We start from the raw sequence: 57,671 nt of genomic DNA, 5'->3' as shown, positions 1-57,671 counted from the left end.
CCATGCTTTCACACTTACAATATTTCCACCTAGATATCTTGCGGTATCGAACAAATGGCTTCCATGACCTAAAATATAATAGCGTTCCTTGTTCGCTTTTGGATCTCCAGCAGGTCTCTTTATATTTTCACCGGATATAATCACTGACTGAACATTCTCGGTAACGGTATACCGATAGGTGGAATCACAATACCAAGCTTTTAGGCCAATAATCTCACCCATTTCATGATCCACAAACTCTTTAGCTGCTACTATACCGGGGTCAAATCTCTTCATATTCCCCACTTGCACTTTGAGATCGGTACGATCCACAAGCTCTTTTAATTCTTCCACTTCTTCGATGGATACACCTAGAGGCTTTTCTACCAAGACATGTTTACCTGCACGCACGGCTTGTTTAGCTGCCTCCACATGAAATTGATCGGCAATCCCAATAACTACAGCATGTACGCTCGAGTCCGCCAGCATTTGTTCATAATCCGTATATATCTTGTCAGGTTCATAGATAGCATTCATTCTTTGGAGCAAGTATTCATCTACATCGCATATTGCATAAAGGTGAGCATTACGTGAACGCCTTATAGAGTCAAAATGCGCCGCTTGTGAAATCTGACCGCAACCTAACACACCGATGTTCAACAATTGGTTTTCCTTTTTCATATTCATGTCCTCCTATTCTAGTTAAAGAAATTCAAAGCATGTTCTACATCGCCCTCAGCTAACCCATGCATAATAACAGGACCGTCATAAACCTTACTTAATTCATTTAGATATTCCTTTAAGGGCAAGTTTCCTTTACCCACCGGTGCAAAAGTGATCTTCTCTTCGGTTACAAAAGCATCTTTGCAATGCGCAATGGCAATGTGCTTCTTCAGCGCTGTTAGCGTTTTTGAAATCTTACCTAAGAGGTCCTTATGATCCTGTGGGGTTACTAGATTTGCTGCATCATACAAAACCTTAAGATAAGGTGAATCTAGATCTTGTAATAGTCTCAAAGCATCTTCTGCCGTACTCACCACATTGGCTTGTTCAGGTTCAAATATTAGCGTTATTTGGTTGTCTTCTGCAATTTTCAGCATCCACGCAAGACTTTCATGCAATAGTGACCATGCCCTCACTGTATGATTGTCAGGATGAGAACTCCAGAAATCTTCTCGGTTCAAACTACCCGTAGAAATCGAAACATACGGAACAGCTAATGCAGCTGCAGCCTCAACTACATTTTTAAAACGCTGCTGATTTTCAACTTTCTTCTCCTCATTTAGCTCTAGCGTATTAAACGTTCCTGAGATCACAGCAATGCTAACTCCACTGTTCATTACTGCTTCTCTGATTTGATGGATGGTCTCCTGACTAATCTCTTTAGGCAAGCTTTCCAGTCCTACATTAGCAAAATTGAATTGAACGCTACTCATGCCTTGCGCTTTGATTTTGTGTAAGGCGATCTCCAGTTCATAGTTCAAGTATACTTTCGAGAAAATTCCTAGCTTCACAAGTTACACCTCCTTTATCTATTTTCAACTTTATCATACAAGTAATTCCGATTATAAACAATAAAATTCAATTACAAAAAAAAGAACTAATAATCTGCAAAAAAATATAAAAAAGTGCTGGCAATAATGCCAACACTCTACAAACAATTATCGATTTCGATTAATCATGTAATTCAATAAATGCTTCAGAAAAGCAATGTTACGAGGGATCTCCTTTAACGCTTCCATAGCGAGACAGTAGTGTTCCCACATCTCTTTTCTTGCACCGTCAGCACCAAGGATAGATACAAACGTTGAATTGTTATTCTCCACATCCTGACCTATCGGCTTACCTAGTAAATGATGATCTCCTTCCAAATCGAGCAAATCATCTTTAATCTGAAACGCAATCCCCGCATGATAGGCAAATTTTTTCAAAGCCAGAACTTCAGTTTTCTTAACCTGAGCCAGAATCGCTGGCATCACTAGTGAAGCTTCAAATGCAATTCCCGTCTTATAAAAGCAAATCATATTTAATTGCTCTAGCGTCAATGCTTTCCCCTTAGAATTCAGATCCATTGCCTGACCCATACATGTATCTTCTGCTTTTTGGGCTGAATATTGCATCAAGGCTAGCACCGCTTTTGCATCAAAAGAATGAAGTGACGCCTGTTCCTCAATCGACTTCTGAATCAGAAATAGTCCGGTTAATTCCGCCGTTGAACTAGTATACATTTCGTGTAGAGTTGCACGACCTCTTCGGGTTGAAGCATTATCCTGGGATGGAAGATCATCGAAGATTAGAGAAGCGGTATGCATATATTCCAAAGATCTCATAAGCGGCACAATTGCGGATGAATCTAGACCATATTCGTTAACACCCATGACCCAAGTCAATATAGGTCTTATCCGCTTGCCGTCGCCTGCTAGACTATAATTAGCCGCATCAATAAGCAACTCTTTCATTTCTGGCGTCCCGTCTGGCTTGGCTATCAGCAATTGTTTATTGATTTGATCGCGAACCTTTTGGATCGTATCCCGAAATTCCACTTTTTCTTTTTTGCTGTTTTTTAGATTCAAAAGCAACTGATCCCGAAGCAGTTTATCGAAAAAATCCACATCGTCCGCTTTCTGCACCATCTGCTGGACAAGCCGATTAAACGCTGGTTGACCAGAAGCAAAAATCTCCATGATCTCTTTATACTTCTCATTTCCTACACGTTCTTTACATCGCTTGAGTCCATTAATGGCGCGATCTAATATTACTTCACGGGTTTTAGGATCAGAGCGATACACAGTGTGTATTAAATGGGAAATGACCGTCCAGTATAATTCAAAAGGATTGATCAGATCTGTACGTTGACTACGGTATTTTAAATAATAAGTATAGGGGGTTACCGCTCCCGCTTTCATATCGTCAAACATATCCGCAAAATCATCAGCCAGCTGATTATATAACCCATAGAAAAAGGTACGTTGATCAAATCCGTCATCTGCTGGAGCACTAATTACGGATCGGACAATTAAACGGGAAGAAGAGGATTTTAAAATGATGGGTATGAAAAGCTCTTCATTGCTGTATTCAGAGTTAGAAAGATCCTTCATACGATCCAATTCCTGAGAATGGAAAAATACAAAAGACTGCTCGAAAAATGCATCCTGCATTTCTTCCCGCTGATACCCTCTAATATACTCAAAAGCCTCCTTGAGCTCCGAATGTACAAATCGAATGAACGGCATGTTCTCTCCGGACCATTCACCCAATTCCGGTACAACTCTATTAAGGATCGCAGTGCGTATCATATGAGAATACTGTTCTTTCTCTTGGTCGGTTAAGACACTGGAATCAAGGAGATCATCAATGAATGGATAAGTTAGGCCATATGAATAACCAAGTCTAATGGCTTCACCAATCCTCTTAGATCGCTCCACAGGTGGTACGTCATCGTCCATCTCTTCCATCACATGGAGAATCACCCCAATAATGATCTTGATTAATTTACGTTGCGCTTGCTCGGGATTCATTTCCTTCGGAAGATGTGCTGATACCCGCTTAAGTTTGTCTATCACCCAAATCGTGGCCATTTCAACGCCTTCCTTCTGAGCCCAACGGTAAATCCCGGTGAAATTCATGAAATCTGACTGATCTTCCGAACTTGTGGAGCCTGGAAGAATCATCTGATTTCTAATGTCGGCAACCATATGCTTAATCCGGAGCTGTGTATTCGGCGAATCTAAAGCTTGCCCTAGATCTCTCATATAAAGATAGGAAACACTTCGATCCAAATAATCATCCAATTTACCGGTCTGATTCAGCCATCCTAGATATCTATGATAATCCTGAGAATCAGGTTTCCTCTTGCCTCTTGATAAAAAGGACAACCATGAACGGCGATGAATATGGTTCTTCTTCCACAATTGAAAATCTTCAATCAAGGTAGACACATAAGTTTTTTCTTTGAACTGTTCACGAAGAGATGCAAAATACTGAGCTGCCTTCTGCTCAGCGATCGAATATCCTGTATCGGCGTAATCTGTAAATTTTTCATTCATAGGTGATGACCTCAACTTCTCTTTTTGTTAACATGACCCATTAGGGAAGAACAGAATTTCTTCCTGAATGAAATGTTCATCAGTTAATACGGTCAAAACTCTTTTGGGTTACGAAAAAGAAGCTTGACTAATCAAGCTTCTTTCAAAATAACTATACACAAATTATTCTATTTAGATTAATCTGCATTATGCTCCTTTACTTGGATCTTTAGCGAGAGCGTCGATCCTAATTCCTTTTGTATATATGCTAAATCTGTTATCTGCTCGATATGATAAACGCCGCCAGAAAACGGATAATCATAGAGGAGCTTTGATACTGCTGCTGTCACTTTTGCAGTGATGATGGATTGATTCTTTCCTTGCAATATTAAATCAGCCTGCATTGGCTTCCCCTCTCGATTTCTTCCACGAGCCTCAACCTTGATAGCGAACTGGTCGCTCCCTATATGCAGCCGCTCCATAGCACGAACCATCCACCTGTTCACCCAGCTTGTCTTTAACAAACGAACGGCCCCTGTTTTTTTGGCTATAGCCAGCATTTTAGTAACGAAAACTGAGTCCAGACAAAATCGTGTGGAGATGGACGAAGCTTTGAGCGTCCCGGCAAGCGTCTGTTGATCTGAGAATGGGAAACGATAGGCATGGCGACTCCCTAAATCGTCACCAAAGTGATATGACTTTCTATCGGTGAAGCTCTCCACCTCTACCTGACGATTCTTCTGCTTAACTTCAAACTTTTCTCCCAAACTATTCACTGTCCATTCGATCGCCGCCTTACCATGAGAATCACCAAGTCCGAGCATAATCGCGATTTCGATTTCCTCCGTCTGTTCTATCAGTCTTTCTGCTTCAAGAGCCATTAGATTGGTTATACCGGGTGCAAGCCCTACACTAAGAACGGCACTAGATCCATGTCGTGCAGCCTCTTCGTATAACGCCTCAATTTGAGATAAAAACGGACCGCTCGCTGATACATCCACATAATACGTACCGCTACGAAAGCAGGCTTTTACAAAATCCGTATTCGTTTGATCCAAACACATAATGATTAGCTTCACTTGATCTAGTAAATGTGGAGGTATCGGCTTATTAATATCTAACTGTAACGGCTTGATCCTGCCGTAGGTAGATTGACTGAACCGCTCTGCTTTTTCAAGACTTCTCCCTGCAGCAAATACTTTACCTGAATACTTCTTCTCTAATATTTCGCATATGGTACGCCCTACATGTCCATAACCACCAACGACAACAATATCTTCTTTTCCCTGCATTTTTATCACCGCATCCTATATAATAGAGTTGATTAAGAATCATTCTCAATTATACGGATTTCGCTTCCGTTCACTATCCCACAAATGTGGGAGTTCGATATAATCCATTAAGGACTAGAGGGCTACTCAATGAATACCCATAAACAATTCATTCTAATAAAGAAACAAATCGTTAAGCTAGGTATGGTTACTGATTCTTCTCACAACTACCGTACTTCCTTGCTGTCTCTCTTACGTGAAGCAGTTCCCTTTGATGCTGCCTGCTGTACTCATGTTGATCCACAGACATTGCTTTCGACAGGTGCGGTTACTGAAGACAATGTAGAGTCCATTCATCCCCACTTGTTCCAGATCGAATACGGTGAGGATGATGTTAACACCTATGAGCAAATGGTTCATAACAAACTCCTCGTCGCTACAATATATGAGGCGACTAAGCAGAAACCCGAGCGGAGTACACGCTATCGAAAGGTATTGTCTCCTGCAGGTTTTGGGGATGAACTACGTGCAGTCCTTATTCTTGGCGAATCTTGTTGGGGATATTTGACGCTGTACAGGAATGCAGATCAATCGAAATTCTCACAAGAGGAATGTGATTGGATCACCTCGCTCATCCCTCTGATTGCAGCTAGAATGCGGGCTTTCAGTCTTGAGCTTCCAGAGAAAGATGAGACTTGGCTTGAAGATCATTACGGTTCCGGCATTGCAGTTTTATCTGATGACTTGGCTCTTCTCTCTTCCAATCCCACAGCGGATCGCTGGTTAGGCAAACTCCGCTCATTGGAAATGATTGAGGTTCATGTTCTACCTCGTCCAATCCGTGCTGTAAGCACGCAAGCGTTAAACAGCCCTTCCGAATCTATGGGGATAGCGAAGGCATGCATTCGTATGACTGAGGGGCCCTATTTAGTCGTTCGGGCAAGTCTTCTTAAGGCTTCCAACGGTCAGAACCAAATTGCCATTTCATTCGAACCCGCGCGTCCTGCTGACATGCTCCCCATCATTGCTGAAGCTTATGGTTTGACGGAACGTGAGCAACAGCTATTACACGGTGTAATTCGAGGATTATCCACTAAAGAATTGGCTTCTGCACTCCATATTTCTGCATACACCGTCCAAGATCATTTAAAATCTATTTTTAGCAAATCAGGTGTCAGCAGCCGTAGAGAACTTATTTGGTATTTGCATTCACGCTACAATATTGCTCAAGCTTGAGTAATCCGAGATAAAGGATATACAAGTTGTATGTCCATTTCTGTAATTAGTCCTTCATATAACGAATGATTATGGTCTGCACCTACAATACACAAGATTCTTTTCTCTGAGTGGCCTTTTATGGCGTTTTTGATTCGTTGAATCATTATAAGATGTCTACACAACCATCTGAACTGATGTGCTTGCGGATTGATTCGTTCTAACCATTGATACTTCTGTCTTGTAATAGTGTCATATTCTAATGAATTAAAGGGGATTGCACTTGAATCCACTGTTGAAAGCTGTCTTTGAAACCATTGCTCTAACTCATATTCCAATTCTTTTCTCTGATCTTCTTTATAGCTATTAAAAGGATCAAAATCTGTCCAAACATCCAATTCAACCCAATCAATAGGGACAAATTCATAATTCTCTTCTTTACACAAAGGAAAAATGAGATCCCAATATTCACTTGCAGGTTCTCCCCAATATCCACGGTAATTACTGTCCTTCTTATAATGTTCCCAACTACTAGGAAGGACTTCTCCACAAATAATATCTGGATTAAACTCTAAAATTAAATCCTTTATGAACTCTAAAGAAAAATGATATTTTTGCCTAAGTTCATCATCGTGAACCACTCCTAAAATACCTACAATTGACACGAAAAATCCTCCTACCTTCAATTAATTCTAATATCATCTAATTTTACAATTGTCAAATTTGATAATATTACAATAGGAATATAATGTAAATCATTGTTTTAAAAAAATAGACTGAGCACCTATGAATAGAGGGCTCAATCTGTTTAAATGTAACATTTCACTAGTGCATTCGTTAATATTGCAAAGCAGCCAACCTTTAATGCGAAGCCGTATACTCTCCCAATTCAGAAGCCGGATCAAACTTTTCCTTACTCATCACAAATGCAGCCAGTAGAGCTATAACAGACGGAATAATTGCCCATGCAAAAGTGTGAACAAGCGATGAGGATAATCCCTCTGTAATCTTATCAAGAACTTCCGTAGGGATTTTCTCACGAGTATCCGGAGTCAAAATAGTACTTGGATCGCTTAAATTTACCCCTATAGGTGCCGCACCACCGCTACTGAACATGGATGCTAATTTATTCGAAAACAAATGACTTTGGATAATACCGAATACTGTTATGCCTAGTGTCATTCCAAGCTCCCTTGTAAAACTAAGTGTCGAACTTGCGGAACCACGCTGCCTTGCTGTAAATCCATGAATGGCTGCGTTACTTAGAACAGAGAATGAAGAACCTATTCCAAGACCTACTAGAAACATAAATATGGTGACCATGAACCGTGAAGAATCAGGTGTTAATGTGGTTAGCAAGGCGATACCTAAAACAAGCAGTATTAACGTCGATATCATGATGGCGCGATAATTGAACTTCGAGAGCAGGAATCCGCCCCCCGCTGCAGTGATAACGGAGCCGAGCATCATAGGAAGTAGAACAAGACCCGAATTCGTTGCTGAGCCGCCAAGCACCCCTTGAATGTAGATTGGAATGTACACCGAGGCTGTAATAAATGCTGCTCCACTAAATATAGCCATAACATTACTCGTAGAATAAAGACGATTCTTGAACATGCCGAAAGTAATGATGGGTTCTTCTGCACGACGTTCGATAAAAATAAATCCCACGATAAACACTACAAAAGCTAAGAACAATCCCAAAATCATAGCAGAGTCCCAAGCATATTTCTTTCCACCCAGCTCAATCGCAAACATGAGACATAGGATGGAAGCTACAAGTGTAAACGCACCTAGGTAATCGATCTTTTCCTTGGAATGCTCGACAGACTCTTTGTAGAAGAAAGCAATCAAAAAGAAGGCAATAACACCTATAGGTAAGTTGATGTAAAAGACCCAAGACCAATGAATGTAATCCGCTATGTAAGCGCCAATAAGAGGTCCGAAAATACTTGATATACCATAAGCTGCTCCGAATAATCCACCGATCTTCCCCCGTTTTTCCGGAGCAACCACATCGAACATGATGGTGAACGCAATCGGAACGAGTGCCCCTCCACCAATACCCTGAATCGCACGATAAATACTCAGCTGAACTATAGAGTTTGCGGTACCACATAAAGCAGATCCGATCATAAATACAATAATTCCGAAAATAAAGAAACGCTTGCGGCCATACATATCCGATAATTTTCCGAAAATCGGCATTCCTGCCATCTCAGCTATCATATAAGCAGAAGTCACCCACATCAGTTTGTCAAAACCGCCAAGATCCCCTACGATTGTTCCCATTGCAGTTGCTAATATAGTGTTATCCATGGATGCCATAAGTGTGGCCAGTAATAGAGCCGCTATAATAATCCCTACATTATTTTTCTTCTCCAAGTTCTTTACCATTCTCTTTTGTTCCCTCCACTTTTCCTTAATTTCGAATTTAATCTTATCGTTATAAGATCGCACACCAACCTCTCTCTAAACTTCTTGATGCATTACCTTTTGCAAAACTTTAATAATTCCGATAAAATGAATTCAATTAATCGCACGTTCATCGAGTATCTTTATTGACAAATATCTCGATAATCAAGATATCAATATTTTAAAAGGAGGGCTCTCTTTTGTCAAGAGATCGACACAATCAAGTGAAAAATCAGCAAGAAGACTTCACCTTGCGTATGCGAGGTCTAGGAAGTCGAACGATACTATATCAGCAAAATGTGGCAGCATCACTTGGGTTATATAATAATGATTATCTATCCATAGATATCCTCCATGAAAGAGGTCCCATCACCGCTGGTGAACTGTCCAAACTAACCGGACTGGCTACAGGCAGTGTTACGGCGTTAATTGATCGACTTGAAAATAACGGTTTTGTTCGCAGACAAAATGACCCCAGTGACCGTCGTAAGGTAATTATTGTCCCTTTGTATGAAAATAATGAGGTCGGGAATGCCTACCTTCCCCTGCATGCCGAGATGCTTAAATTAGCTTCCACCTACTCGGATGAAGAGCTTGAACTTATTACACAATTTGTTGGCAAAGCAAGTGCGGTTCTGGAAGAGCAAATTCATCGTCTAAGCTCCGCAACAAACAATAATTCTTCCTCTTAAGCCTTAATAATTCATCAAAAAAGGACAATACCCATTGTCTAATTACAATGGGTATTGTCCTTTTTTTCCTCACATTATTCGAATGTTACTTCATATCTATGGAAATAGATAGATTTCCATTGGATTCAATTAAAGAAATTTTGGCATTATCCGTCTGCCATACCCTACGAAAGTTTGTACCTTCGCCTTCTTTTTCTATATCTGCTGTGTTACCTTCACTCTTAGTCGTAAGCTCTCCAAGCTGTTGCGTTATCTCTTGCGTTAATTTTTCCTTGGTAGCTTCTTCAAAATGAATCGTCTCTCCAATCACTTTTCCAGTGTGATCATAGGAGACCTGAAGATTTGCTTCGTGATTCACAATCTTCTCGTTATATTCGCGGGATAAAAGAGTAGAATTCGTACCTTCATTACGATTAGGTGCGCCTTTGCCAAGAGCTTGGACAACTTGAGCATCCTCTTTTCCAATCAAAGTGGCAAGTTCCTCAAGGCTAAATCTTTCCTCAGCTCCACTTGGCACAACCGTTGGAGGTGGTAGCTGGGATTTATCTGCTACTGGTCTTGAGCATGCACTAAGTGCAAGGACCGTAAGCAGTAGCAAACAAGTTTGTTTTAATATCTTCATGGGTTTCATTCCCTTCATTGCTAGCTCTTGATGTATTTTTCACAATTTATTGAATGATTATGTATTGCTGGAGCCAAATTCGTCCAAAAAAGACGATATCCCATGAAGTCAAATGACTTTGAGATACCGTCCTACATCATGAATCTTGCAATTAAAGGGAAGCTGAGGATTGGCTAACCCAAGCCACTAATTGAGCCGTATCCACTGTATCCCCTTTTCGTAGTTTCAGTGTTTTTCTCTCCGGAGGGCCCTCGAATATCCCTTCTGGAAACTCAAGCTCATTCGTATTAAAAATAACAAAGCTTACTGCATCTTTCGAAGTTGAAATAGCTGCTGCGTACTTACCATTTTTCAAAAAATGAGGCTTCTTATACTGAATTCGTTCCTGTACATCTGGGATTGCTTGGTGAACAACCTCACGAAGATTAGTAGATAACTCCACCTGCCATGGTTCTTTTAATGCTTCAATAAAATCGATGACTTCTTGATTCATATTTTATCTCTCCTTTATGTACGTACCGGTTTAAAATAATATTGAATTAACTACGATGTTCCTAAGTTACACGCTGCCGCCCGATTCAGCAAAAGAATCCTTTCACGTTCATTCCCAGTCAAGGATGCGGCACGTTCAAACTCTGTACGAGCCTCATCATATCGACCCAGCTTCAGCAGAAGATCACCACGAACGCTGGGCAGCAGATGATATTCCCTCATAGATGGTTCAGTATTTAGCTCATCCACAATTTGCAGTCCAAAGGTTGGGCCGAACGCCATGGATATGGCGACCGCTCGGTTTAATTCGACAATTGGCGAAGGCATGACTCTCGAGAGCGCTTCGTACAGTGCAGAAATACGGATCCAGTCTGTCTCTGCTGCAGTAGTCGCCTGTGCATGACAAGCAGAAATCGCAGCCTGAAGCGAGTAAGGTCCCGGCGGACGACCAAGCTTTCGGTTACGCTCTAAAGCAGCCAGGCCACGACGGATCAGTAATTGATCCCACTGTGCCCGGTTTTGATCCATTAGTAGAATAGGTTCCCCTTTGCTATTAACCCTTGTCCTAAAACGCGAGGATTGAATCTCCATAAGGGCGACCAGTCCATGAACCTCAGGTTCATAAGGGTTAATCTCAGCTAGTACCCGTCCTAATCTCAGCGCCTCCTGGCATAACAGCGGACGGATCCAATCCACTCCAGAGGTTGCAGAATATCCTTCATTAAACATTAGGTAAAGGACTTCAAGCACCGTAGACAAACGGTCTTTAAGCTCTTCTTGAACGGGTACCTCAAAAGGAACCTTGTTAGCACTTAGGGTTCTCTTCGCCCGAACAATTCGCTGAGCAATCGTTGATTCGGCGACTAGAAAAGAACGTGCGATTTCATCTGTCGTCAATCCACATAACAGTCGAAGGGTCAGGGCTACTCTGGCATCTTGTGACAACACCGGATGACAGGTCATAAAGATCAGACGAAGGAGATCGTCACTGATCTCCTCATCTAACGCATCATCTATGTCTACCTCAGTGTATAAATCCATGCTATGTGCAACCTCTACGTATTTCTGATCTCGAAGCTTGGTCCTGCGAATAAGATCAATCGCACGCCGTTTCGCGGTGGTCATCAGCCAAGCACCTGGATGATCTGGAATCCCCGTCTCTGGCCATCGATTAAGGGCAATTACTAATGCGTCCTGAGCAAGATCTTCTGCGAGACCTACGTCCCGTACCATGCGCGTTAAACCCGCAATGATTTTTGCCGATTCCATTCGCCATATTGTATCAATCGTTCGATGCGTATGGGAGAAACTCACGTTTGCTTCTGCTCCTCAACCTGTTTACGAAGTGCTGCTTCTTTCGCCAATGTTTCGGGATCGTCCATTAATTCCCCCGGCTCGAATACCTGCCTTAACTCAATCTCTCCTTGGCCAAATCCATGAGGGTCCGGCATACGTAAAGCCCATTCAATGGCTTCTTCTCTTGATTTGACCTCAATCAGCGTATATCCAGCGATCATTTCTTTAGCTTCTGTAAACGGACCATCCATAACTTTAGGTTTGCCGCCAGCTTCCGGATATGAAATTCGAATACCACTGGAACTCGGTTGCAATCCATCGCCTGCCAGCAACACACCTGCTTTCACCAATTCCTCATTATACTTCTGCATAGCATCAATCAGTTCTTGACTAGGCATAATTCCCGCCTCTGAATCTGTGGTAGCTTTAACAATCATCATAAATCTCATAGGTGTATCCCTCCTATTTTTAATTTCCCATAAAGAATGCAGTAAGCTCAGTTGAAATGATCCTTGTATTGAGTTTCTTCGTATGACCGAGCCCCTTTTTACTTAATAGTTTCGCATTAGGTAGTACTTTAGCTATTGCCTGAGCACCATGCCGTAAGCCAACAGGACTCTCCGTACCTTCGAGGACCAGCGTTGGAATGGTAACTGCGCTCCACAATGTGGCAGGAAGTGGCTTTCCGTCCATATACCCATCCAATAAAACAGCATCATAGGGAAGAGTGTGCGCTACAGCCATTAGGTTAGACCATACACTTGGCATTAAGCGCATCAATTTAACAACAAACGCAGGTGCTCCCATACCTTTAGTCATAAAATACTTAATTGCCTCAGATCGGCGATTTGTAGCAATAAGCTCAGTAACATTCATTACGAAATCTAGAGGCGGTTTAGGATCCGAAGCATCGACAACAAATGGAGGCTCATGCAGAGCTAATTTTGTAATATTTGCTCCATCCGCTGCTGCCTGTAGAGCAAGAACTGCTCCAGAAGACAATCCCCAGACATATGCCGATCCTCCGGCCGCATTAATTATAGCCTGCAGATCTTCGATCTCACGAGCTATTGCGTATGGCTGAGTGTCTCCGCTATCGCCACGACCTCGTCGATCGTAATTGAAGACTGTGAAATTCTCAGACAACAGATCAGCTAGCTGTACCTGACTTGGGAATTTTCGGTAACTAAATGCACCTGTCACTAATATAAGTGCTGGCCCTTGACCCATTTTGTCATAGGCAATCTTAGTTCCGTCCATTGAAGTTACTAAATGCATTTCATCTCTCCTTCGCTTTAACGTCTGATATCCGGACTTCTATTTAAACGACGAACGGAAGATGATGAAATCGACACATTCCTAAAAATTTATTTCTTATGAGATAAATACTATATCCTACCATTTATTTCTTGTTCATCAAGTCAATATCCTTCTCTGAAGTTTTAAATTTTTACTATCCACAATATAAGAAAAAAGGGAAAAGTTCCGAAGAACTCCTCCCTCACACTAACGCTTAATGAATCGTCAGATTAAAACCGCTCTGAATATAATTCAGGTTGGGGTTAGCGATATTCGTAGTCGTCAGGTTGTTAAACGTTGCTGAACCATTGCCTGTGTAGGTATAGATTGCCGAACCCTGATGTGGCCCAGAGAAACGTGAAGTAGTAATACCATCAAGCCCAGTACCATTAATATTGATGTTGTTAAACACGATATTCTCAAATCCACCACCATAACCGAACTGGATTGCATCGCGTTGTGTATTGATGATATCGATGTTGGTAAAGGTGACGTTCTTGATGGCATCATTCGATGCCTCTAAATCGATGGCTCCACGTTCTCCACCATACAGATCTTTACTGGTACCACTTGTGATAATCGTAGTATCTGAGAAAACAATGCCCGCATTATTCTGGAAATGGTAACCAGGGAAAACGGTGTTCATACGAATACCAGAACCACCTACAGTGTCGATGATGTAGTTGTGATCTGCCTTATGACCGCCGCCTCCAAAGAATGCTATGGCTGCTGCACGCCAGTTATTCTCAATCGTGTTGTAGGAGAATGTGTTATTTACACCCGCCGGAGCACCATTGGTGTTACTAGTCCATACTGCAAGACCATCGTCACCGTTATTTCTTACGTTGGTGTTTCGAACAATCGAATTGCTAGTGCCTTGGGAGTAGTTGATACCATCGGCAAGATTGTTCCGAATCCGGCTGTTTTCAACCACAAGCCCACTGGCATAAATAGCAGGTGTATGAGCATAGTCGCCTACCCACATGCCACATTCAAAATGTTCTACCCAGACATCATGGATAATTGAATTTGTACCAAAGTTATCCATAAATCCTTTGTAAATTGCATTTTGTCCATAACGGGATCGCAAATTCGAATTCATGTAAACATTACTAAAATCTAGCTTGCCGCTAATACGGAGTGAAATACCGCCTCCCGCCGCATTAGGATTAGTAAACTGGAGGTTCGTATGCCAGATTCCAGCACCTGTCACCGTAAAGTTGTTAATCATATTGCTGGCAGAACCAATTTCCCACATGCTGCTAAGATTAAATGTTCCGGCAGGAATATACATGCTCTTACCGCCTGCAACAGCTGCATTCACCGTTGCTTTAAAAGCTGCAAGGTCATCCTGACCATCATTTGCTACAGCACCATAATCTGTCACTGACACGGAGTTCGCCGGACGAGCGACTGCAGTAGGAACGGGTTCGATTTCGAGGAAATCAACACCATACTCCAAGCTATCTCCATTGTTCTTCTGAATACGGATGATATCTCCAGGCTGGAGAGGAGTATCCAATTTCCAGTGGACTTCGTCAAATCGGAAGAGCGGACGCCCAGCACTAGGAGTATCACCAGGCATATCGCCCGAGAAATACTGCCAGCTGTAGTAGGATGTCAACGATAACGTTTTGACTTTTACTCCATTCACATACACGTCAAGTGAACCATTCAGTCCCATACCATCCGAAGAGTCAGGCATAGTAAATCTCATAGTCACACCCGCGCCGCCTTGTCCTTGTCTGACTGTCCATCCCACATTCGAGCCGTTTGATGGAAGGGCTACATAACGCTGACCAGATGCTTCTGAAGCAATTAGTGCTTGATCAAACGTAGGTGCTGATTTCAACGTAGCTCCACCACCGAGAGTAGCATCTTCGGTATCATACCGACTATAAGGCATGCTTGCACCACGTAGAGCATAGACCACCAGATTCGTTGTGCTTATATTGTTTGATTGCTTCGCTGTTAACTCATTAGCATCCACTTCAACAGTAGTGGTTACAGTGTAATTACCGTTGACTGCTGTCCATGTCCCTGGAATCGTGACGTTAACGGAAGCTCCAGCAGCAAGGGTCCCGGAATAGGATCCATTAAATGTTTGAATCGTGGTACCCGCTGAGTTTTTAAGAGCTACAGTAACACCATGAGAACCGCTTGCAGAAGCAATGGTTCCTTGATTCTTGAGATTTACGGTAAAAGCTACTGTACTATTAGCCACTGGATTACTTGGTGTCCAGGTAGTCACACCAACTAAGTCAGAGCTGGAGACTGGAGCGATAACAAGAGATGCCCCGTTCGTATAGCTGTTATTCCCTTCGTTCTGCTCGATAATCACATTGTTCTCATCTACTTTAGCGCTGAGAGCATAGGTCGCAGCGGTTTTGGCTCCAGCGTTTAATGTCATTGAGGCTGTTGTTGATGCGCCTGCAGTTAATAAACCTACTGGAGCAGATCCAACGAGCTCATTGTTTAAGTAAAAGTTGACAGTGGTTGCTGCGGAGCTAGCATTACCGTTGTTCTTAACAACTGCATTTAATGTAATTGCACTTGTCTCGACAGGAGTAGTAGGTGACCAGGACATACCCGTTATCATTAGATCAGGGTTCGCCCCTGGTGTACCGAATACTTGAAACTCCGCGATTTGCCCAGCAGGGGCACCAGAGTTCGAAGTGATATTCAACTGCAGACGTTTAACCGTTGCCGTAACCGGGATGGTTACTGTGTTGCCCGAAGCTGGATTAAACGTATACGATTGAGCCGATACCAAATTACCGAAGGTAGTCGTGTCTTGATTGTGACCGAGCACCTGAATCGTTTGTGTGCGAGTACTCCATGCAGAGGCTGGATTCAGCTTCAAAACGATTGACGTAATGTTGTGGTTCGCCCCTAAGTCGAGGGTGAGCGAACTTGGATTGCTGCCACCTTCCCAGTACGTGCTTGTGTCATTATCGTTCGCATTTGTTGCTACGAACGTTTGTGTACTGGAAGAAGCGGTAATCGTCTTGCCGACAGCAATATTACTCCCAGGAGCAGGTGTTGGTGTTGGTGTTGGTGTTGGTGTCGGCGTTGCTGTTGGTGTGACCGTCGGTGTTGGTGTGATTGTTGGCGTTGGTGTTGGTGTTGGCGTTGGTGTTGGCGTTGGTGTTGGCGTTGGTATTGGTGTTGCTGACGGTGTTGGTGTGGCTGTCGGTGTCGGAGCAGGTGTTGCAGGTGGTGGTGTTGTCGTCGACGCTACAGTGATTTGGTCAAGGTTAACATTGCCAGAATCACCAGCATCATATTTATATGCGATGGTGTTGTTACCCGCATTTAGATTAAGAACTTCTACTTTAGTGCTCCATGAATCCCAATTTGGTAAGTTAGATAATGAGGTCTGGCCAATTTTAGCACCATTGACGTAGACACTTATTGTCTTTGCACTGCCACTTGCATTGGCGTATTTCAATGTCACCTCACGACTACCTGCTGCTGGCACGTTAACCGTGAATGTCGTTGTTGCACCTTGTGTCAAATATCCATCCACGAAGCCCGCGCCGGAGTAACCGGCATGATCCGTGTTCACTTTAGCTCCTCCAGACAGTGAAGCAAATTCAGCTTCATAAGTGCCGGAAGGCGATGGAGTTGGAGTAGGAATAGGGCCACTAGCGCCGTAAATCTCGAATTCAGAGAGCTGAGCTGCCGGCCAACCTGTGTTGCTCGTTACATTCAGACGAACATAACGCGTACTGGTTGAGGCAAAGTCGATGGTAACACTGTTCCCTGCCACTGATGGATTGAATTCATAATTTGCAGAACCTACAATATTCGTGAATGTCGAACCGTTTGTGCTACCTTGAACAGCCAATGTTTGCGTCCGCATCTCCCAACCAGAAGGGAGCTTTAGAACGATTTGATCAATATTCGTATTTGCACCTAAATCGACTTGAATCCATTGCGGGAATGCATTATTCGTACTTTCCCAATACGTGCTTTGATTACTGTCTTTAACATTGTCAGGACTATAAGTTTGTGATTGACCGCTCGCAGTTACATTTTTGCCGAGTGTCAGGTTTGGTCCTCCGGAGGCTGAAACAAAATTAAGTGGGCCCGCAGCCAAGAATAAACTTGAAATCAACATGGATACTACCAGCGACCATACAACATACTTGTTACGCATTTTAATTTTAATCCTCCTTAAATATGTTAGATTCTCAAAAATTCACGAACCTATCAAAGTGCTCAAATGGTAGCGTTTTCAATAGAGATCATCCAGAGCACATTAAAAAGAACCACACCCTCCCTTCACTTTCAGACACACTCATTATAGATAAATAGTAGCTCAAACTATAAGATGTAATTCTACGGAAAAGGTAAGTGATACCATCATCGCGAAACTATGCGATTTATGGAATCTATGACATCCGTTTAAAAATAAAAAAAGAGCCTGATTTATCAGGCCCGTACTTTGTCTTCACCTTTGGCAGGAGAGTTTAATAATACCACTCCTCCTACTATTAATACTATGCCGGCAAAAGTAAGAATACCAAATGGATCTCCCCACACGACAATACCCACAATTGCAGTTAGAACAGTACCTACACCCGACCAAATCGCATAAGCTAAGCTTAACGGTAATTCTCTAAGGCTTATGGATAAACTATAAAAAGCAATAATAAAACCAATAATAACCCCTATAGAAGGGAGTAATTGCGTGAATCCTTCTGACATTTTCAACATTGTAGTCCCTACGACTTCGCTAGCAATCGCTATACTTAGAGCTATATATCCTACATTTCTTTTCATGCTGCAGCCTCCAAATTCTAATGAGCCCCACCTGAGAGCTTCATAATGATTACACCACCAATAATAAGTAGTAGACCTAGTAATTTCTTACGATTAAAATTCTCCTTATAAATAACTACGCCAATTATAGCTGTCAAAGCTGTGCCCACCCCTGACCAAATCGCATAAGCTGTACCTAATGGAATTGTTTTTAACGCTAAAGAAAGACTATAAAATGCTAAGCCCATACCAAGGATCACGCCAATGGATGGGAATACCCTTTTAAACCCGTTAGACACTTTTAGCATTGAACTGCCAAATACCTCACAGATGATCGCTGTTGCAAGTAATACATATGAATTCAAAGATAACCTCTCCTTACTTCGTCATATTTATCAATTCTTGAATGACTTTCGTGCGTAATTCATCATCTAACACACCTAATCCGAACATTTCGGAATACCATAACCCATCTGCTGCCAACCTAATGATAGTGGAGCGTACAGGATCAATGCCATCGTTCTCTATGTTTTGTTGCCACGTTGCATATTGACTTTGAAATTTGTTAAGAATATCTGGATTTGTGAAAAGAGCAGCAAGAAGCGCGGTACCAATCTCTTTGCCCTCTTTAATATCATCATCCATGGCTTTAGTAATAGCACGACTCCACTTCCCTTTTTCAACCGTTTCGCTCATTGCTCTATCTTGAACATTGGTAAAAAAATGGTTCGTTAGATCTTCGACCATCCCTATGATCAAAGCTTCTTTATTTGGAAAATGGTGCAGTAGCCCGCCCTTACTGACCCCGGCTTCTTTAGCCACAGCTTCAAGCGTAAGCTTCTCTACTCCATTATTTTTAACAACTGTGGAAGCCGCCAATAAAATAGTTTTACGTTTAGAATTACTGTTCACATTGATCACCTCTGATATTTACTATACCGTCTGGACGGTTTTATTGTCAAATAAAAAATAAGCCTGCTAATCCAGGCTTACTAAACCATAATTAAATTAACTCTTTAATATACCAAGCATCACATGCGAAATGCTCTGAGCCAGCTAATGGGGCATCTAAAAGTTCGAAGCCGTTTTTCATATAAAAACGGTTAGCCGCATGCATGTTCTGTAATGTCTCCAAATAACATTTATTGTAATGAAGCTTGGCAAAATCCAGCGCCGTATTTAGGAGTTCAGAAGCTATCCCATTACCTCTAACGGACGGAGATAAGTACATTTTTTGCAACTCACATATGTCGCCCTCATTGCCGAAAGGCGCAATGCCACACCCGCCCAATATATTTCCATCTTCTTCCACAACCCAATAAGCCTGATTATCGCTTTGATTGTAGTACTCATATAAATGATGCAGGCTGTCATCTTCCCACGCAAGCCCTGCCCTATTCCCGCCAAACTCAATCAGACAGCTCCTAATAATCTGTTCAATCGCACGATTATCGTTCTTATATATTCTTCTGATGTTCATGATCAATCTGTCCCCTAACTTTTGAATATCAATCTATTGTTATACTATTGTACCACCTCAATGAAAGGATAATTATAAGGGATTTCATACATAATATAGGTGAATTTATAAAAGGAGGGACTTTAATGAAAGTGGCAGCTAAGCAGCTCTGGATTGCAGCATTAGGCGGTGTGAATGAAATTGGTAAGAATATGTATTTCCTGCAATATGCTGATGATATTATTGTCATTGATTGCGGTTCTAAATTTCCGGACGAAAGTCTACTGGGGATTGACCTCATTATTCCTGATGTTACGTATTTATTAAGTAATCTTGATAAGATTCGAGCATTAGTAGTTACACATGGACATGAGGATCATATTGGAGGAATTCCGTATCTACTCAAACAATTAAATCTTCCGATCTACGCATCTCGGTTAACCTTAGGTCTAATTGAAAATAAACTGAGGGAACACGGAATATTACGTCAGACCAAGCTTCATGTCATTGATTCTGAGTCTACTTTACAGCTAGGAGCAATTACTACAACGTTCTTTAATACCAATCATAGTATTCCGGATTGCCTTGGTGTTGTATTCGATACCCCAGAAGGGACCGTTGTTCATACAGGGGATTTCAAATTTGACATGACCCCTGTTAATAAGCAGTATCCCGATATACATAAAATGGCTGACATCGGGAAGAATGGTGTAAAGTTCCTGCTCTCAGAGAGTACCAATGCAGAACGCCCAGGCTTCACCCCCTCTGAAAAACTCGTTGGCGCTCATATAGAAGAAGCATTCATGAAAGCTGACCGTAGAATTTTTATCTCTACCTTTGCTTCAAATGTACACCGTCTACAACAGATCATTGAAGCTGCTCGTTTAACCGATCGTAGATTAACCTTACTTGGCAGAAGTATGGTTAATGTTGTCCGAGTAGCCCAGGAACTCGGGTACTTGAGCATTCCAGATAACATGCTGATCGAGCCTACTGAAGCTGCCAAACTCCCTCCAGAGCAAGTAACTGTATTATGTACAGGCAGTCAAGGAGAGCCCATGGCTGCGTTATCGCGACTGGCTAACGCAAGTCATAGGCAGATGGAAATCCAGGCAGGAGACACCGTTCTGATAGCAGCTAATCCCATTCCCGGGAATGAACGCAATGTATCTAGAATCGTCGATAATTTATACGTGCTTGGCGCTAAAGTCATCTATGGATCACGCAGCGAGCTTCATGTATCTGGGCATGCAAGCCAAGAAGAGCTTAAGTTAATGTTAACCTTGATGAAACCTGAATATTTCATACCGATTCATGGTGAATACCGTATGCTACATCATCACAGCTTATTAGCAGAGGCAGTTGGTGTTAACCCCAATAATATCTTTATTCTAAAAAATGGAGATATCGTCGAGTCATCATCGGGTGTCGTCCGTCAATCTGGCCGAGTGGCAGCTGGACAAACCCTAGTGGATGGCCTTGGGATTGGAGATATTGGTAATGTCGTTCTTCGCGATCGTCGCCAGCTGTCAGCAGACGGTATTTTGATTACAGTGATTACATTAAGCCAAGAAGATGGACGTTTATTAAACGATCCGGATACCATATCCAGAGGATTCATCTATGTCCGTAACTCAGAAACTTTAATGGAGGAGATCAACAAGCTGGTAACCTCTACCCTTCAAAAGATGAGTGAGGCTGACCTTGGCGAGTGGAATATCATCAAGCAGACCATCAAGGAGACCCTAAGTAGATTCCTGTACGAAAAAACGAAACGACGTCCAATGATTCTCCCCATCATTATTGAGGTGTAGCAAAAAGGAGCTCCTGTAATAGGGGCTCCTTTTTCATATCTAATGAGAATTAAGAACTATGTTATCCATAATTTCAATGTCTCTGCTTCTAGCGTCATTTTTTGATGAATAATAATGATTTGCTCTAGCCGATTAACCCGCTCCTGAAGATTAGCGTTTAACAGGTCAGATTGTAGCTGAGCATTTAGAGAAAAGTATTGTGGCACTTCCCAGACACTACGTAAAGCAGTGCTTAAACAATAACCATATCTTGCAAGGGATTCGTCCCCTTGCCATCCGCTAGCCTTTAATCCTTTGATATACGAATGGAATAAAGACTCTTTGAATTCCTCGTAACGATGGATGGGAATCACACCAAGACTCATATTTACACCAAACATTTTACCAAGATCTTCACCTAAACCTGATATGCTCATAAATTGCCAGTCTATCAAAACTAACTCTCCGTTTTGAGTTAACAACATATTCCTTTGACTGAGGTCCTGATGGGCTAATACTCGCGGCAAGTGATGGAGAGCATTCAAGTTACTGTCTATCCGCTTCGTGAAGTCTTGGAACCAAACCCAAAGGCTTCGGTCATTGTCTCTATGTAATTGATGAATATATTCTTCAGGGTTAGGTGCATACATTTTACTTGCGGTAGTCCAAGATCTAAGCCAGCTTCTACATATCCATTGGTTATTAGGAGTGTTCTTTCCTGAAAGATAAGCTCCATTAAATCGGCCTAACCGTTCAGCGATAATATCAAACTGCTCCTTTCTATGTGCAAATCCCCCTTCAATTCGTTCCATCCATAACCATACGGTACCATCTACTTGTTCTTCAACAAGATAACACTTAGGAGCTTGGATTGAGCTAGGAAGCTCATCCAGAATCTTAGATTCAAAGACTAGGGCTTCTCGTCGCCAGTAATTGTGATGTGCTGGATCCTCTTTTTCTACACTATCAGACTTAATGATCTTTAATATGATTGACCATGGAAGCTGCTCGTTATTAATTAGTGCGATACCCTGAAGATGAAAGATACCCGCTGTTGTAAAGTTAGGTGTTTTATAATCTAAATCCTCACATGTGAAATCGACTATTTCTATTTCTTGTTTTCCAAAAATTCGTTGAACACTGATGTTAAGCTGATCCATTTTATTCTCTAACACATAGACCCTCCCCACTATCCATAAAAAAGCCTATAAAGCGTAACTGATTCGTTAACACCTCATAGGCTTGTTCAATAAAGATTTGCTTATTAGAATACTTTTGTTGTCCAATCTTCGCAATTCCAGATATCGGTGACAATGTCTTGATAAAAATCTGGTTCGTGAGAGATCATGAGAATGCTTCCCTTATATGCTTTCAGCGCACGTTTCAGTTCATCTTTGGCATCGATATCCAAGTGGTTCGTCGGCTCATCTAATACGAGAATGTTGGTCTCACTGTTAATGAGTTTACATAGACGCACTTTAGCTTTTTCTCCACCACTTAGAACAGCAATCTTACTTTCGATATGTTTCGTGGTCAGTCCACATTTGGCAAGGGCAGCACGTACTTCGAATTGTGACAGGGATGGGAATGTATCCCAGATCTCCTCGATACAAGTCTTGTAATTGCCTTCTTTCATTTCTTGCTCAAAGTATCCAATCTCTTGATGGTATCCACGTTCTACCGAACCGGACAATGCTTGGATTTCGCCTAAGATGCTGCGAAGCAAGGTGGTTTTACCGATCCCGTTCGCACCGACCAACGCGATCTTTTGTCCACGCTCCATTAACAAATTAAGCGGTCTGGACAACGGTGTGTCATATCCGATAACCAATTCTTTTGCTTCGAAAATCATCTTGCCTGCAGTTTTACCTTCTTTAAAGTTAAACTGTGGTTTTGGCTTCTCTTTTGCAATCTCGATAATTTCCATCTTGTCGAGCTTTTTCTGTCTGGACATTGCCATGTTACGGGTAGCTACGCTTGCTTTGTTACGTGCAACGAAGTCTTTCAGCTCTGCAATTTCTTGTTTCTGACGGTTATAAGCAGATTCAAGCTGTTGTTTTCTCATTTCGTAGACCTGTTGGAATTGCTCATAGTCACCCACATAACGAGTCAGCTTTTGATTTTCCATATGGTAGATCAGGTTGATAACGCTGTTCAAGAAAGGCATATCATGTGAGATCAGAATAAATGCATTATCATACTCTTGAAGATAACGTCTCAGCCATTCAATATGCTGCTCATCCAGATAGTTCGTAGGCTCATCTAGGAGCAAAATATCTGGTTTTTCAAGCAACAGCTTCGCAAGCAAGATTTTGGTACGCTGGCCACCACTAAGATCAGCTACGTCACGATCCAATCCAATATCTGTGATTCCTAAACCGCGCGCGGTTTCTTGAATCTTCGCATCGATCATGTAGAAATCTTGGTTTGTAAGTGTATCTTGAATCGTACCCACTTCTTCAAGCAGCTTTTCCAGCTCTTCAGGCGACACGTCACCCATTCTGCCGTACATATCATTCATCTCTTGCTCAAGATCAAAGAGGTATTGAAAAGCGCCTCTGAGTACATCTTGAATGGTCATTCCTTTGGTCAACACTGCATGCTGATCGAGGTAGCCAACACGCACCCGTTTGGACCATTCAACTTTACCTTCATCTGGCTGTAGCTTGCCTGTAACAATATTCATAAAAGTGGATTTACCTTCGCCGTTAGCGCCGAATAATCCGATATGCTCGCCTTTTAGAAGACGGAATGAAACATCCTTGAAGATCGCACGATCTCCAAAGCCATGACTTAATCCTTCTACATTTAATATGCTCATTTATGGACACCTTTTTCTTATTTTTCTCGCTATATTATAAGCAGGATTACACAAAAACTCAATGGAGAAGCAAAAAAATATCATATTATGGACCGTAACGCGTAATATCTCAGGTAGTCTGTTCCTATCTGTCTGATGGAGATATTGCGCTGGCGATTACTCACTATCTTTTATATGATAGTATGCAGAGATACATTATGGAGTTGAATTGAGGTTCTAAGGAGAGACAATGATGAACAAACTTGTATTTTTTCTAGGGCCAGCTGGGGCAGGCAAAACGACATTAGCTAAAGCGATCGCTTCCCGGCGTAAAGTACCCTTCTTTGATATGGATATTCTATTACGTCCAGCAGCTGACGCCATTATGACCTTTCACGGATTGGACCCGGCAGACAGAGACTCTGCCGATTACAAAAGATTATGCCGTGATTTGGGCTACCGGATTACGATGGATGCAGCGCTAGACAATATAGGCCTGAATGTAGATGCATTTGTGGTTGGGCCATTTACTAAAGAAGCTGCCAACCCTGACTGGATCAGCAGTGAGTTATCTCGAATCGGACGTTCGCTGCAAGATGTTGAGGTTAAAGTTGTCTTGGTCGAACTAGCCAATGAGGAATTGTATCGGACACGAATTCACGATCGACAATCACCATTAGATGAATGGAAGTTCCAGCATTGGGATGAATTTCGCAAATCATTTGGAAACCGCAGTGTGAAGTGGCCGCTTCCACGTTCTAATGTGAAAGTGATCGATAATTCTGATCCAGACATAACTAAGACTGTGGCTGTGGTGGAGCATTTTATCTACGACTAGGCATTAATTAGCTCTTCAATGATCATTCGTTTACGAAAAAAAAGACCGGCAAAGAGAGAGCTCTCTTGCCGGTCTATTAAAATATAATATCAAAAAGTTTGGAGATTCAATTAATTCTTACTTACTTTCCAAGGCTTTCGCAAGAAGTGAGGCGTAACACTTGGAGCCCTCTGGTTTAAGATGCACACCATCTTGGTAGAAATAATCGTCTTTTCCTTCACTTGCAGAGTACCAGTCTACTACGGTCGTATTACTATATTCACTGGAAACTTTTGAAATATTGTGATTCACATTATTCTCCCATTTTCTTGGAACCCGTGTATTGACCAAAAAAATCTGCTCAGCATCACTTAATGAATCCAGTAAATTACGTAATTGCTTTGAACTAAAGGATCCGTTAGTCCCAAGCTCGATTATAACCTTTTTACCCAGCCGGCCTTGAGCTTTAAGCTGATCCACTACCTCCTGAGCTTTAGCCATCTGCCGACCGATCTTTCCCTCGATGACAATGCCAGGTAATTCCTCTGAAAGGTATGGTGCTGCATCCAAAATGACAGAATCTCCAATGGCCGTAACATCCGTTCCAGCTTGACTCTTCTCAGCCACAGGTTTCTTTTCTTCAGGAACAGATTTTCCCACTTCCGATTCAGGCTTTGCTATTTCTGTATTTGTAGTTCCCACCTTAGTATCAGCTTTTTTCACTTCAGGTTCAGTTGTAGCTGTTGCCAAGGCTGGTATTGATGGTTTATCAGTTATATTTTCGTCTATCGCTTTATGATCTGCGGGATCATTCTTTCTTCCCATATCTTGTTGTTCTTGCTGCTGCAGTCGTTGTTCTTGCTGTTGCAGCTGTTGTTGTTCATACTGCAAATCTGCCGATTCGATCGCAGACGTATCCGATCCAGCGTTTAACAAATAACCTTTACATGCGATTGGGATAAGAATCACAGCAATAATAGCCATTAAGAAGCCTGGACGAAGACCACCCCTTCGTTTTACACTGATGTTCTTCCAAGTTTCTTTAAATGAACCTCGACGAATGGGCTCCTCCACATACTTATATGACAATGCAGCTAGAAGAAAACTTACTGCTACCTGAATGATGATCCGAAGCATGCTGCTTTCTTCAGTACTCACATTAGGACTACTAAGGATAATTACTGGAAAATGCCATATGTACAAGCTATATGATCGCAGCCCGATCCAACGCAAAGGTTTACAGCCTACGATCGATCCCAGACGGCTAGCAGGATGAGCTAGAACGGCAATAACTACAGCTGCAATCAAAGAAATCACTAAAAACCCACCACGGTAAAGTAAATCATCGAACTCATTAACCTGATTAAAAAGTACCAACAATAGAATGAGTCCTAATCCCCCTACAATATCAAGCACACGCCGAGCCGGTTCTGAGACGTTATCATTAAGTTTCTGACTTGGCCAAGCAACTGCAAGTGCTGCTCCAATGAGAAGCGCAAATAAGCGGGTATCCGTTCCATAATATACTCTACTTGGGTCTGTCCCCGGTACGTAGATCAATGCCATGGCTAAAGCCGAGACTGCTGCGCAAGCCATAATCCATGCAATAAGCTTACCTCGCCGACGAGCGATTTTCATCACGATGATGAGAACTATTGGCCATAGAATATAAAACTGTCCTTCAATAGAAAGCGACCATAAATGTCCGATAGGAGATGGTGGGCCAAAGCTTTCAAAATAGGAAACATTATGAAATATTAGCCACCAGTTATTGAAATAAAATAAGGAAGACATAAAGTCACCCTTTAGCCCAAACAATCTTGATGGTTCTATAATTAAAAGCCATATGGCAACCACAAAAAGCATAACGGCCATCGCAGGCAACAGCCTCCGCGCCCTACGAACCCAAAAGTCTACAAGGTTCAGCCTTCGGTGCCGCTCCCACTGGCTAATGATTTGGTCAGTAATGAGATATCCGGAGATTACAAAAAATATTCCAACGCCGAGAAGTCCACCCTCAGCCCAATTCAGATTCAAATGATATGCGATTACAGCGAGTACTGATAAAGCCCTTAGACCATCAATTCCTGGCACATAACGCCTGCCGCCTACAGATTGTATAGAAGACTGGCTCCTCATATTATTTCTGAAAAGCTTCGTGTTGTCTTTCATAATGTTTCAGTCCTTACCGTCGATTTATCGTTCATAAGTAAGACGCTGTAAACGTATGAAAAGTTCTGTAATCAACTGAAAATGTTATAAAATAAAAAAAATGAATCTTTGTTGATCGAAACACTTGTCCATTGTGCTCCCTATATTAACTCAGATGTGTAATAATAATTTCTTCAACTTCTGTACCCCGTAACTCTACGTAAAAAGGCTGCACCTCATCATTTAGACAATACTCCAGCCGCAGTCTGAGGTTTTTCCATGTGACCATTTCCAATGCTTGTTCTAGCGAGAAAAACCCAACTTCTAAGCTCTCGGAACTAGTAGCAGGTTCGCCGCCGATGGCTTTCCCTAGAAATAGGTTAGTACAAATAGATCGATCAACATTTTGAAAAACTCCGCAGAACTTATTAATCTCTATATCAATGCCCGATTCTTCTTTGGCTTCCCTGATTGCTGCTTCTATAAGGGTCTCCTCCTCTTCAACCTGTCCGCCTGGCATCTCCCATCCTCTACGTGGACCTTTTATTAATAAAATCTCTCTTTGATCATTGAATACAACGGTAGCTGCGGAAAGAATATGTTTGGGGGGATTCATATCCATTGTTACCTCGCTCTAAATTTATTCTAAGCCCTAATTAATTCTGAATACAGGTCCTTTGGGTGAGAAAGGCAAGTCATTTCCCTTGGGCAAAATATAAGCATGGTCTCTTTTAATGGTCAGCTTGTCACAATAACCATCTGTAATAATTAGAAGCGGTCCTTTTTTCGGAAAATCCTCAGCTTGTTGAATCAAATCAATAGCTGGTTGTAAGATCGTTCCCCCTCTTCCCTTCACTTGTACTCGATCTGCGATAGCCTCGGGGGGCATGTAACCTGCATCATAAGGACAAGCATCACAAAAGATAATCCGTGCAAAAGGAACATCACGAGCCTGCGCATAACTTGAAATGGCCCCTAATGCTTTGGCCAGAAGCTTTTTATCCATTGAGCCTGAGGTATCTAAAATAACTCCAAAAGTGCGACCATCATCTGCAGCACCGCTATGAACCCATTGTGGTCGAGGGATATCAGGCGTAGAAGATTGACGTCTGCTAATTCGTGAATAAGATCTGGTCTTCTCAAGCGGTGAAAAATAATGATCAAACCACCGAGCAAGCTCTACATCCCATTTAATAGGTGGCTGGTCCAGCGCTCTAATCTCTTCAACTAGGCCTGACGGTAAAAGACCGCGACTTTGCTCTTCATGATACATAAGTCCTTGTTGCATCGCATTTTTACAGAAATCATCTAGCGTCTGTCCTTCTCTCGCATCCCAAAAACTTGATGAACCGTTATCTAAAATGTCACCAAGTCCATTCCCTCTCAAGGTTGCCAGTTTCTTATAAGTGCGGATATCTCCGACCATACGATCATAAATCGTTTCAGCAGATAAACCTTTAAGCTCAGGATCTAATAAGAGTCCAATTCGCGGATACTCCCCTACACTCATTTCTACTAGCCATAGATTTATTACGTAGTCACAAGCCACATTCCAAAGATAATGATCCCGGCCAAGACATCGCTCGTGATGCTGAAGCCCCGCATGCAGAAGCTCATGTGCCATCACGAAAATACACTCCTCGTCGTTTAGTCCGGCTGCAGGGTTCATAAATATTTTGCGCTCAATAACGTCAATGGCAGCTATGGAAATATCAAATCGCCGACATATCGCTGGATCTTCTATAATCTCAAAGCCGGCGGCAAGCGCACCTAATAAAGGATATCTGTCCATAAACCATCGTTTTGCACGTTGTGGAGCGGTTAATGAAAGTGCAGGGTCACTAATAGTATTAGCATGGCCTCCAGCAACACTTACTGCATTCGTCACAGCATTAGATAACCCATAAGCAAAATAGGCTTCCCAATCCGGTGCTTTTCCCCAGTATCTTTTGGTGGTTTCTCTAACATTCATATCCAGTTTTGAAACACCCGCAGTCCCAAAATATCTGGAGGTGTCCGGAATTCCTTTTATCATAAATTGCTCGTAAAGCTGTTGTTCATCTTTAATTGTAAGATCAATTCGCGACTCCATATCTGCGGGTACTTTCCCAAGTTTCAAGTCATTTAAAAACTTTGCTATGTACACATCACATGCAACGTTCCACGCCACTTGATTCTCTTTACTCTTTAAATGTCCAAGACCTAAATGAAGAAAACAATGTGCCAAAACGTACATCCATTCGGCAACCTCGCCACGCCTTTTAGGATGAGTGTAAATATAACCGTTATTAGTGACAATTGCCCAGCCGTCTTCAGGATAGGGACTATTTTCATTATGGATAATCGAAGCTCGAACAGATAACGGTGCAAAAATAGGATGATCCGCGATTAACGAACATGCTTCATTAAAATTTTTCAAAGCGGGATTATCTGGTGTTGTTTTTTTAGCCATATTTACCCCCGCTCTTTTATTGCAAGACGTGGTAAATCACGTACAATTTCAACCATTAACCAATCTGGAATATTATCACTTTGCTCCTGCTTAGCAACTACTAGCTGTGCAATTTCAAAGCTAATGACGGACAGGTCTTTAATCAGCTTTTTAACAGTGTGTGCAAATTGGCGATGTCCATCTCGTACGTTATCTTTAATCGGAGGGAGTTCTTTGATAATCTGGGCACGCAAGGATTGCGCCAGGAAATACAGGAGATCCCGATCTTCTGGAGCCGTTGGAAATGAGGATTTACCATCTATAATTTGATTAAGTTCATATTTTCCAGTTAGATTTTTATAAAAAGCCCTGAATTGTGTGGCGTGAGAAGGTGTCAGTGAACCATTCGCTAAAATCCCCACGGCATCCACATTTATATCATCCCCAAACTCATGTAGTGCATCACTAAGCATATGCCAAGAGCGTGGCGTGGAGAAAGGCTCTTCAGTCTTTGGAGGTGCACTCCACAGATGATCGGGACGCAATTCCAGATATTCAATAACCATAGGATGAATGCTATTCTCATATGCCCAAGAGATCCAATTCTGAAAAGATACATTTAGCTGTATATGGAACATCCGATTGATAAGCGCGGAGGACATAGGTTTAACAATTGCACTATCTTGTGCACGGTTACCAGCTCCTATTACTATAGAGCCCTCAGGTAGGTGATAATCGCCGATGCGGCGTTCGTGGATAAGACTATAAAAAGCTTTTTGCACCTCTTGAGAACAGGCATTAAGCTCGTCTAAGAACAAGCAATACGGTTCGTCCCGAGCTATCATTTTCGGAGGACAAAATTGGCTCTTGCCGTTAACGATTTGAGGTACCCCAATGATGTCTTCCGGTGCTAGTTGAGAACCCAGAAGAGAAACACATGGAAGACCCACCTGATCAGCAAAAGCTTCTACAAGAGAAGACTTTCCAATACCAGGCGCCCCCCAAATAAAAACAGGGCGGATCACAGAAACGTTTAGAAGTACTTGCATAAGTTGAATAGGTGTTACAGGAGTTGCTAGGTTCAAATAAATGCTCCTTTTTTATATGATATATCCTCATTATCTATTCTAAATATATTAAAAACTACTTAAAAGGATTTATTAAAGCTCTAAACAAGCTTTGTCATTTAGGGCATCCTGAATATTACGGGCAAGCCACTCTCTATCCTGCTCACGCTGTGACTCCGAAAACTCTTGAAATAACAAAAGCACTAATTCCAGTCGGCGCTTTTCAGTAAAGAGCGGGAGCTCTTCTAGCCATTTATTGTCGAGTGCATACTCTCGATTATACCCTTTCATAAAAGACGTCAGCATGGCTGACGCAAGACTAGAAGTTCTACTCTGCTCTACCTCCGGTTTTCGCCAATCCCCAAAGATGGTCGAATAATAAACGGCAATGGCAATATCATGCACCATATAGTCGTATCCGCAATCATCAAAATCAAACACGGTGATCTGCCCCTCATGCACGAAGAAATTACCCGGATGCAAATCACGGTGACATAGTCCATAGCCTTCTCGATTCCGCGGCAACTGGTTAATCCGATCATTTATTTGAAGCAACTTTTCAAAAAGCTGCTGTTCAACAGTACCAAAGTTAGCAAAGTCAAAATCAAGCTTACCCTGATGTGGTCTTGCCAGAACAGTCTCCGGACGCTCATATTGCAGAGCTAAAGCATGCATTCTTCCTGTTACCTCACCCCATTGCTCAAAAAGCTCCGTTCCCCAATAGGGATCGGAAGCATTAACATGACCACCTGGTGCTTTCTCCATCACACAGATCATAAATCTTTCTTCATCTTTGACTAACGTTTGTACCAAACTGCCATCCTGAAAGGGAATGGGGGGAGCCAGTTGCACGCCATGTTTTGCAAGATGGTCCATAAAGTCAAGTTCAGAGATGACCATCTCCTGCTCCTGATGAGAATGATGTGTTACACGTAAAATATATTCATGATCATCTTTTGGAAAGCTATAGACAACATTTTCAAAGCCACCAATATACTTTATCGTTGTCCAATCGACTTGAATCTGTTGTGCAGCTTGTTTAAGCATTTCTTCATCGAATTTCACCTGCCAGTTAGGCATTTCAATCACTCTCCTACCTTCTAAGAAAACATCAATTAAAATGGTATATTTTGTATATCGGTATTTTATAAAGTTATCTTAACACTTCTCTACCAATAAAAGAAGCAATCAAAAAGGTAGGAGCAGCCTAGAACTTTAACAAAGTCCATGACTGTTCCTACCTTAATCATCTTTCATTACTTTTGAGCTTATATTTCTATTGGTTACTTTATTGCTGAAAGCTCATCTTCCGTTACCCATTTATGATTTTTCACTTTATCTCCACCCGTAGTAGGTGTGTAATCAATCATATATACCGTGGTTTGTTCCGCTGCGTTAATCTGAGCCGTTGCACCTTTCATATCTTTCATATGGTCAGCTTCCATTACGACTTCTGAGCCGGATTCATAGGGTTTATCGGCTGCTTTTTTGATTTCTTCATGAATAATCCACTTATGATTTGTAACTGGAAATCCGCCTGTTGCGGGCCTATAAGAAACGATATACGCAGTGGTATCAAAAGCTCCAACTATCGTTGCTGTTGCCTCTTTCATACCTTCCATATGGTCCGCTTGGATAATCGCTTTACTTCCTATTTTAAAAGTAGGATTCTCTGACACCTTCAAATTTTCGGGTACGTCACTTGAACTAGAGTGTGAGGAATTTTCCATTATCTTATTGCCATAACTATTATCATTACCACATGCGCTTAGAGTGAGTGCAGCTGCGATTATGAATAGATATAATTGCTTTTTCATATATAAAACCTCCGAAGTTGATGTGCCTCTGATTATTCATTTACCCATTTCATAGGATCACAAACCTAATGAAGTTTTTTCGAAAATGTAAAATGGATTATTAGATTACCAATAAATGAGTGTTGTCTCAGTTATTGAAGGTTATTTATAATGTTTTCTGAAAGGAGGCTACTACAATGAAGACTAAAATATTCACTTTGTTGCTTCTTTTGGGTCTGGTAAGTATGGCTACTATGATTGGTTCTGCTAGTGCTGCTCCGGTATTAACCGTAGGGAGTTCTTCTGGAGATGTGTGGGATCTTCAGTATCGATTAAAAACTCTGGATTTCTATACTCAGCCTTTAGATGGTGTATATGGAGCACAAACGAAAGCTGCCGTTGCTAAATTTCAAAAGGCCTACGGATTAAACGCCGATGGAGTTACTGGTACAAAAACTTGGAATGCTCTAAAAAAATACACGCTTAATATTGAGGAAATGGATATTTTGGCGAAAGTAATCTACAGTGAATCGCGCGGTGAGCCTTATAAAGGACAAGTCGCAGTTGGTGCTGTAGTTATGAATCGCATACAATCTAGTCAATTTCCAAACAATATAAAAAACGTTGTATTTCAAAAAGGCGCATTTACAGCCGTATCTGACGGCCAGTATTGGCTTACTCCAAACCGGACTGCCTATTTAGCTGCTCTTGATGCTGTCCGAGGTTGGGACCCAACAAACAATTCGATCTATTATTTCAATCCAGATACAGCTACTAGTGCATGGATCTGGACTCGTCCTCAGAACTTAAAAATTGGTAAGCATATATTTGCGAGTTAACGCTTCAAATAAATATAATAGCCGGTCAACCCCTACGGTTGACCGGCTATTTTTTAGTATAAACAATTTTCTTAATACTATCTTTAGAAAGACAGTATTCACCTGAGAGCTGTTCGACAGTTGCACCAGCAGCAAACCTCAGGCAGATCTCAATATTTCTTGATTCCAAATATTTTCTACTCCCTGACTTCTCACCCCATTTTACATGTAATTCTTCAGGCTTTGGAACGTAGACCATACCACCGTTTATATATTTCTGTATTTCTTGTAGTAACTCTTTAGGGAAGACTGTATCTGCATTTACATATTTCATAATTAATCTACTCCTTAAACTTTTCAAATTAAGATGAAATAACAAACAACCTGTCTAACCATAATGGTCGGACAGGCTGTTTTTATAGAAAGCTTGCTATTAAAATTAAGATGGCTCGGAACGGGATCGAACCGCCGACACTAGGATTTTCAGTCCTATGCTCTACCAACTGAGCTACCGAGCCTTGCTATTAAAGTTAAGATGGCTCGGGACGGGGTCGAACCGCCGACACTAGGATTTTCAGTCCTATGCTCTACCAACTGAGCTACCGAGCCTTGCTATTAAAGTTAAGATGGCTCGGGACGGGGTCGAACCGCCGACACTAGGATTTTCAGTCCTATGCTCTACCAACTGAGCTACCGAGCCTTGCTATTAGTTAAGATGGCTCGGGACGGGGTCGAACCGCCGACACTAGGATTTTCAGTCCTATGCTCTACCAACTGAGCTACCGAGCCTTGCTATTAAAGTTAAGATGGCTCGGGACGGGGTCGAACCGCCGACACTAGGATTTTCAGTCCTATGCTCTACCAACTGAGCTACCGAGCCTTGCTATTAAAGTTAAGATGGCTCGGGACGGGGTCGAACCGCCGACACTAGGATTTTCAGTCCTATGCTCTACCGACTGAGCTACCGAGCCTTGCAGGGATACAAATATTTCTTCTAAATGGAAACAAAAAGACCCCTCGTCCGAAAAGGGACGAGGAGCCGCGGTACCACCCTAAATTAGAACTATTCTGTACAACAAACAGAAATGTTCTCACTTAAATATTTAACGGTTAACACCGGTACACCTCTACTTGCCAACAATGGTTTCAAGGGACTGCTCCGGAGTGAACTTCGATCAACCCTTTTCTCTAGAAACGCTTTCAATCTCCGGCGTTTCCTCCCTGTAAAGAGGTATTGAACTACTTTTCTCCATCAAAGCATTTGTTTTGTTATATAATTTTTTTTAATTGTAAGCCCTATTCCACTATAAGTCAATAGAAGAAATAATTCCCTCATTTCGATTTGATTAGCTTTATCCATTACAAAAATTAAAAATCATCTTTAATTCATCATCAAAAGACTTCTTACATTCTTCTTGAAAGCTATTACCAGTATATTCTTTTAGTGTTTTTCTCCAAAAATGCTGGGCTCTCCTATTTGTAGCTGTGGGATTGGTTTGTAGCTCCCATTTTCCAATATGAAGATTAAATACCTCCTTAGCCGCACGTTCAGCGATTCCCGTACCTCGGAAGGGCCGCAGGATAAAGAATTCGTTTAAATAAAATTCACAACCTGGTGGTGTATGAGGTGGTGTGGCTACTAATGCAAAACCAGCAGGAATTCCATCCTCTTTTATTAAATAAGGATATAAAATCCCCGGCTTCTCCCACCATATGTCGAACACTTTATTCTGTTCATTCAGCGTCTGTGTTTCATTATCCTCGTATACCCCGTATTGATTAGGAAGGTTCCCCCATATCTCTGATAGATCGTGTAAGTATAGTGGGTAGAGATTGTTAATCTTAAACTTCGTTGTGCTGTCAGTTAATGTTACAGTGATATTCATTTCGTTCTCCCCCTTCTATCGAATGCTTGAATATATTTTTGGAGATCACTCAAATAACGTTCTGTATAGTTGTCTTTGGTATAATCCTTAAGCAATTTTCGCCAGAAAGCTATGGCAGGTTTGTTATTTTCCATTTGAGCTAGTTTCCATTTAGCTTCTTTAAATAGATCAAGTGTTTTTATTGCGGCAGCAGTACCTATTCCATTTCTCCTGTATTTCTGCAAAATCATAAAGTCATAGATCACATGAGTTGGATCTGGGTCTTTATCTAAGTTTTCAAAAAGAACAACCACAAATCCAGCTACGTTTCCTGAAACCTCAATCAAATATGGATTCCATCGATGATCCCCTTCCCAAAAATAATCAATATTCACCTCGAATTCCCCATGCTGGTTTACGTCTTGATCTGTAAATAAACTGAAATCATAATTGTAAAATTGATATAGATTAGACAATACCTCTTTATCTTCAAACGTTACAGGAACAAGATTAATTTCCATCATACCTCCACGTTTTTTCTCTAATTTCACTTCTATACTCAGTATAATTACGACCACACTCTAGTAATATGCCATGTTCAATTAGAATTAAATTTTATATAACGTCATTATTCTTCTAAAATAAAAAGAGTTCACCTGAGTTTTACACTCAAATGAACTCCAATATAATTAACTGATGATTAAGTTAGATCTACAATAACCTTGATCGTTTCTTTTGCTGCAATGGCTCTATCGAAGGCGGCTTGAATATCCTCTAATTTATAAGTCTGTGTCACCATTGTAGAGATATTCGTTTTCTTGTCGTTAATATGTTCAATTACCTTTACAATATCTTCATGTGTGTATCCACTAGCTCCAACAATATTAACTTCTTTACTCATCACTTGAGCAAGGCTTATAGGTACTTCATTTTTATAAACGGCAATGATTGCAATTCTTGCTTGTGGCTTTACAATCTGCATCACTTGTTCAAATAATATTGGAGCACCCGCTGCGTCCACAAAAGCATCTACATTGGGAATACTCACACCGTATACGTTCACTTCGCCGAAGTGTTTGATTAAACCCTCTGCTAATGTTTCAGTCGACGTATTAACTGTTATTGCGCCTAGTTCTTTTGCTTTATCCAAACGCCAGTTGTCAATATCCACTACGCAAACATCTTTAATGCCTTCACCAATTAATCCTGCAGCTGCAGATAGACCAATTGGACCAGCACCAAGAACTACGATTTTGTCTCCATGTTTGGGCAGTATGCTAAAAGCGCCATGGAAGCCTACGCTCATGGGTTCCATTAATACGGCCTCTGTTGCCGAAACGGAATCATTGAATTCATAAAGGTTATAATTAAGTGCTGCATCTTCAATTAAGACATATTGTGAAAAGGCTCCTACCTCCAACGAATAACGACGACCTGCACGTTTTGCAGTAATTGGATTCACACCTACACGCATGCCAACTTTCAAATCGGTTTCCACATCAGAACCTAATTCGACGATTTCACCAAACATTTCATGTCCAAACTCTGAGCCGAAACGGATACCCATTTCAGAGCCTGCTTTTACTATATTAATATCTGTACCACAAATCCCCCCCGCTAAAATACGAACCAACGCATCTTTTGCTCCTACTTGAGGCATCGGACGCTCTTCTATCCCCACACTATTTTGACCGTGATAAATGCCGACTTTCATCATTCATTAACACTCCTTAATACTATCTATTACTTTCATGGTAGTAGTTATTAAGGAGCTAAGCAATCTACAATAATACTGAAAGCGTTAATAAAGCAACAGTTGATAAATATGTGTTAATTAAAATTTAAATAGTGAAACAATTCACTATATCTTTTTATTATTTGCAGGTATAAATGGATTTAACTGTATGATTCGTTCTGCTAAATATTTAGGTGTATAAGGCATATCATTGCCTAGCCACATGGAAATTGTACCAATGATAGCAGATGTTCCATACCAAGCCGCAATATCAGATGGAGTATCAACGGTTAAGAAATCCTCTGTTTTTTGAATCGATTGTTGTTCTGTTGTTGTTAATATCAATTCATATAACAGATCCATCAATTTCGGTGTGAAATAAGGAATGTTTTTGGTTACAAGCAACACCTTATACATATGAGAATTCTCTGCAATATGCTCAAGCAATAAAATCAGCGAGGTAAGTTCATCCCCTGGTTTATAGGATTCTTCAAATTTATCTATGAGTATTTTCTTTAAATCTGCTAATAAATCATCCAAGATACTATCTATCAAATCATTGATATCTTTGTAATGTAAATAAAATGTGGCTCGATTGATTTCAGCCTTTTGCGTAATAGCGTTGATCGAGATCTTATTCAGTTCTTTCTCTGTTAATAAATCTATAAAGGCATTCCGGATTGCTTTTCTTGTCTTTCTTATCCGTAAATCTAAGTATGTTTTGTCTGCCATAAATCTTCCACCTCGTAGTTAATGAACCTACAGTCAATTATATACTACAGTAGTTCCAGATCGTAAGCGTTTGTGTACTTCGGCATATTCGCCTGAATTCTTGCGGATATAGTACAAACTTCACGCATATTATGATTGTATAAAAATGGGAGGTGTGTTTTAAAAATGCCTGATCCTTTTGTTTCGAGATCTCTTGATGAAATTAGATTCTGGTCACGAATCATGAAAGAACACTCTTTTTTTCTTAAATTAGGGTTTCGTTGTGAAGACACGCAATTAATTAATGAAGCGAACCATTTCTACGCCACATTCGAAGCCATAGAGAATAGATCCCTCGGATTTACTGTGGATTCTGATCCGGCAGTTATACGGAAGTTTAATGAGGAAGTTCATAGTGCTGCTTCACATATCTGGGCTTTTAAAAGGAAAATATTGGGATTAATTTTGCAATGCAAGCTTCCAGGAGGTACGAATTTCCCTTTATTAGTGGATCATGTCAGCAGGGAAGCCAATTATTTTCGAAATCGACTGGAAGAATTGAATCTAGGTAGGTTAGATCCTTTGCCTGACGCAATTATCAATGAAAATGTGTTCTTTCTACGTATAATGGCGGATCATGCCAAATTCATTGGACATTTATTGGACCCCTCTGAACGTCAACTCGTTGAACAAGCGAGAAATTTCAGTCATGATTTCGATACATTGTTGTATCAAGCTATTGATCTTAGCTCCATGCGTCCTCAATCCCAAACCAAACCCCTGTTAAGTCAACAACTTGACGAGAATAAAGTCTCGGTTAAATCCCTCCGTGATTTCAAGAAAACCGCTCGAGATCTTATTGAAGAATGTCGTATAAAAAGCATCATTCATCCACTGCTTGCGGATCATGTATTTCGAGAAGCTGAAAGATTCCTCTATATTATTGATGCATTTGAAGCCTCTTTGAATATGAATAAACAAATCGTATAGCTTTACATATTTAATGGATGGATAGGGCGACTACTTGTATCAAAAATACAGGTTGTCGCCCTATCCATCTTTATATTTGAATTCGTTTGTTTCGGTGATCCACCCCAAAGCTTTTAAAAAATAGTTGGTATTTGCGAAGAAACAATTTATAGTAAAACTCAGGAGGAATCAGGAATTTTATGGAATACAAGATTACTTCGAGTGACTACATAATCAAACGTTAAGGATGATTGCTAATGAAAAGGTTTAGTCAATGTTTTATACTTTGTACTATGGTTTTTGCTTTATTAATGCCATCCACTGTGTTTGCTGCTGATAAGAAATTACTCAATGAGGCAAGTATTACTTTGTCTAGCGATGTTATTCCTGTGGGTGGAACTACAAAAATAAAAGTTCGCTTACTAGCTGAAATGACCAGTCTTACATATGCAAAATTGACACCGGAAGTTTCTGATGAATCCATACTTACCGTTGAATTGGATGGATATTCAGATTATATTGTTACAGGCGTTCAAGAAGGTTCTGCAGAAGTAGTCTTCAACATTCCTGGTTGGACTGAAGAAAGATATCCAATTACCGTTCTATCCAAGGCTGCTTACGAAGAAAAGATGAAAACACCTCAAGAAGTGTTAGATTTCACAACCTATTCTAATCAGATAGCAGCTATTATTCAATATGACGAAATTGCCAATGAGGCATATATTAAGAACAGAATAGACACGGGTACCAATAGAAAGCAACGCTACACTGCGTTTAATAATGTGATCCTTCCTAATTACACTAAACTGGTAGTAGAAGCAAAAAAAATTAAAGCACCCAATCCAGAATTGCAGGCCTTGCATCAAATCTATTTAAAAGCTATAAAAACACAACTGGAAGCAATGACAATGATGAAAGAGGCCTTATACAAAACAAAAATCTCTAGCAACGATTTTAAAGCAGCAAATAAAAAGATGGATGAAGGCGTGAAATATGAAGGACAGTTTGTAGATGGGATCGATAAATATCGGAAAAAGTACGGTATTTAAGATTAAATGATAATTAAATCCCAAAAAGCCACGTCAGAGCTTCCTCTAACGTGGCTTTTTGGGATTATAGCTATTTTTTTGTGTAAACAATCTTCTTAATACTGTCCCTTGATAGGCAGTATTCATCCGAAAGCTGGTCAACCGTTGCTCCAACGGCAAACCTTAAACAAATCTCAATATTTCTAGATCTTAAGTATTTTCTGCTCCCTGACTTCTCGCCCCATTTTACATGTGCTTCTTCAGGCTTAGGGATATACACCAAACCACCATTAATATATTTCTGAATTTCCTCTAATAATTCTTTTGGAAAAATCGTATCTGCATTTACATATTTCATAGTCGCTCTGCTCCTTAAACTTTTTTTGAGTTTGAAGGTAGCAAAGTCTATTCTAAAAACAACCCTGCAAAGTGCACTGGCGGTAAATCAATTTTTATTCGCTCTATACAAACAACCGCCGTTGTTTATAGTCTAGACTTTGCATAGAGCTTATCGCTAATTTTCTCACTATTGTCCGCCCTCCTTTGTTTAATGTGTAATTACTTGTTCCAAAATGCGTTCCGCTGTCTTCTCTCCATTTGCAATACAATCAGGAATACCCACACCATAATAAGAACATCCAGCAAGGATTACATTCGGATAATGATCTGCAATCTTCTTCTCTAAGGATACTACAATCTCGTGATGGCGTTTGTGGTAATTTGGCATAACATCATGCCATTTGGTCACTTCGTGGGTAACTGGATGTCCAGTAATTCCAAGACTGGTCTGTATATCATTCAACGCCACCTTTAATAATTCCTCTTCTGAAAGCTTAATCAAGGACTCATAATGCGGTCCTGAGCTTTTATAAAAGAGTCTGACAAGCAGACGTTGTTGACCAGACGTGTGCTCCCACTTGCGACTTGTCCACGTACAAGCATTACAAAGAACATCGTCACTGTTGGCTGTTATAAACCCTGTACCGTTCGCTGGCAGTTGACTGTCAGGGATATCAAATCCTATATACACACTAATCATAGAGCTGTTAAACAACTGTTTGAAATCTTCATTCAGTGCTTCGTCTTGAAGTAATGCTTGTGCAGTAGAATGCATCGTTCCTAGTACGGCAAAATCGCTCTCCAAGATTCGTCCATCTGCCAGTGTTACCCGGTACCGTTCTCCATCCTTTGCAATGCGCTCTGCCCGAATTCCTTTGATGATCTCAACATCGGACAGCTGTTCTTCCATGGCATCAATCAGAGCAGATACGCCACCCTTAAAAGACATAAACTTCTTATCGCCGTTCCCCTGGAATTTAGCCTTATTCGCGGACAATCCCTGAATAATACTTCCATATTCATTTTTATAATCAATCAAATAAGGAAGGGTCGAGGCAATGGTAAGTTCGCTCAATTTCCCGGAATATACACCTGATAGGACAGGTGATATTTGCTTCTCGACAAGTTCTTTTCCAAAGAAAGCTTCCAGAAAATCACCTACAGAATCGTTTTTCGTAAAACGATCATTCGGAGTATAGAAATCTTTAAGTGCTTCAACTTTACCTTCAGCAGAGATCAAATCTGTAGTAGCAAGCGATTCAATACTGAAAGGGATGCCAAAGACTGCATCTTTAGGGATTTGCTTCAGCTTACCTTCTGTGTAGATGTATGATACTCCTGTCGCGTTATATACAACCTCATCCTGAATGCCTAATTCTTCAATCAATGGTGCTACATTTGTCTTGCGAGTGACAATTGAATCAGCACCAGACTCCATGATGAAGTCATCATGCTGAAGTGTTCTGATTTTGCCGCCCAGTCTATCGCTGGCTTCAACCAAAATTATTTTTACATCCAACTTATTATGCTGTATAGATTTCTGTAGATAGTAAGCGGTAGACAATCCAGTAATTCCCCCGCCAATCACGACGACCGTTCTCAAGCGTTGACACCTGCCTCTAAAGTTATAATCTGTTAATTTCAATTGAATACATTATATCATAGGGATTTATATGTAATAACATACCGTTCGTGTCATATATAACACAAAACACCCCCAAAAAATATAAACCTTCAGAAAAGTCAAATAAGCCGCGATTATCGCGGCTAATCCTTATATATTCTCCTGTTTTAAAGCATCAATAATATTTTCCTTCTTCACTTTTGAACTGGAGTACAGCATAGCTGAGCTAACGATGATAAATACAGCGACAATGACATACAGGATACTCATCCACGGAAGTGTGAATCCATAAGAGAAGCTACTCATCATTGATCTATAGATCAGGTACATAATAACTATACTAATCGGAAGCCCATAAAGTAGTGACTTAATTCCATAAAAAACACTTTCGTAATTAATCATTTTATTAAAACCATTTGGCGTCATCCCCACAGACTTCAGCATCGCAAACTCTCTTTTACGAAGGGATATGCTAGTTGATATCGTATTAAAAATATTCGCAATCGATATTAAAGTAATTAAAGCAATAAAACCATAAGTGAAAATAGACATTAACATGATCATCTGCTCACTATTTTGTCTATTTTGATACACATTTTGAACATAGATATTCCGCTCTTTCATTTCCTCTATGGCTTGTTGTGTCGCTAATGGGCTTGTACTATTCAAGTTAAGCCGGCTTTGAATATCTTTGCTCATCGCACCATTTGTTAGTTTATCGAAGACTTGTTCAGAGACGATGATGTTTATTCCACCAACCATTGCTGAATGTACTCCCATTGGACGTTTATCAGTTAGAGCGACAATTTTTACTGGTGATAAATCCGTCTCTTTTTTTGTATCCCAATCCGTATAAATAAGGTCAAGCTTTTGGCCGATTTCAGAGTGAAAAGCCTTGGTTTCAACAATTTTTTTGGCTTTCTCATCCTCAAAGGTGACGGTATCATTCACAATAGCTGACATCTGATTGAGATCCGTTAATTGTTCATAACTTATACCGACGGATTCTGCATAGGTTCTCAAACTCTGCTCATTTAGGGCATGGATCTGAATGTAGTAAGGATATTTCCCATTTTTTAAAATACTGCTATCCTTCTCCACGATTTCTTGCAATTCTTTTGCCATATCTTTTTCATCAATCCATGAACTCAAGCTTAGTTCCCTGACCACGTTATATTCAGTTATATTAGGTAAGACAGAGATCGATTTCGTCAGCCGATCTACTTTTTGAGCGTCCTCAGTCCCCATATAAACTTGAATATCATAGTTCAAACCATCCTGTGAGAGTTCTACCGACTTTCTCATATTCGTAGTGAACGAAGATACGGATAAAAACAGAACAATACTAATGACAAGGGAGAACACGGTTGCTTGGTACCTGCGTTTATTTCTCTTTAAATTCTTCAAACCAATTTCTGCTTCAATTCCAAACAACTTGCGAACGAACTTGGAAGTTTTCACCGCTTTACCAGAGAGCTTAACATCGGTTGTTTGTCTGATCGCATCAATTGCCGAAATCTTTGAAGCTTTTCTGGCTGGAAGATAGGTGGATATAAAAATCGTCAGTATCGAAACTACACAAGCGGTGAATAGTGACAGAGGTGTAACAACCAATGTTAATTTTTCAGTTATCCCTAGTACATCTTGAATCATCGAATTGATAAACATAAAAGTGATCCCGATTCCTGTAATTCCGCAAAGGATCCCAATAGGTATACTAATTAAACCGATGATCATCCCTTCAAAAAACACTGAATTCTGCTTCTGCCTCTTTGTAGCACCTACGCTAGAGAGCATTCCTAAATGACGTGCACGTTCCGAGACAGAAATCGCGAATGCATTATAGATTAAAGAAACAGAGCCAATGATAATCACAGTCATAACGATGACTGACAATGAAAGAAGTGCATTACGTAAGCCATCGTTATTCGTCACACCATAATAGCGCAGCAGACTATTATTATAAGAAATCGACTCAATATTGTTTTCTTTTGCCAATTCCTCTGCATGCTTGTATATGGAGCTATCCACCTTGTTTAACACAACTGTCGCTGTAACTTTTTCGGCTGCTCCAATCAAGCTTTCATCCACATAACTTAAGGCAGTATAACCCGGAGACCATGTTGGTTCCCAAGTAGGACGCTTTATCACTCCCACAATCGTATAGTTCATTGGTTTTTTATGAATAATCTTTTCAAGCAGGATATCCTCTTCAGTCCGTAATCGTTCGTTCTGAGATAAGGGCTGCCCACTATTTTTATCATCCCTAGTGACTCGCTCTCCGACATCGAGAGTTAAAGTTTCACCAATCTTATAAGTGACTTTTGCATTCTTTGCAAACTCCTCAGAAATGACTACTTCGTGGTTTGTCTTTGGAAGTCTACCTTCCAGCAGTTCTATCGGAAATTGTTTAAAACCAGCTGCATTATATTCCTTAATATACCAATAGGGTTTATTCTCATTCTTCCCACCCTCTAAAGGGGCGTAGCCACGATCGTTGGAGATCACTAGGGTTTTTGTCGCATCATCTGTTTCTATCGCTTTAAGCTGATCTTTAGTAACATTTCTATATTGGACATGCCATTCTCCATTTGTTGAGATACTCTGCTTCCTCATTAATTCCATAAATGAAAAACCAAGCGTTGCCACAGCCGTCACCATAGTCACAGAAATGATGACTCCAATGATAGTAACCAATGTTCTTCGTTTATTTTGCTTCAAATGTCTAAGCGTTAATTTATTTACGATATTCACGGACGAATCACCTCATCTTTGGCGATCCTTCCATCTTCAATGGTAATCACTCTATCCGCTTGTAATGCAATCCGTTCATCATGAGTAATGACAATCAGTGTTTGATTATAAGTTTTATTAAACATTTTTAATAAATCTATAATTTCACCACTGTTCTTACTATCCAGATTACCGGTTGGCTCATCTGCCAGCATGATTGCAGGATTACTAATTAACGCTCTGCCAATAGAGACCCGCTGTTGTTGCCCGCCTGAGAGCTGATTCGGGAGATGGTTTAAGCGATTTTCCAAATTTAACGCCTTTACAGTATCCGAAAATTGTTTCTTATCTACCTTGTGCTGATCAAGGAGTAAAGGAAGTGTGATGTTCTCTTCGACCGTTAGGACCGGTATTAGATTATAGAATTGATAAATCAGCCCAATTTGTCTGCGTCTAAAGATCGCCAGCTGTGTTTCATTCAATTCATAAATATCCGTGTTATCTACGAATACTTTGCCGCTAGTCGGTCTATCCACTCCGCCTAATAAGTGTAGAATGGTCGATTTCCCGGAGCCAGATGGCCCGATAATCGCTACGAATTCCCCTTTTTTAATCGAAAAAGATACATCATCCAGTGCCTTTACCGCTGTTTCACCTTTTCCATATGTTTTAGACAGATGTTCAATCTTTAAAATGTCCATTGTTAGACCTCCATTTGTTGATGAGATCAGTATATCTGTCTACAATGACTATCCAGTGACTCTAAAGTGACATTCTAGTCACTAAGCCATATGCTAAATAACTTGCTTATAAAATTTGATCTGAAATTGTGAACCCTTTCCCACTTCACTCATTACATCGATCGTACCGTTTTGTCCTGTGATAATGCTTTGTGCCAAGGCAAGTCCAATCCCTACACTATCTTCGCTTGCATTCTTACCTTTATAGAATCTTTTGAAGATATAGGGGAGCTCTGCCTTTGGGATTCCTTTGCCGTTATCTGTAATGATAATTTCCGTAAACAGTGCATTTTCTGCAAAAGAAATCGAAATTTCTCCCCCAGCAGGTGTGTGCTCTACACAGTTTTTCAGAATATTAATGATCGCCTCAGTTGTCCAATTGAGATCGCCCACAAATGTGGTGCTATCTTCTCCATCAATCAAGACCCGTTGTTCTTTAATATCCATTGGAATTAACATGGGCTCCAAAGATTTTTGAACTAGCTTGTTCACCAGAACAAGATCTTTTTTAAAATGAATGGTTCCAGCATCGATCTTGGAGAACTTTAATAAAGAGGAGACTAGCCAGCCAATTCGTTCGAGCTGAATCGTAATTTTCCGGGTAAACTCCATTCTCTTCTCAGTGTGCAGCTCAGGATCACTTAATAAATCTGCCATCACAGTCATGGAAGTAAGCGGGGTTTTGAGCTGATGAGAGATATCCGAAATCGCATTGGTGAGCTTCATTTTATCTTCTTGTAATTGCGCACTCTGCTCGGATAACATCAGCGTCACTTTATAAATGTCATTCTTCAGGATACTAAGCTCACCTTCCTGATTATCACGAACATCGAGCGAATAATTCCCACTACTGATTTGGCGTAGATACCCTGAGAGCTTTTCAATTTCACCATATCTCCAGCGGGTAAACAATACACTGCAAGCTATAAGCAAAGCTGAAGTCCCAGCTGTGAGCCCTACCGCCTCTAACGATATAAATGTCGCCATCGCTGTAGCCACAAGACTGATCAAGCACATCGTAAACAATAACCATCTAAATTCTCTATTACGAAGCATCCTAATCACCAACCTTGTAACCCAACCCTCGAACTGTTTTGATCAGTGTGGGTTCTTGGGGGTTATCTTCTAACTTTTCCCTAAGTCTTTTTATGTAAACCGATAATGTATTGTCGTTCACGAATTCACCTGCCACATCCCAAATCCGTTCTAACAATTGATTTCTTGAGAGAACCTGACCAACATGGTTAGCAAAGATCAGTAATAATCGATATTCTAATGCGGTCAATAGCACTTCATCGCCGTTCTTATAAACCTTTCCTTCAAGCGTGTTAATCCGTATATTCTCTAATTCGATATTGGATTGGGTCTGAGCCTGCTTGTTATATCTCCTTAAGACGGATTTAATCCGCGATAGCAGCTCCCGAATCCGAAAAGGCTTGGTTATGTAATCATCTGCCCCCATATCGAGTCCCATCACCACGTTGACCTCATCATCAATCGCCGTTAAAAAAATTACCGGTATATCACTTTGCGCTTTCACGATCTTGCACAATTCATAACCGCTGCCATCCGGCAGTGAGAGATCAAAGATGCATAAGGTGAGCTCTGATAACTGCTCAGATAACACCGCTTTGGCTGAGGTGGCGTCATAACATAGAAGGGTTTCAAAATGATCCTGCTGTAATGAATATTCAAGTCCTGATGCTATCGTTCTATCGTCCTCGACAAGAAAAATTTTCATGGATGATCATCCTAACCTTATAATATATTCAATCGTTCTATTCGTTCCGATGATCATTCTCTCATAATTATAGAGTTATACCAAATTACAATTCATATTAAAGTATTTACAACTCCACGGTAAATATAATAAAAACGTCTACTCCATGGAATAGACGTCTCTAAAAGGATTATATTGCAAAAGCACCACACTTATATTGATGTATCTGCTGAAACCCTAGCCGTAGTGCCGATTTTTTCGAAGCCTCATTATCTAGTGAACAATCCCAGTAAGGAATAAAGCCATTGGCAAGCACATCTTCAACTACTAGCGTCGCTAAATGTGTCCCCACTCCTTGTTTCTGATATTTAGGAAGGGTTTCAATTCCGATTGCGTGTGTATCCTGTGTAACAAAACTAGAATAACACACCCCCATAATTTCAGATCCCTCAACTGCAGCATATCCGTAGCCTTTTTCGGCAAAGTCTGCTTTCGATGACCAGAATAAATCAATATTTTCATGTACAAATTCTATATTCTTTAGATCTGAGTTCTCCCAATCCAGCATTTTAAGATTTATAGTTCTAGTCCCATTAGTCTGCGTCGTAGGCGGCTTGTGAAGTAACTTGAACACCATCTGTTCAAACGGATATAGCTTCCTAGAAGGAAACATCAATTCCAGATTCCATTCATCATGTTGACCAGAAACTTCGAAATGTTCCATCCCGAGTTCCTTCATTCTAGGTACAATATGATCTGTTACATAACTGTCCAGTGCATGGATAAAGGCTTGGTGGGTGTGATCGCCAATAAGATAAAACCCTTCAATCCCCTGACTCCATACTAACGCACTCTTTGGTGCTGTAAGTTGATCGACAAAGATCCAACCAGGATTATTGCCTTCAATCACAGAGAGAGTTTCGGGATGGATATGCTCGCCTTGAAGTAGTGGCTTCACTTTATAATAATCCTCATGAGGTATTTCATGTATACAAACACTCCCCTTATTTTCCTTACAGATGCTGTATACATAAGTATAAAGTAATCGTCCTTCATCGGCTGGTAAAGTTCATTCATAACTGAAAATTACTGTCCACGTATAACTGTTTTTCTAGCCTTAATTATTAAAAATGAAGGTCTCCTTCTTTCATTTATTAATTTGGGCATCTTCTCAAGACCCTCAAGGCTGGATTCAGGTTCAACAATTCCTTCAATAGTCAGTCCATTTTGGATCAAAGTATTAAGTAAAGTTGAAAGTTTTCTATGGTATTTTATGACACCATCAATTCCCCAAAACTGTGATCTGAGACCTTCTTCTCCATAATTATCAATGGGCCAATGTAGGATATTATGATCGGAATCTTTAACCCACCCACTTTGAATCTTATTTGATAAAACAACAGGATGTTCTGTTGAAAATACTAGGCAGCCATTTGGTTTAATCCACTTTGAAATCCTACTAATGAGTGTTTTATAATCCTCGACATAATGAAAAGCTAACGAACTTACAACCAAATCAAATTCATTTCGATTAAATTCGATTTCTTCCATTGAGCCCTGTATATAACGGATCTCAGGTCGTTTCCTTGCCATAGCTAACATCTTCTCTGATATATCTACACCTGTTACCTTTGAAGCATTGTTATCAATCATATAGTTTGCCATTTCACCAAAACCACAACCCAGATCGAGAACATTTAAATCCTGTAGGTCTGGAAGTAACCCTCTTATTGCAGGTTGTTCAATAAAGTCATTGTATGTAATTCTTGACTCCCTTAAGTTCTTATACATTTGAAAAAACTCAGGGTTGTCATAAATGTTCTGTTGCATCATACACCTCCACGATATTATTGATGATGTTTACGAAGTCGGTTGTAATATAGCCAAGTCCGACTAACATATGATCCAAACATTAGAATTAAGATGGCGTACAAGATCATATTTATGATCTGCAATCGATCCAGGTTAGAATAAGTCGATAATCTTACATTTAAACCAATGATATACATATATAAAATAGTGAGGGGTAAGAACATAGCAGAATACGTTAAAGCTATACGTCTAGCTAGTTTCAACTGATTTAACTTATCGCTGTATATTTGCGGTTTGGCTTTACCTGGTACATATTCTTGGCCCCATAAAACCCATTTCTGACTCCATGAACTCGAATGATACAGACATATCCAGCCAGAATCCGTATGAATGTTGAAGTAATTGGTATCAGCAGTATTTTGTAAGTCCGCACAATAACACATCTTACGAGGCTTCCCTTTTTTAAAATAAAAGGCAGTTCCTGTTTTGCCAACGCTGTACAGATTATATCCCTTTTCTTCCATTCCCTCTAGCCACTCTTCAAGCCGATCCGGCGAATACATCCATCCAATCTTCCACTTCAAAACAAGTTGACCTGAATTTTTCAAACGCTTCTCTTCATTCTTACTTAGCCTGTCTTTCAGAGGGGATGTCCCCTGACCATTTTGCTTGTTTGGTTGTATGAATTCCCCTGTTAATCTTTGGTTCGTCTTGTTTAATGTGATCAGCGAATATACGGTGAAAATGCATAAGATAATGCTAAGCCCTAATGCAGTAGCGGGAATAAAACCATAAGGTCCGTTGAAGACATTAAAATGACCAGACTCGGAAACACTCAATGCTATCGTACTTATTAAAATTACATTGAGTAATGCAACCATTAAATAAATCAATATCCCCATAAAAATATACATGATCTTCTTGTTATGCTTTACGATTCCCTCTCGATCAGGGAGAGCTCTAATCTGTTCTAAAGGCAGCCGATTCATCGTCACAACCCATTTGCCGCTCTGTAACACCTTCGTCCATCCGAAATTTAATAGACCCTTAGAGAGGGAATGGTTGGGAACTTTATCGAATACGATTCGATAGTTTGCTGCTTTCGGTTCGCCCTGCTGAAAGTAAAAATATCTATTTAAACGGTTGATTCGGATAAGTTCGTAGCCTTTTTGGGCCATAGAAGCTAACCATTCTTCAGTTTTCTGAACATCATAACTCCAAAGGGGTCTAAATATTTTGATAATCATCTATGTCACCTCCATATTTTGTAGCATTCTCATGTAGCTCTTTAAGTCTATTAATCTCCGTAGCAAGAATTAGCATCCCTATGTCTGTTCTTTCATAAACTGTTTTTCTCTCTTCATCAGCAAAAACAGTAATCATCCCATCTTTTTGCATCTTCGTTAACGTGCCATAAACTGTACCTGAACCTAACAAAAGACGTGCTTTCGTGATTTTCTCCACATGCTTCACTATTCCATATCCATGACGTGGTTCATCTAAGGATAAAAGAATATAGAATGCTGTTTCAGTCATGGGTACGTATTTCTTCAATACTTTCTCAGGGTTCAACATGCCCAGCTCCCTTTATTTATACGTCGCATTTAAATATGTCTTAACGTGACTATATCACGTCGTGACATAGTCTACAATATTAATACTCGAAAAAAATAAAAAAAGTGTGTAGAATCGCTTCATCAGCCATTCTACACACTCTACATTCAACTGCTCCAACCTGCCTAACGAATATCTTTTACACGAATATTACTTCCTAACAGACTCGAATCACTACTTAATCGGAATGACGGGTAATTCTCATCTGCTTCAAGTCGCATCTGTTCATCAAATAAAGACTCCTGTTGCCGGTCAACAAAAAAAGTAAAAGGCTCTTTCTGAACTTCAATATCTGTAGCATGAGGTACACTAATGACCTGAATAACGATCACGCCATTACAACCACAGCCCTCTGTATCGAAGAATAATTTAAAATATCCTGGTCGTTCACCAAGGCTTTTTTCTAACTTTTCAATAGTTTGGGAGTTCAATTGTATGAACATAGGATGATCTACTCCTTATTTATAATCGAGCTATTACTTTCCCAAAGTATAATTTGATTTTCTTCCATCCTGGTGTGAGTGCCATCACTTCTATTTTGACAAACATGAGTCTGAGCATAAATTAAACCGCCTTCTGCGTCTCCCGTTCACCACCTAGCTTAAACACGAGAATGCCTCCAACAATAACAATCACTCCGACCAACTGCTTCCAAGTAAAAGGAACCTTTTCAAGCCCTAACCAGCCTAGTGAATCCCAGAGCAGTGCAAACCCAAGCTGAGAGATTAATACGATCGAAATCGCATACGTAGGGCCCAACCGCTTAGTACCTTGCACAAGGCATATTACTACCCCAACCCCGATCAAACCACTGATCCAATACCAAGGCTCCATATTTCTCAAAGTAAATATACGGTTTCCTTCAACGATAAGACTCATGATAAATGAAGCTAGGAATCCCATCCCTAACACTAAAGTTGTCGTGGCCCAAGATCCAACCTTTTCATTAACTTTTGTATTAAATATATTTTGCAGACTCACTAGTGATCCCGCGATAAGCGCTAATATCAAACCAATAATCATAACTTAACTCCTCCATTTATCGACTTTACGCAAGGCCATTAGAATTTCAGTATCACTACGCCAGCGATCATCAACCCGATGCCGATGAACTGCGGCAGTCTCATTTTTCTCTTTTCCATTTCAAACCAGCCTTTAATATCAATTAAGAACGTCAGACATAGCTGAGCAATCAACAATGAGGATATCGTAAACGTAACACCAATTTGCTGAATGGCCGTTACTTCACTAAAAATAATAACAGCTGCAAAAGCGCCACCGATCAAATATAAGGGTTTCACTTGCTTAAAGCCTCCCCTTTTCCCATCTCTAACGAACAAAAGAATGAGAAAGGACATGATGAACCCTGTTAATTGTGTAATTGTAGCCGCCTGCCAAGTCCCGATATCTTGACTAATTCGAGCATTTGACACGCCCTGTAGCGTAATACAAGCCCCCGCTAAAAATGCAAATATAATTCCTCTCATTTCTCTCTCTCCTCAACTTCGATCTCTTACATATTAAATAGCAATTCAAGGGTTTAAAAAAGGACATCTGTCCTTAATGAGAAGAAACGTTGCTATCGCCCAACAACGACCTTTGGCTCGTAAAAATAAAAAGACCGTCTCAAGCCAACTTGCTGGCTTAAAACGGACTTCAAATGCTGTATATGGTTGATTATGAGAGCAAATTCTTCTCATGCAATTGATCAAAAATAATTTGGGTAACAACAGATACGCGATCCCGATCCTTATAGCTTAACCAAGATAATTCCTCGATTTCGGACGCTGGCGTTAATGTCCCTTCATAATCCGCAATATAACAAGTCATTTTGACTGTAACACCCTCTGCTTTCCCATGAGCTTCTGCCTCAAACTTTCCAAAATAAGAGACAGTCTCTGTCTTGATCTGAACAGAAATCTCTTCCTCGATTTCGCGCACGAGCGTCTCTTCGTCTGTTTCTCCGACTTCTCTTTTTCCTCCAGGTAAATAATACATATCTTTCCCTTTGGAACGCGCACATAAGACTTGTCCATTCTCGATATGAATCCAGGCGATTTTATCAATGATTGTAGTCATATTGTTCTCCCCATGCCTTTTTTTCATCAATTATATCATACAGCTGAACGTATACATTTATGCAACGTCAGCTTTAGATTTTTGAACGCGAAGCTTAGATTGAGGTAGGTGATGAAGCAAATAGTATACAGCAACTGAGATAAGCGTCACGAACCCTGCAACTTCGTACATCATACGGTAATCTGTATAAGAAGCAACTACACCCATAATAAAAGAACCCGCTCCATACCCCAAATCAAATAACAAGAAAAAGGTTCCATTGGCGCTTCCTCTACGTTCTTTATCGGCTAATTTAAGTGCAAGCGTCTGAAAGCATGGCATAAGAGCGCCATACCCAACCCCCATAATGATGCCTGAGAGCATCAGCATGAATCCGGATCTAGCTTGACTTAAGCTAAGTAGACCTACAGCGAAGATCAGAATTCCGGGATAAATGAGAATATGTTCATTATATTTATCGAATACTTTACCGATCAGAGGACGAAACAGCACAATCATAATCGCAAAGGCGACAAAAAAATAACCGGTAAGCTGTGATTGGTTAATTTCTTTTGTAAAAGAAGCGATAAAACCAGATAAGGAACTATAAGAGAACGCAAGCGTAAATCCGACAAGTGAGATGGGCAGTGCTTTGGGCTCTATGACATCACTCCAGCGAAGACCCTTTCGTTTCTTCACAGTTTCCTTCACTGCTTCTTTAACCTTATCTTTCTCTTCCTTGGGCATCCGAACGCCTAATGTGAATAACAGCGAAAGCGCCGCAATCACACATACACCTAACAGCAATACATTAATGTTCTCATCTTTCCATAGAAAAAGACCCAAAGCAGGTCCAATGACCATCGCAATGCTCATAAACATACTGAAATAACCGATGCCTTCTCCTTGGCGTGAGAAAGGGATTAACGTGGAAGCTATTGTACTTGTCGCTGTCGAGGCAACCGCATAACTCATACCGTGAATGAAACGAATCACCAGGAACAATACAATCCCATTCGAGCCGAAGTAACCAATACAGGCTAATAGGAATAATACTAGCCCAATAACGGCCATTTTCTTTTTGCCGAATTTATCGACCCATTGTCCCGAAAAAGGACGGATCAATACACCTCCGAGGACATAGATCGTAATCGCTAGCCCCATTTGCTGCTGATTTCCGTGCAAGCTTTCCTTCACGTATAACGGGAATGCAGTTGCCAAAATGTAAAAGGTCAGAAACATAAAAAAACTACTCAAACAAATAACAATAAAATTCCGGGTCCATATCTTCTCTCTAATCACAGCAGACTCTCTCCATCCTACCTAAATCTTTTTATATGTTACAATAGTATAGGACCGAAAATTAATTAAGTAAAATACATATTATATGATGGATATATCACATTAGAGTTATGAATAAAGAGAGGTCAATGTTATGGAATTCCTTCAGCTTCAATATTTCCGTGTAGTTGCTCGTCTTGAGCACATGACTAATGCCGCCAAAGAATTAAATGTATCTCAACCCTCACTTAGCAACTCCATCCAACGTTTAGAGAAAAACTTAGGTGTTCCCTTATTCGAACGCCAAGGCAGAAATTTAAAATTGAACGAATTCGGAAAAACATATCTTCGTCGTGTGGAGCAAGCATTTCTGGAACTGGATGAAGGTCAGCATGAGCTCACGGATATGGCTGGACTTGAACATGGAGTAATATCTATAGCAGTAACACTACCGTATGTATTGCCCACTTTACTAAAAGAGTTTCTTACCCTTCACCCGCACGTTCGGATCATTCAGCGTCAGCTTGGCTCAGCATTAGAAATGAGAAACGATCTGGAGAGTGCGGTGATTGATTTTTGCATATCTTCGACACCTGTCACCGGACCAGACATCGAATGGTTTACCTTAGCAGAAGAGGAATTATGTTTAAGTGTGCCGAAGAATCATCGTTTTGCCAATCGAGAGAGTATTTCTTTGATTGAGGCTGCTGGTGAGAATTTCATTTCTTTGTCTTCTAGATCTAATTTCCGTGAAATTACAGATGCATTTTGCCGTCAAGCTGGATTTGAACCGCTAATTGCTTTCGAGCTCGAAGAAGTAAGTGCCGTTCAAACCTTAGTTGAGATGGGGCTGGGTATCACCTTTACTCTCCCTTTAGCCTTAAGTAGGAGAAGTAAAAACACAGAAATCGTTCAATTGAAAATAACCGATCCGCTTTGTCAGCGCACTTTTGGCATCGCTTGGAGCAGAAAACACTTTTTATCACAAGCGGCTATACAATTTCAGAAATTTGTTGTGGATTTTTTTAGTAAACCTCATGAGTATAGTTAAGGAGAATATGCCATCTTATATCAACCGTAATCACATCTAATAAGCTACTTATACCAAGAGGATTGTAAAGCGTACATGTTTGCATAAATGCCATTGTGATGTACTAAGTCTTGATGATCTCCTACTTCAGCAATTTCTCCATGATACATAACATAGATCGTATCAACATTCTTCGCCCAACCCAAGCGATGTGAAATAAAAATAGCTGCTTTATCTTGGCAGATTTCTAATAATTTCGTATAGATCTCCATCTCGGCATTCGGGTCAATTGCAGAAGTAGGTTCATCGAATACTATAAGCTCCGCATCATTGTATAACGCGCGCGCAATCGCCAGCTTTTGCCATTGTCCCCCTGATAGCTGCCTGCTTCCTTCTACTATTTGCCCCAAATTCACATCTAATCCGCCTAATTCATGGAGCAAATCTATCAGCTCACATTGTTCTAGAACCCTTAGTATTTTAGCATCATCTGAAGGTGTATTCGCATCGCCCAATAGGATATTTTCTCTTAGTGTCAGTTCAAACTTCACAGCATTCTGAAATACAACGGACACCTTACCGTGAGGTTCTAAATGATCCTTCCAGCAAATCGTTCCGGAGCTTGGTCTATATTGACCTAATAACATTTTAATCAACGTAGATTTCCCTGCTCCATTTTCCCCGACGATCGCTATTTTCTCACCCGGCTTTATGGTCATATTGATGTTAGACAAGACATTCTTGTTCGATTTGGCGTATTTAAAATAGACATTTGAAACGGTAATTGGGAGCATAGAATCAGTCGAATTATTTATTTTATTTTTGCGAAAATCCCTGTTCTTATATGTAAGTACTTCATTTAAGTCATATAATTTGCTACTGCTGATGTAAAGCTTGCTTAACGGCCAGGTCAAACTCATAATTTTACCACCACTCGATAACAGCGCCAGAAATAACACCGAAATTGTTCCAATTGTAACTGTATTAGACTCCCCCATTTTGTTTAACAGGTATACTAGAACTACAAAGATAGCACTCGTCTGGACCATAGCCACGACCATCCCTGTTTTGATCTCGAATTTTCTGGCACTAAATCTTTTATTATGCTGCTTCTTCATAATCATTGCCCAGAGATTTGTAAAATAAGAGATGGAGTTATAAATTCGCATTTCTCGAATCGCATTAGGATCTTCCAAAGTGTTAGCAAGATAGTCTCCCATTCTTCCATCGAAGGTGAGTTCTCTTCCTGTTCTTCTCACTTTAATTTCCGTAAATAATCGAATGGATAAGGTAGTCACGATCATTAGTGTTACTACGAATGTGACCAAGAAATAACCACTTGTCGCCGACATCCAGATGATGCTTATTAGTCCTGAGATAATTCCTACACTCGAGACCAAAAAACCTGTAATCCCCTCTAAATCTTCTCCAACTACCTTTTTAGCTCTTTGCAGTTTATTTCCAAACTCTTCATCATCAAAATCCTCAAAATCAACCCGGTTTGCAATATCTATCAGTTCGGATTGAAAAGCGAGGGTTAGTTCCGCATTCATTCGATTCTTCATCATGTTGGTTATGCTTAATGAACAAGCTTGTACGCCATGAATCACAACAAACCATAGAATAGGGAGCAGCGTCATAACACCGCGAGCCACACCGTTAATGATATTCACTTGGACAGCGTAAGAATAAAAAGTTAATAAACCACTGATTATAGCGACTATGATAGTGATTGTTGAGATCATCGGACTTTTTCTAAACATTCTCACGAGTATCATTACAAGATTAGTGATGTCAGACTTCAGCATGGATTTCTCCTTTCTTATACATATAAAGAGGACTGGCGATTAAACATCTTTTTGTATTTACCATCAACCCTCATTAATTCTTCATGCGTTCCACTTTCCACGATTTCTCCATACTCAAACAGAAAAATTCTATCGACGAATTTGGACATATACAGCCGGTGAGTCACAATAATGGAGGTCCGCTGCTCTCCTAATTTCATAAAGGTATCGAACGCCTGTTGTTCCGCATAAGGATCCAGGGCAGCAGTCGGCTCATCAAAAATCATAAGAGCGCCGTCATTGAGATAGGCTCGAGCAATCGCCAGTCTTTGCCATTGTCCCCCAGACAAATCTATCCCTCCAAACTGTGGACCTACTAAGGTATCCAATTGAACACCATAATTATCGGCTTCTGCTTTTTTCATCGCGGCTAATAATCTTGAATCGTCATGAATAGTAGCCATATTACCTAATGCAATGTTTTCTCTAATTGGTCTTTGTAACTTAATGAAATCCTGAAAAACAACTCTGGTATCCTGTGTCACGTTATGCGCTAAGACTTCATTCTCACCTTTAAACCACTGGATGTTTCCAGCTGTTGCAGGATACAACCCTAAGATCAACTTAACAAGCGTAGATTTACCCGAACCATTCTCACCTACAAAAGCAATTCGTTCACCTGGATGAATGGTCATGTTTATATTACTCAGGGTGTTCTTAGCGTTGGTCGGATATCTAAAAAACAGCTGATGAACTTGGACCTTCATCGGATCGGTGTTCCTGTTGGAATTCACCTCCTGATCTCTAAGCACCTGCTCTTCCAAATCTAAATAAGACGTATAATCCTCGTACCGTAAACGACTCTTCGCTAAGTCAGCGTAAACTCTTGTTAATGCAGGAATAACGATAAATAATTGACTGGATATCTGAAGTAATAACACAAAAAGCCCAGCACTCTGTCCGCTACTTCCGATCGTAATCGCTAGAATGGCAATCGTAGTCCCATTTAATAAGATCATGATTAAGCTTTGGGAGAAGTTGAGGGTTTCAGAATAAATAACCTTACGGTGCATTTGTTTGAAGTTATTCGTAAAGCTCTCTTTCATTGAGGAAAACAAAAAGGAGGACATTCTGTACATTCTTACTTCCGGAATGGAATTTCTGTTTATCAACAAATCGACTAAATAGTTGATCATTCGCACAGAGGAGGTTTGATTCGCTGAAATGGATTCTACTTTCTGTGACATTCGCTTCATAAAATAAAGCTGTAGAATCTGCACCCCTAAAATAATCAAAGCCAGAATATAGAAGCCATAAACAGATAAGATAACCATTAACACAACTAGTGTTATTAGGTGAACTGTCACACCTGTCCATTGGTCTAACAGATCAATCAAGGAAAGTCGTTTTGCTTTTTCTC

General features: G+C 40.5%; 54 protein-coding genes, 6 tRNA genes and 1 other annotated feature (1 of these 61 running past the window's edge). Of the genes, 8 read left to right on the top strand and 52 right to left on the bottom strand.

Going from position 1 to position 57,671, the window contains the following annotated elements:
- The 4 genes from MKY19_RS14285 to MKY19_RS14270 form a co-directional block, all read right to left on the bottom strand.
- Window positions 1-660 carry the 5' portion of a Gfo/Idh/MocA family oxidoreductase gene (locus MKY19_RS14285; RefSeq protein WP_339803784.1) on the bottom strand. The gene continues 414 nt to the left of window position 1, outside the view, so only the first 660 of its 1,074 coding nucleotides appear in the window; the start codon lies at window positions 658-660; its stop codon lies beyond the left edge, outside the window.
- Window positions 661-677: 17 nt separating this feature from the next.
- Window positions 678-1,493 (bottom strand): sugar phosphate isomerase/epimerase, encoded by an 816-nt coding sequence (locus MKY19_RS14280; RefSeq protein WP_339803782.1) that lies wholly within the window; start codon window positions 1,491-1,493, stop codon window positions 678-680.
- A gap of 147 nt (window positions 1,494-1,640) precedes the next feature.
- Window positions 1,641-4,025: a polyprenyl synthetase family protein gene (locus tag MKY19_RS14275; protein WP_339803780.1), complete on the bottom strand. Its 2,385-nt coding sequence runs from the start codon at window positions 4,023-4,025 to the stop codon at window positions 1,641-1,643.
- A gap of 176 nt (window positions 4,026-4,201) precedes the next feature.
- Window positions 4,202-5,296, bottom strand: a complete 1,095-nt coding sequence (locus MKY19_RS14270) for a saccharopine dehydrogenase NADP-binding domain-containing protein (RefSeq protein ID WP_339803778.1) — start codon at window positions 5,294-5,296, stop codon at window positions 4,202-4,204.
- Between the two features lie 129 nt (window positions 5,297-5,425).
- Between MKY19_RS14270 and MKY19_RS14265 the strand changes: the two genes are divergently transcribed.
- Window positions 5,426-6,511 carry a helix-turn-helix transcriptional regulator gene (locus MKY19_RS14265; RefSeq protein WP_339803776.1) on the top strand — a complete coding sequence of 362 codons (1,086 nt, stop codon included), beginning with the start codon at window positions 5,426-5,428 and terminating at the stop codon, window positions 6,509-6,511.
- Here MKY19_RS14265 and MKY19_RS14260 read toward each other — a convergent pair.
- Together MKY19_RS14260 and MKY19_RS14255 are read right to left on the bottom strand one after the other, a co-directional pair.
- Window positions 6,502-7,155 (bottom strand): hypothetical protein, encoded by a 654-nt coding sequence (locus MKY19_RS14260; protein ID WP_339803773.1) that lies wholly within the window; start codon window positions 7,153-7,155, stop codon window positions 6,502-6,504. The genes MKY19_RS14265 and MKY19_RS14260 overlap by 10 nt on opposite strands.
- A 196-nt stretch (window positions 7,156-7,351) precedes the next feature.
- Complete coding sequence (locus MKY19_RS14255; protein ID WP_339803769.1) at window positions 7,352-8,887, bottom strand: MDR family MFS transporter; 1,536 nt, start codon at window positions 8,885-8,887, stop codon at window positions 7,352-7,354.
- A 275-nt stretch (window positions 8,888-9,162) separates the two neighbouring features.
- Here MKY19_RS14255 and MKY19_RS14250 point away from each other — a divergent pair, with 275 nt between their 5' ends.
- Window positions 9,163-9,597, top strand: coding sequence for a MarR family transcriptional regulator (locus tag MKY19_RS14250; RefSeq protein WP_339271643.1), 435 nt, complete (start codon window positions 9,163-9,165; stop codon window positions 9,595-9,597).
- A gap of 85 nt (window positions 9,598-9,682) precedes the next feature.
- On the opposite strand, the gene MKY19_RS14245 is transcribed toward MKY19_RS14250, so the two are convergent.
- The 10 genes from MKY19_RS14245 to MKY19_RS14200 form a co-directional block, all read right to left on the bottom strand.
- Window positions 9,683-10,195: a hypothetical protein gene (locus MKY19_RS14245; RefSeq protein ID WP_339803766.1), complete on the bottom strand. Its 513-nt coding sequence runs from the start codon at window positions 10,193-10,195 to the stop codon at window positions 9,683-9,685.
- A 175-nt stretch (window positions 10,196-10,370) separates the two neighbouring features.
- Window positions 10,371-10,712, bottom strand: a complete 342-nt coding sequence (locus tag MKY19_RS14240) for a DUF1801 domain-containing protein (RefSeq protein WP_076285765.1) — start codon at window positions 10,710-10,712, stop codon at window positions 10,371-10,373.
- Window positions 10,713-10,762: 50 nt separating this feature from the next.
- Window positions 10,763-12,025 carry an RNA polymerase sigma factor gene (locus MKY19_RS14235; RefSeq protein WP_339271181.1) on the bottom strand — a complete coding sequence of 421 codons (1,263 nt, stop codon included), beginning with the start codon at window positions 12,023-12,025 and terminating at the stop codon, window positions 10,763-10,765.
- Window positions 12,022-12,456, bottom strand: a complete 435-nt coding sequence (locus MKY19_RS14230) for a YciI family protein (RefSeq protein ID WP_339271179.1) — start codon at window positions 12,454-12,456, stop codon at window positions 12,022-12,024. The genes MKY19_RS14235 and MKY19_RS14230 overlap by 4 nt, the downstream gene beginning before the upstream one ends.
- Before the next feature lie 19 nt (window positions 12,457-12,475).
- On the bottom strand, window positions 12,476-13,285 hold the full coding sequence (locus MKY19_RS14225; protein WP_339803760.1) for an alpha/beta hydrolase: 810 nt from the start codon (window positions 13,283-13,285) through the stop codon (window positions 12,476-12,478).
- Between the two features lie 235 nt (window positions 13,286-13,520).
- Entirely contained in the window at window positions 13,521-17,468 is a 3,948-nt protein-coding gene (locus tag MKY19_RS14220; RefSeq protein ID WP_339803757.1) for a discoidin domain-containing protein, read from the bottom strand.
- Window positions 17,469-17,743: 275 nt separating this feature from the next.
- Window positions 17,744-18,094, bottom strand: a complete 351-nt coding sequence (locus MKY19_RS14215; RefSeq protein ID WP_042188045.1) for a multidrug efflux SMR transporter — start codon at window positions 18,092-18,094, stop codon at window positions 17,744-17,746.
- Between the two features lie 17 nt (window positions 18,095-18,111).
- Entirely contained in the window at window positions 18,112-18,438 is a 327-nt protein-coding gene (locus MKY19_RS14210; RefSeq protein ID WP_042188043.1) for a multidrug efflux SMR transporter, read from the bottom strand.
- 13 nt (window positions 18,439-18,451) lie between these two features.
- A complete protein-coding gene (locus MKY19_RS14205; RefSeq protein WP_052404282.1) occupies window positions 18,452-18,985 on the bottom strand; it encodes a TetR/AcrR family transcriptional regulator in 534 nt (177 codons plus the stop codon).
- Between the two features lie 91 nt (window positions 18,986-19,076).
- On the bottom strand, window positions 19,077-19,553 hold the full coding sequence (locus MKY19_RS14200; protein WP_339271170.1) for a GNAT family N-acetyltransferase: 477 nt from the start codon (window positions 19,551-19,553) through the stop codon (window positions 19,077-19,079).
- A 125-nt stretch (window positions 19,554-19,678) separates the two neighbouring features.
- Here MKY19_RS14200 and MKY19_RS14195 point away from each other — a divergent pair, with 125 nt between their 5' ends.
- Window positions 19,679-21,346, top strand: a complete 1,668-nt coding sequence (locus MKY19_RS14195; protein WP_339803751.1) for a ribonuclease J — start codon at window positions 19,679-19,681, stop codon at window positions 21,344-21,346.
- A gap of 56 nt (window positions 21,347-21,402) precedes the next feature.
- On the opposite strand, the gene MKY19_RS14190 is transcribed toward MKY19_RS14195, so the two are convergent.
- Both MKY19_RS14190 and MKY19_RS14185 read right to left on the bottom strand, forming a co-directional pair.
- Window positions 21,403-22,500: a phosphotransferase gene (locus tag MKY19_RS14190; protein WP_339803748.1), complete on the bottom strand. Its 1,098-nt coding sequence runs from the start codon at window positions 22,498-22,500 to the stop codon at window positions 21,403-21,405.
- An 89-nt stretch (window positions 22,501-22,589) separates the two neighbouring features.
- A complete protein-coding gene (locus MKY19_RS14185; RefSeq protein WP_042188035.1) occupies window positions 22,590-24,146 on the bottom strand; it encodes an ABC-F family ATP-binding cassette domain-containing protein in 1,557 nt (518 codons plus the stop codon).
- Between the two features lie 232 nt (window positions 24,147-24,378).
- Here MKY19_RS14185 and MKY19_RS14180 point away from each other — a divergent pair, with 232 nt between their 5' ends.
- Entirely contained in the window at window positions 24,379-24,963 is a 585-nt protein-coding gene (locus tag MKY19_RS14180) for an AAA family ATPase (protein WP_339804305.1), read from the top strand.
- Window positions 24,964-25,080: 117 nt separating this feature from the next.
- Here the strand turns inward: MKY19_RS14180 and MKY19_RS14175 are convergent, their stop codons facing one another.
- The 6 genes from MKY19_RS14175 to MKY19_RS14150 form a co-directional block, all read right to left on the bottom strand.
- The gene (locus MKY19_RS14175) at window positions 25,081-27,081 is read right to left on the bottom strand and encodes an acyltransferase family protein (protein ID WP_339804303.1); all 2,001 of its coding nucleotides are present in this window, start codon (window positions 27,079-27,081) and stop codon (window positions 25,081-25,083) included.
- 178 nt (window positions 27,082-27,259) lie between these two features.
- Window positions 27,260-27,709 carry an NUDIX hydrolase gene (locus MKY19_RS14170; protein ID WP_339804300.1) on the bottom strand — a complete coding sequence of 150 codons (450 nt, stop codon included), beginning with the start codon at window positions 27,707-27,709 and terminating at the stop codon, window positions 27,260-27,262.
- A gap of 36 nt (window positions 27,710-27,745) precedes the next feature.
- Entirely contained in the window at window positions 27,746-29,545 is a 1,800-nt protein-coding gene (locus tag MKY19_RS14165) for a peptidase (protein ID WP_339803744.1), read from the bottom strand.
- A 2-nt stretch (window positions 29,546-29,547) separates the two neighbouring features.
- Window positions 29,548-30,609, bottom strand: coding sequence for a MoxR family ATPase (locus MKY19_RS14160; RefSeq protein ID WP_076298997.1), 1,062 nt, complete (start codon window positions 30,607-30,609; stop codon window positions 29,548-29,550).
- A gap of 75 nt (window positions 30,610-30,684) precedes the next feature.
- Entirely contained in the window at window positions 30,685-31,671 is a 987-nt protein-coding gene (locus MKY19_RS14155) for a phosphotransferase (protein ID WP_339271160.1), read from the bottom strand.
- A 203-nt stretch (window positions 31,672-31,874) separates the two neighbouring features.
- A complete protein-coding gene (locus tag MKY19_RS14150; protein WP_339271158.1) occupies window positions 31,875-32,408 on the bottom strand; it encodes a YdhK family protein in 534 nt (177 codons plus the stop codon).
- 224 nt (window positions 32,409-32,632) lie between these two features.
- On the opposite strand from MKY19_RS14150, the gene sleB reads away from it, so the two are divergent.
- Window positions 32,633-33,226, top strand: coding sequence for a spore cortex-lytic enzyme (sleB, locus tag MKY19_RS14145; protein WP_339271639.1), 594 nt, complete (start codon window positions 32,633-32,635; stop codon window positions 33,224-33,226).
- Between the two features lie 46 nt (window positions 33,227-33,272).
- On the opposite strand, the gene MKY19_RS14140 is transcribed toward sleB, so the two are convergent.
- The 11 genes from MKY19_RS14140 to MKY19_RS14090 all read right to left on the bottom strand — a co-directional run bounded on the left by MKY19_RS14140 (window position 33,273) and on the right by MKY19_RS14090 (window position 37,537).
- Window positions 33,273-33,539 carry a CD3324 family protein gene (locus tag MKY19_RS14140; protein WP_076285775.1) on the bottom strand — a complete coding sequence of 89 codons (267 nt, stop codon included), beginning with the start codon at window positions 33,537-33,539 and terminating at the stop codon, window positions 33,273-33,275.
- 111 nt (window positions 33,540-33,650) lie between these two features.
- Window positions 33,651-33,723 (bottom strand) — tRNA-Phe (locus MKY19_RS14135).
- An 18-nt stretch (window positions 33,724-33,741) separates the two neighbouring features.
- A tRNA-Phe gene (locus MKY19_RS14130) sits at window positions 33,742-33,814 on the bottom strand.
- An 18-nt stretch (window positions 33,815-33,832) separates the two neighbouring features.
- Window positions 33,833-33,905: transfer RNA gene (locus MKY19_RS14125), tRNA-Phe, on the bottom strand.
- 16 nt (window positions 33,906-33,921) lie between these two features.
- Window positions 33,922-33,994: transfer RNA gene (locus MKY19_RS14120), tRNA-Phe, on the bottom strand.
- Between the two features lie 18 nt (window positions 33,995-34,012).
- Window positions 34,013-34,085 (bottom strand) — tRNA-Phe (locus MKY19_RS14115).
- An 18-nt stretch (window positions 34,086-34,103) separates the two neighbouring features.
- A tRNA-Phe gene (locus MKY19_RS14110) sits at window positions 34,104-34,176 on the bottom strand.
- Window positions 34,177-34,229: 53 nt separating this feature from the next.
- Window positions 34,230-34,470, bottom strand: a binding site (T-box leader).
- Window positions 34,471-34,557: 87 nt separating this feature from the next.
- Window positions 34,558-35,091, bottom strand: a complete 534-nt coding sequence (locus MKY19_RS14105) for a GNAT family N-acetyltransferase (RefSeq protein ID WP_339803739.1) — start codon at window positions 35,089-35,091, stop codon at window positions 34,558-34,560.
- The gene (locus MKY19_RS14100; RefSeq protein WP_339803736.1) at window positions 35,088-35,594 is read right to left on the bottom strand and encodes a GNAT family N-acetyltransferase; all 507 of its coding nucleotides are present in this window, start codon (window positions 35,592-35,594) and stop codon (window positions 35,088-35,090) included. Before MKY19_RS14100 ends, MKY19_RS14105 begins: the two co-directional genes overlap by 4 nt.
- Before the next feature lie 176 nt (window positions 35,595-35,770).
- Window positions 35,771-36,787: a zinc-binding dehydrogenase gene (locus MKY19_RS14095; protein ID WP_339803733.1), complete on the bottom strand. Its 1,017-nt coding sequence runs from the start codon at window positions 36,785-36,787 to the stop codon at window positions 35,771-35,773.
- 144 nt (window positions 36,788-36,931) lie between these two features.
- Window positions 36,932-37,537, bottom strand: coding sequence for a TetR/AcrR family transcriptional regulator C-terminal domain-containing protein (locus MKY19_RS14090; protein WP_339803731.1), 606 nt, complete (start codon window positions 37,535-37,537; stop codon window positions 36,932-36,934).
- Between the two features lie 165 nt (window positions 37,538-37,702).
- Here MKY19_RS14090 and MKY19_RS14085 point away from each other — a divergent pair, with 165 nt between their 5' ends.
- Both MKY19_RS14085 and MKY19_RS14080 read left to right on the top strand, forming a co-directional pair.
- The gene (locus MKY19_RS14085; protein WP_149644458.1) at window positions 37,703-38,506 is read left to right on the top strand and encodes a DUF2935 domain-containing protein; all 804 of its coding nucleotides are present in this window, start codon (window positions 37,703-37,705) and stop codon (window positions 38,504-38,506) included.
- 236 nt (window positions 38,507-38,742) lie between these two features.
- Window positions 38,743-39,534 carry a hypothetical protein gene (locus MKY19_RS14080; RefSeq protein WP_339803728.1) on the top strand — a complete coding sequence of 264 codons (792 nt, stop codon included), beginning with the start codon at window positions 38,743-38,745 and terminating at the stop codon, window positions 39,532-39,534.
- A 70-nt stretch (window positions 39,535-39,604) separates the two neighbouring features.
- Here the strand turns inward: MKY19_RS14080 and MKY19_RS14075 are convergent, their stop codons facing one another.
- The 15 genes from MKY19_RS14075 to MKY19_RS14005 all read right to left on the bottom strand — a co-directional run bounded on the left by MKY19_RS14075 (window position 39,605) and on the right by MKY19_RS14005 (window position 53,455).
- Window positions 39,605-39,871: a CD3324 family protein gene (locus MKY19_RS14075; RefSeq protein WP_042127555.1), complete on the bottom strand. Its 267-nt coding sequence runs from the start codon at window positions 39,869-39,871 to the stop codon at window positions 39,605-39,607.
- A gap of 189 nt (window positions 39,872-40,060) precedes the next feature.
- Window positions 40,061-41,455, bottom strand: a complete 1,395-nt coding sequence (locus MKY19_RS14070) for a protoporphyrinogen oxidase (RefSeq protein WP_339271147.1) — start codon at window positions 41,453-41,455, stop codon at window positions 40,061-40,063.
- 171 nt (window positions 41,456-41,626) lie between these two features.
- On the bottom strand, window positions 41,627-44,230 hold the full coding sequence (locus MKY19_RS14065) for an FtsX-like permease family protein (RefSeq protein WP_339803723.1): 2,604 nt from the start codon (window positions 44,228-44,230) through the stop codon (window positions 41,627-41,629).
- On the bottom strand, window positions 44,227-44,910 hold the full coding sequence (locus MKY19_RS14060; protein ID WP_339803720.1) for an ABC transporter ATP-binding protein: 684 nt from the start codon (window positions 44,908-44,910) through the stop codon (window positions 44,227-44,229). The genes MKY19_RS14065 and MKY19_RS14060 overlap by 4 nt, the downstream gene beginning before the upstream one ends.
- Window positions 44,911-45,003: 93 nt before the next feature.
- Complete coding sequence (locus MKY19_RS14055) at window positions 45,004-46,005, bottom strand: HAMP domain-containing sensor histidine kinase (protein ID WP_339803717.1); 1,002 nt, start codon at window positions 46,003-46,005, stop codon at window positions 45,004-45,006.
- 1 nt (window position 46,006) lies between these two features.
- Window positions 46,007-46,690, bottom strand: coding sequence for a response regulator transcription factor (locus tag MKY19_RS14050; protein ID WP_042188008.1), 684 nt, complete (start codon window positions 46,688-46,690; stop codon window positions 46,007-46,009).
- Between the two features lie 169 nt (window positions 46,691-46,859).
- Window positions 46,860-47,627 carry a GNAT family N-acetyltransferase gene (locus tag MKY19_RS14045; RefSeq protein ID WP_339803714.1) on the bottom strand — a complete coding sequence of 256 codons (768 nt, stop codon included), beginning with the start codon at window positions 47,625-47,627 and terminating at the stop codon, window positions 46,860-46,862.
- Between the two features lie 128 nt (window positions 47,628-47,755).
- Window positions 47,756-48,499, bottom strand: a complete 744-nt coding sequence (locus MKY19_RS14040; protein WP_339804297.1) for a class I SAM-dependent methyltransferase — start codon at window positions 48,497-48,499, stop codon at window positions 47,756-47,758.
- Window positions 48,500-48,516: 17 nt separating this feature from the next.
- Complete coding sequence (locus tag MKY19_RS14035) at window positions 48,517-49,728, bottom strand: DUF2812 domain-containing protein (RefSeq protein WP_339803711.1); 1,212 nt, start codon at window positions 49,726-49,728, stop codon at window positions 48,517-48,519.
- On the bottom strand, window positions 49,709-50,053 hold the full coding sequence (locus tag MKY19_RS14030; protein ID WP_179086676.1) for a PadR family transcriptional regulator: 345 nt from the start codon (window positions 50,051-50,053) through the stop codon (window positions 49,709-49,711). The genes MKY19_RS14035 and MKY19_RS14030 overlap by 20 nt, the downstream gene beginning before the upstream one ends.
- Before the next feature lie 167 nt (window positions 50,054-50,220).
- Window positions 50,221-50,538, bottom strand: coding sequence for an iron-sulfur cluster biosynthesis family protein (locus MKY19_RS14025; protein WP_339803708.1), 318 nt, complete (start codon window positions 50,536-50,538; stop codon window positions 50,221-50,223).
- Window positions 50,539-50,659: 121 nt separating this feature from the next.
- Window positions 50,660-51,118 carry a DMT family transporter gene (locus MKY19_RS14020; RefSeq protein WP_042187996.1) on the bottom strand — a complete coding sequence of 153 codons (459 nt, stop codon included), beginning with the start codon at window positions 51,116-51,118 and terminating at the stop codon, window positions 50,660-50,662.
- Window positions 51,119-51,156: 38 nt separating this feature from the next.
- Window positions 51,157-51,582, bottom strand: a complete 426-nt coding sequence (locus tag MKY19_RS14015) for a DMT family transporter (protein ID WP_339803704.1) — start codon at window positions 51,580-51,582, stop codon at window positions 51,157-51,159.
- Window positions 51,583-51,772: 190 nt separating this feature from the next.
- Window positions 51,773-52,174: an NUDIX domain-containing protein gene (locus MKY19_RS14010; protein WP_339803700.1), complete on the bottom strand. Its 402-nt coding sequence runs from the start codon at window positions 52,172-52,174 to the stop codon at window positions 51,773-51,775.
- A 57-nt stretch (window positions 52,175-52,231) separates the two neighbouring features.
- The gene (locus MKY19_RS14005) at window positions 52,232-53,455 is read right to left on the bottom strand and encodes an MFS transporter (RefSeq protein WP_339803697.1); all 1,224 of its coding nucleotides are present in this window, start codon (window positions 53,453-53,455) and stop codon (window positions 52,232-52,234) included.
- A gap of 133 nt (window positions 53,456-53,588) precedes the next feature.
- On the opposite strand from MKY19_RS14005, the gene MKY19_RS14000 reads away from it, so the two are divergent.
- Entirely contained in the window at window positions 53,589-54,485 is an 897-nt protein-coding gene (locus MKY19_RS14000; RefSeq protein ID WP_339803694.1) for a LysR family transcriptional regulator, read from the top strand.
- Window positions 54,486-54,529: 44 nt separating this feature from the next.
- On the opposite strand, the gene MKY19_RS13995 is transcribed toward MKY19_RS14000, so the two are convergent.
- Window positions 54,530-56,272 carry an ABC transporter ATP-binding protein gene (locus MKY19_RS13995; RefSeq protein WP_339803691.1) on the bottom strand — a complete coding sequence of 581 codons (1,743 nt, stop codon included), beginning with the start codon at window positions 56,270-56,272 and terminating at the stop codon, window positions 54,530-54,532.
- Window positions 56,273-56,286: 14 nt separating this feature from the next.
- Window positions 56,287-57,648, bottom strand: coding sequence for an ABC transporter ATP-binding protein (locus tag MKY19_RS13990; RefSeq protein ID WP_339803689.1), 1,362 nt, complete (start codon window positions 57,646-57,648; stop codon window positions 56,287-56,289).
- Between the last annotated feature and the right edge of the window lie 23 nt (window positions 57,649-57,671).

The organism is Paenibacillus sp. FSL R5-0744, from assembly GCF_037972555.1.
GTDB lineage: Bacteria > Bacillota > Bacilli > Paenibacillales > Paenibacillaceae > Paenibacillus_AQ.
This window is presented reverse-complemented; position numbering and strand designations above follow the sequence as displayed.

Excerpts from the sequence above, each read along its gene's own strand:
- MKY19_RS14275 (WP_339803780.1), bottom strand. The coding sequence starts at position 4,025 with ATGAATGAAAAATTTACAGATTACGCCGATACAGGATATTCGATCGCT.
- MKY19_RS14270 (WP_339803778.1), bottom strand. The coding sequence starts at position 5,296 with ATGCAGGGAAAAGAAGATATTGTTGTCGTTGGTGGTTATGGACATGTA.
- MKY19_RS14265 (WP_339803776.1), top strand. The coding sequence starts at position 5,426 with ATGAATACCCATAAACAATTCATTCTAATAAAGAAACAAATCGTTAAG.
- MKY19_RS14255 (WP_339803769.1), bottom strand. The coding sequence starts at position 8,887 with ATGGTAAAGAACTTGGAGAAGAAAAATAATGTAGGGATTATTATAGCG.
- MKY19_RS14250 (WP_339271643.1), top strand. The coding sequence starts at position 9,163 with ATGCGAGGTCTAGGAAGTCGAACGATACTATATCAGCAAAATGTGGCA.
- MKY19_RS14240 (WP_076285765.1), bottom strand. The coding sequence starts at position 10,712 with ATGAATCAAGAAGTCATCGATTTTATTGAAGCATTAAAAGAACCATGG.
- MKY19_RS14230 (WP_339271179.1), bottom strand. The coding sequence starts at position 12,456 with ATGAGATTTATGATGATTGTTAAAGCTACCACAGATTCAGAGGCGGGA.
- MKY19_RS14225 (WP_339803760.1), bottom strand. The coding sequence starts at position 13,285 with ATGCATTTAGTAACTTCAATGGACGGAACTAAGATTGCCTATGACAAA.
- MKY19_RS14220 (WP_339803757.1), bottom strand. The coding sequence starts at position 17,468 with ATGCGTAACAAGTATGTTGTATGGTCGCTGGTAGTATCCATGTTGATT.
- MKY19_RS14215 (WP_042188045.1), bottom strand. The coding sequence starts at position 18,094 with ATGAAAAGAAATGTAGGATATATAGCTCTAAGTATAGCGATTGCTAGC.
- MKY19_RS14200 (WP_339271170.1), bottom strand. The coding sequence starts at position 19,553 with ATGAACATCAGAAGAATATATAAGAACGATAATCGTGCGATTGAACAG.
- MKY19_RS14195 (WP_339803751.1), top strand. The coding sequence starts at position 19,679 with ATGAAAGTGGCAGCTAAGCAGCTCTGGATTGCAGCATTAGGCGGTGTG.
- MKY19_RS14185 (WP_042188035.1), bottom strand. The coding sequence starts at position 24,146 with ATGAGCATATTAAATGTAGAAGGATTAAGTCATGGCTTTGGAGATCGT.
- MKY19_RS14180 (WP_339804305.1), top strand. The coding sequence starts at position 24,379 with ATGAACAAACTTGTATTTTTTCTAGGGCCAGCTGGGGCAGGCAAAACG.
- MKY19_RS14175 (WP_339804303.1), bottom strand. The coding sequence starts at position 27,081 with ATGAGGAGCCAGTCTTCTATACAATCTGTAGGCGGCAGGCGTTATGTG.
- MKY19_RS14170 (WP_339804300.1), bottom strand. The coding sequence starts at position 27,709 with ATGAATCCCCCCAAACATATTCTTTCCGCAGCTACCGTTGTATTCAAT.
- MKY19_RS14165 (WP_339803744.1), bottom strand. The coding sequence starts at position 29,545 with ATGGCTAAAAAAACAACACCAGATAATCCCGCTTTGAAAAATTTTAAT.
- MKY19_RS14155 (WP_339271160.1), bottom strand. The coding sequence starts at position 31,671 with ATGCCTAACTGGCAGGTGAAATTCGATGAAGAAATGCTTAAACAAGCT.
- MKY19_RS14150 (WP_339271158.1), bottom strand. The coding sequence starts at position 32,408 with ATGAAAAAGCAATTATATCTATTCATAATCGCAGCTGCACTCACTCTA.
- sleB (WP_339271639.1), top strand. The coding sequence starts at position 32,633 with ATGGCTACTATGATTGGTTCTGCTAGTGCTGCTCCGGTATTAACCGTA.
- MKY19_RS14140 (WP_076285775.1), bottom strand. The coding sequence starts at position 33,539 with ATGAAATATGTAAATGCAGATACAGTCTTCCCTAAAGAGTTACTACAA.
- MKY19_RS14105 (WP_339803739.1), bottom strand. The coding sequence starts at position 35,091 with ATGAATATCACTGTAACATTAACTGACAGCACAACGAAGTTTAAGATT.
- MKY19_RS14100 (WP_339803736.1), bottom strand. The coding sequence starts at position 35,594 with ATGATGGAAATTAATCTTGTTCCTGTAACGTTTGAAGATAAAGAGGTA.
- MKY19_RS14095 (WP_339803733.1), bottom strand. The coding sequence starts at position 36,787 with ATGATGAAAGTCGGCATTTATCACGGTCAAAATAGTGTGGGGATAGAA.
- MKY19_RS14090 (WP_339803731.1), bottom strand. The coding sequence starts at position 37,537 with ATGGCAGACAAAACATACTTAGATTTACGGATAAGAAAGACAAGAAAA.
- MKY19_RS14085 (WP_149644458.1), top strand. The coding sequence starts at position 37,703 with ATGCCTGATCCTTTTGTTTCGAGATCTCTTGATGAAATTAGATTCTGG.
- MKY19_RS14080 (WP_339803728.1), top strand. The coding sequence starts at position 38,743 with ATGAAAAGGTTTAGTCAATGTTTTATACTTTGTACTATGGTTTTTGCT.
- MKY19_RS14075 (WP_042127555.1), bottom strand. The coding sequence starts at position 39,871 with ATGAAATATGTAAATGCAGATACGATTTTTCCAAAAGAATTATTAGAG.
- MKY19_RS14060 (WP_339803720.1), bottom strand. The coding sequence starts at position 44,910 with ATGGACATTTTAAAGATTGAACATCTGTCTAAAACATATGGAAAAGGT.
- MKY19_RS14055 (WP_339803717.1), bottom strand. The coding sequence starts at position 46,005 with ATGCTTCGTAATAGAGAATTTAGATGGTTATTGTTTACGATGTGCTTG.
- MKY19_RS14050 (WP_042188008.1), bottom strand. The coding sequence starts at position 46,690 with ATGAAAATTTTTCTTGTCGAGGACGATAGAACGATAGCATCAGGACTT.
- MKY19_RS14040 (WP_339804297.1), bottom strand. The coding sequence starts at position 48,499 with ATGCAACAGAACATTTATGACAACCCTGAGTTTTTTCAAATGTATAAG.
- MKY19_RS14035 (WP_339803711.1), bottom strand. The coding sequence starts at position 49,728 with ATGATTATCAAAATATTTAGACCCCTTTGGAGTTATGATGTTCAGAAA.
- MKY19_RS14025 (WP_339803708.1), bottom strand. The coding sequence starts at position 50,538 with ATGTTCATACAATTGAACTCCCAAACTATTGAAAAGTTAGAAAAAAGC.
- MKY19_RS14020 (WP_042187996.1), bottom strand. The coding sequence starts at position 51,118 with ATGATTATTGGTTTGATATTAGCGCTTATCGCGGGATCACTAGTGAGT.
- MKY19_RS14015 (WP_339803704.1), bottom strand. The coding sequence starts at position 51,582 with ATGAGAGGAATTATATTTGCATTTTTAGCGGGGGCTTGTATTACGCTA.
- MKY19_RS14010 (WP_339803700.1), bottom strand. The coding sequence starts at position 52,174 with ATGACTACAATCATTGATAAAATCGCCTGGATTCATATCGAGAATGGA.
- MKY19_RS14000 (WP_339803694.1), top strand. The coding sequence starts at position 53,589 with ATGGAATTCCTTCAGCTTCAATATTTCCGTGTAGTTGCTCGTCTTGAG.
- MKY19_RS13995 (WP_339803691.1), bottom strand. The coding sequence starts at position 56,272 with ATGCTGAAGTCTGACATCACTAATCTTGTAATGATACTCGTGAGAATG.